Below are 50564 nucleotides of genomic sequence, written 5' to 3' on the forward strand. Positions count from 1 at the left end.
GACCGGACAACTATCTCGCAGCCCTGAAGCTCGCATCCATCCGCATTTGGATTGCCGGGATATGAGTCCGCGTCCTAAGCCGCAAGGGGGGAGTTCGAGGGGGCCCCGCCCCCTCGAGCCGGGGCCCGGGGGCGGCAGCCCCCGCCACCCCGCCGCAGGACGGCGCAGCCGCCCGGAGGCCCGCGCTCTTACCTTCCGCGGCCCTTCCTCCCCCGCCCCTTCCTCCCCCGCCTGTTCCAGAGTAAGCCTGCCTTGTCGCCGCCCGCCCCGGAGCCTCCATGCAGGACGCCGCCCCTTCCCCCCGCAGCGCCGCGCTGGCCGTGGTGGCCGCCTGCATGATCTGGGGGCTGTCGCCGCTCTATTACGTGCAGCTGGCGCATGTGCCGCCGATCGAGGTGCTGGCCCATCGCACCCTGTGGTCGGTGCTGTTCTTCACCGGGTTCTGCGCGCTCACGGGCCGCCTGCCGCGCCTGCGCGCGGCGCTGGGCGACGGGGCGGAGGTCCGCCGCCTCGCGCTGTCCGCGGCCATGGTCTCGGTCAACTGGGGCCTGTTCATCTGGGCGGTGACAACGGGGCGGGTCGCGGAATCCGCGCTCGGCTACTACATCTTCCCGCTGGTGATGACCGCCGCCGGGGCGCTGTTCTATGGCGAGCGGCTGCGCGCGATGCAGGTCGTCGCCATCGGCCTCGCCGCCGCGGCGACGGCGGTGCTGGGATACGGCGCGGGGGCGCCGCCCTGGGCGCCGCTGGCGCTGGCCTTCAGCTTCACCGCCTACGGGATGATCAAGCGCGCCTGCGCCTCGGGGCCGATCGTGTCGGTGACGGTCGAGGTGATCCTGCTCGCCCCCCTCGCCGCCGCCTGGCTGATCGGGGCGCATGGCTGGGGCTGGACCGACTTCACCGGCGGCGCGCCGGGGGCGTTCGGGCGGTCCTGGACCGAGGCGGCGCTGCTGGTGGCCTCGGGGGTCATCACCGGGGCGCCGCTGGCGCTCTATTCGCTCGCCGCGCGGGGGCTGCCGATGTCGACGGCGGGGATGATCTTCTACCTCAACCCCACGCTGCAGGCGCTGATGGCCTACCTTCTGGGCGAGGCGCCGACCCTCTGGCGGATGATCGCCTTCCCGATGATCTGGGTCGGCCTCGCGCTCTACTCCGCCGACGCGGCGCGGACCGAGCGCCGCCGCCGCCGGGCCGCGCGCGCGGCCTGACGCCCCCCGCGCAAACGCGAACGCCCCCGCCGAAGGGGCGGGGGCGTCGCGGTTTCCGTCGCGCCGGGGAGGTTCCCCGGCCTTGCGCGCATCACATGCGCGAGGCGACGTTCTCCCAGTTCACCAGCTTCTCGAGGAAGTTGGTGAGGTAGGCCGGGCGCTTGTTGCGGAAGTCGATGTAGTAGGAATGCTCCCACACGTCGCAGCCGAGCAGCGCGGTCTGGCCGAAGCAGAGCGGGTTCACGCCGTTCTCGGTCTTGGTGACCTTCAGGCCGCCGTCGGCGTCCTTGACCAGCCAGCACCAGCCCGAGCCGAACTGGCCGGCGCCCGCGGCGGCGAACTGCGACTTGAATTCGTCGACCGAGCCGAAGCTGTCGACGATCGCCTTCTCCAGCTCCGACGGCATCGCGGCGCCGCCCGGGCCCATCATCTCCCAGAACTGCATGTGGTTCCAATGCTGGGAGGCGTTGTTGAAGATCCCCGACTGGGCCACGGCGCCCGCGTCATAGGTGCCCTTCACGATGTCCTCGAGCGACTTGCCCGCCCACTCGGTGCCCTCGATCAGCTTGTTGCCGTTGTCGACATAGGCCTTGTGGTGGATGTCGTGGTGATACTCGAGCGTCTCCTTGGACATGCCGAGATCGGCCAGCGCGTCATGGGCGTAGGGAAGATCGGGAAGTTCGAAAGCCATTGCGGTCTCTCCTGTCGGTCTGGCCCGCCCGGGGGGGGGGCCGAATTCTGCGTCCCCGCGCGGGGGCGGGGTCCGGGGCGGCGCCCGCGCCGCGATGCGCGCCCGTCGGTGGGGACATTAGCGCATCGGCGGCGATGTTAAAGCGGTATCCGGCAGGCGCGTTCCGGCGCCGCAGGATGGGATGCCGCCCTGACCCCCGATGTAGGTCGCGCCCGCCACGGGAAAAGGGGCGCCGCGCACGGGCCGATGCAGGGGCCGATGCACGGGGCGCATGGCGGTCATGAGGCGCGGGCGCGCCTGGCCCGGCCCGGCCCGTCGCGTCAAGACCTCGTCAGACGGCGATCAGCGCCGCGGCGACGCGCCGGTCCTCGGCCAGCAGCACGTTGTAGGTGCGGCAGGCGGCGGCGGTGGACATCAGGTCGAACCCGATCCCCGCCGCCTCCAGCGCCTCGCGCGCGCCGGGGGCGGGGAAGGCGATGTCGCCGCCCATGCCGATCAGCAGCACGTCGATCTCTCCGGCCGCTTCGATGAAGGGGGCCAGCGCCTCGGCCGTGACCTCGCCGGGGGCCTTCGCCGCCCAGTCCTCCATCCGCGTCGGCAGCAGCGCGAGCGAGCCGACATGGCGCACGCCCCCGAGGCTGAAGCCGCCCTCGCCATAGCTGTCGAGCGGGGGGCGCGCGGCGAAGCTGATCTCGTTCATCTGCATGGGGCTCTCCCGGGCTGTGACCTGGCGGGGGATGTAGCACGCAAGAGGGGCCGGGCGAAGGGGCGCGTCAGTCCCAGAGCGGCAGGCCCAGCAGCGCCGAGGCGGTGATCAGCCCGAAGGCCGCGCGCCTGAACCAGGCCTCGGGGGCCAGCGGGAACAGCAGCCGCCCGCCCTGGATCGCCAGCATGTAGGGCGGCAGCAGCAGCAGCCCGAGCGCGAGCGCCTGCAGCGTCGCGAGCCCGGCCAGCGCCAGCGTCGCGCAGCTGAGCGCGGTGCCCACCATGAAGAACACGATGATCGTGGCCCGCATCCGCGCCGGCGCCTCGTCGCGCGCCAGCTGCCACAGCACCACCGGCACCCCGGCCAGCCCCGCCACCCCGGCGAAGACGCCCGAGGCCGCCCCCACCGGCGCCGCCACCCAGTCCGGCAGCCCCGGCGGCAGCCGCAGCCCCGTGGCCAGCGCGGCCGCCGCCGCCAGCGCCATCGCCCCGATCAGCCAGCGCAGCGCGGCGGCGTCGAGGCTCGCCAGCAGGGCCACCCCCGCCGGGACCCCCAGCAGGAACCCGGCCGAGAGCCGCGCCACCACCTTCCGGTCGCAGTCCTTCCATGCCTTGGGCACGAGGCTGAGCGCCCCGGGCGTGTCGAACACCTGCAGCGCCATCAGCGCCACCGCGCCGGGCAGCACCGCCGTGGCCGCGGGCATGAACACCAGCGCCGTGCCGAAGCCCGAAAACCCGCGCACCACCCCCGCCAGCGCGCAGGCGAGGACCAGGAGCGGGAAGCCGGGCGCGGACGCGGCCTCGGCCATGGCGGAGAGGAGGGCGGACATCGGCAAGCCTTTCGGGGGGAAGCCTTTGGGGCCTTTCGGGCGCAGGGAAAAACCTTAAGGCGGCCTTATCGCCCGCGGCCCGGGGGCGCAAGCCCGGCGTCGCCCGCTTGCCGGAGGCGCCCCCCGCCCCCGCGCCGTCCGCCCCCGCCCCCGCGCCGGGCGACGTCATTGACTTCGGCGCGACGTCGCGTAGCATTTTTTCGAATTCAATAGAAATCGAGGAAAGTTATGCAGAAATTGTTCATGGCGCTCGCCCTGGGCGCGCTCGCCACGCCTGCGTCCGCCGCCGTCTATGCTTATGAATACACCGCGGAGTTCGTCGCGAAGACCTTCGATGACGGGACGCCGGGCAACTCCGCCGCCGACGCCGCCGAGGCGGCCGGGACCATCTCCGGCACGCTGACCTTCGACGACACGTTCCTCGGCGCCCTCCCCGCCGCGGGCGGTTCCGGCGACCGCGGGATCTACGCGGCGCCGCTGCTGACGGTGCATGAATTCGACATCTCGGGCGTCGAGCAACCGCTCGAGACCCGGGTCGAGGACGGCCATGCCAGCTTCGGCGACCGGCTCTACAGCCTCTACGGTTCGGGCAATGTCGCCCCGTTCTCCCGCGTTGGGTTCGAGTTCCGCGACGCCTCGGGGACGGTCTTCGCCGGGACCGGCTGGCCGGGGATGCTGTCGCTGGGGGATTTCAGCGCCGCCAGCCTGACCTTCACCAGCGCGGCGGTGACCTCGGCCGAGGCGGACCGCGCGGTCCTGTCCTTCACCTCGCTGACCCCGAGGGGCGGAACCCCGGGCGCCGACGTGCCGGTCCCCGCCGCCGCGCCGCTGCTGCTCGGGGGGCTGGGCCTGCTCGCCGCCCTGCGCCGCCGCCGCGGCTGAGGGGGGCGGCGCCGGACGCCCGGCCGCGAAACGCAAAAGGGGCGGCCCCGCCTGGGGCCGCCCCTTTTCGTCTTGTCCGGGCTCTTCTGGTCCGGGCGCCGGGTCTCAGCCCCGCTTGCGGCGCAGCCCCGCGGCGGCCCCGAGCGCGCCCAGCAGCAGCGCCGCCGAGGCCGGGAGCGGCACGTCGGAGGCGCCGCCGCCGGTCCCGCCGCCGGTTCCGCCCGTGGTCCCCTCGACATATTCGACGAACTGGAAGTTGAAATGGGCCAGCCCGTGCTCCTGGCTGTCATCGGTGAAGATCAGCCTGTCGAGCTTGGCGTAGGCGCTGAAATCCGCGAAGGTCTCGGTGGTGAAGACCTGCGTGCCGAGCAGCACGCCGTCGTCATAGGCCGACACGCTCAGCTCATCGAGCGGCTCGCCATCCACCATCTGCCAGGTCAGCCCGGTGACGTCGAACGCGAAGTCGATGGTGAAGTCATGCCCGCAGCCGCGCCCGTCCAGCCCGAAGGCGCAGACGCCGTAAGTCGGGGAGGCGTAGAACTCATCCGCCGTGGTGGTGAAGGTCCCCTCGGCGAAAGTCAGCGTCTGCAGGCCGGTGAAGCCGCCATAGGGCGACAGGTCGAAAGTCAGCGCCGCGGCGGGCGCGGTTTGGGCCGCCAGGAGCGCGGCGGCGAAGGCGAAGCGTTTAAACATGCGTTGGGATCCCCTTGAGCGCGCGGGCGGTGAAAATGCAGCCCGACAGGGTCCCTGAATTTCCGATTAACTACGTCTGGTCAAGAAATTTGGCCGCCATGGCGTGAAAGCGGCGCCCGAAACGAAAAAGGGCGGCCCCGCGCGGGGCCGCCCCATGTCTTCGCCGGTCCGCCGGATCAGACCTGCGCGCCCGAGAAGTTGGTGCCGCTCGGGCCCGCGCCGGGCTTGTCCTCGGTCGACCAGTCGCGCTTGACGCCCAGCCGCAGCAGCGTCGCCGCGGCGATGAAGACCGAGGAGTAGGTGCCGACCACGATCCCCCAGATCATCGCGAAGGTGAAGCCGCGGATCACCTCGCCGCCGAACACGTAGAGCGCGATCAGCGCGATCAGCGTGGTCAGCGAGGTCATCAGGGTCCGGCTCAGCGTCTCGTTGATCGAGAGGTTCAGAAGGTCGATCAGCGGCATCTGCTTGTAGCGGCGCAGGTTCTCGCGCACCCGGTCGAACACGACCACGGTATCGTTGAGCGAATAGCCCACGATGGTCAGCAGCGCCGCGATGATCGAGAGGTTGAACTCCAGCTGCACCAGGCTGAACACGCCGATGGTCAGCGCCACGTCATGCACCAGCGCGATGACCGCCCCGAGCGAGAACTGCCATTCGAAGCGCAGCCAGATGTAGACGAGCACCGCGAAGACCGCGAGGCCGATGGCCAGCGCGCCCTCGACCACCAGCTCGCCCGACACCTTCGGGCCGACCACCTCGACGCGCCGGAACTCGGTGTCCGGGATCGCCGCCGAGACGGCCTCCTGCACCAGGCCGACCACCGCCATCTGGTCGTCGCCGTCGCCGGGCTGCGTCTCCACCCGGATCAGCACGTCGCGCGGATCGCCGAATTCCTGCACCGCCACGTCGCCGAGCCCGAGCTCGCCGGTGGCCTGGCGGATGATTCCGAGGTCCGCGGCCTGCGGGGTCCGCGCCTCGATCATCGTGCCGCCGCGGAAGTCGATGCCGAAGTTCAGCCCCATGGCGAAGAACAGCGCGATGGAGGCGATGACGGCGGTGATCGAGGCGATCACCCCGATCCTGCTGACGCGCATGAAGTCGATCTTGGTGCCGTCGGGAACGAGTTTGAGTCTCATGTGTCCTGTCCTTCCGGCTCAGATCGTCAGGGTCTTGGGCCGCTTGGCCGAGAACCACAGCGAGACGAAGAGGCGGGTGACGACGACCGCGGTGAACACCGAGGTGCAGATGCCGATCCCCAGCGTGACCGCGAAGCCCTTCACCGGCCCCGAGCCCATGAAGAACAGGATCGCGGCGGCGAGGAAGGTGGTGACGTTGGCGTCGACGATGGCGCTGAAGGCGCGCTCGTAGCCGGTCTCGATGGCGCGGGCCGGGCCCTTGCCGCCCAGAAGCTCCTCGCGGATGCGTTCGAACACCAGCACGTTGGCGTCCACCGCCATGCCGATGGTCAGCACGATGCCCGCGATGCCCGGCAGGGTCAGCGTGGCCCCCAGCACCGACAGCAGCGCGACGATCATCGCGACGTTGAAGATCAGCGCGAGGTTCGCGAACATCCCGAAGCGGCCGTAGCTGAGGCCCATGAACACCAGCACCGCGGCGAAGGCGATGACCACCGCGATCTCGCCCGCCTGGATCGAGTCCGCCCCGAGGTCGGGGCCCACGGTGCGCTGTTCGAGCACCGTGATCGCCGCGGGCAGGGCGCCCGCGCGCAGCAGGATCGACAGCTCGGTCGCGCTTTCGACGGTGAAGTTGCCCGAGATCTGGCCGCGCCCGCCGGTGATCGGCTCGTTGATCCGCGGGGCGGTGATCACCTCGTCGTCGAGCACGATGGCGAAGGGGCGTCCGACATTGGCGGCGGTGACTTCGCCGAACTTGCGCGCGCCCGCGACGTCGAACTGGAAGTTCACCACCGGCGCGCCGTTCTGCGAGAAGCCGGGCTGCGCGTCGGTCAGCCGGTCGCCCGAGATCAGCGCGCGGCGGGCAAGCACGTAGAACGTGTTGGTGCCGTCCGAATCCTGCACCAGGATCTTGCCGGGCCCGGGGCGGGCGTTCGGGTCGCTCTCGACCGACTCGACCATGTGGAAGGTCAGCTTCGCGGTCTTGCCGATGATGTTCAGCAGTTCCTCGGCCGAGCCGATGCCGGGCACCTGGATCAGGATCCGGTTGTCGCCCTGGCGCTGGATCGTCGGCTCGCGCGTCCCCGTCTCGTCGATGCGGCGGCGCATGATCTCCAGCGACTGCGCCATGGTGCGGTCGTCCATCGCCCGGATCGCCGGTTCGGTCAGCGCCACGGTCACCAGGGCGCCGTTCACCGTCACCTCGATGTCCGGGCCGCCGCCGCCCATCAGCCCCGCCTGCACCGGCACCGCCAGCTCGCGCAGCGCGTCGGCGGCGATTTCGGCGCCCGCGGGATCGTCGAGCGCGATGGTCAGGGTGTCCTGCCCCTCGCCGCGGCGGCGGAACGGGCCGATCTGGTCGCGCAGGTCGCGCAGCGCGTCGCGCGCCTCGGGCCAGAGCGCGTCCATGCGCTCGGCATGGACGTCCTCGACGGCCACTTCCACCAGCAGGTGGGCGCCGCCGCGCAGGTCGAGCCCGAGATTGACCACCGAGGAGGGCAGCCAGGAGGGCCATTCCTCGGCGGCGGCGAGGTCGGCCGCGTCGTGGATGCCGCGCTCGACCCGCTCGCGCGCGTCATTGGCGCGCTCGGCGTCGTCGTAGAAGAGGTTGGGCGCGGAGAAGACGAGCGCGCCGAGGCAGATCAGCGCGACGAGCGCCTTCTTCCAGCCGGCGAAATGGAGCATGGGAGCCTCGTGGAGGGCAGGCTCCGCGCCGGGCCGCAGCCGCCCGCGCCGGGCGCGGACGGGCTGCGCCTGGCGCGGGGGCCGGGATCAGGAGTCGGCGGGTTCGGTCTTGTTGACGACCGCGGCGATGGTGGAGCGCACCACGCGGACCTTCACGCCCTCGGCGATCTGGAGCTCGACCTCGTCGTCGTCCTTGACCTTGGTGACCTTGCCCATGATGCCGCCCTGGGTGACGACCTCGTCGCCGCGGCGCAGGGCCTCGAGCATGGCCTTGTGCTCTTTCGCGCGCTTCTGCTGCGGGCGGATCAGGAAGAAGTAGAAGATCACGAAGATCAGGATGAGCGGCACGAACTGCCCGAACGCGGACATCGGGTCGCCGCCTCCGGCGGCCTGGGCGTAGGCGGGGGTCACGAACATGTCTCGCTCCGTCATGGACGCCGCGCCGGGCGGCGCGGGCTTTGCGTGGCGCCCGCCGGAACCGGCGGGCTGGTCGGCGGCGCGCCTGTCGTCCCTGCGCGGGGCCCGGTCCGGGTTCGGGCCGCGCGCAGGGGCGTGGCCCCCGGACGCGGCGCACCAGGCCGGGCCGCAGGCGGCGCCTGTCGGGTCGCCGGGACTATAAGCATGGGTTTTGCCGTTTCAAGGAGGGGCGGGGCGCGCGGGGCGCCATCCGGACGATTTCACGCGCCCCCCGGGGCGGGCCCGGCGGCCCCCCGCGGCGGGGGGCGAGGCGCCCAGGGGCGCTGGAATCGGGCCGCCGAAGCCGGGTCCGTGCCGGGCCGCCGAGACCCCGGCGCCGAAGCCGGGCCGCCGAAGCCGGGCCGCCGAGCCCGGACGCCGAGACGGTCATGAGCCTGCGCGGGGCCGGGCGGTGCGGGGAAGGGGGCGCGAAGCGGTTGCGCGCCGCCGCCCCGCGCGCCATTCTTGCCGCAGGCGCCACGGGCCGCCGGGATATGGGCCCGGTCGGTCAGGCCGTTCGGGTCCGGGGCGCCGCCGCCTCTCCTCCGCCGCGCCCCCCGCCTCCCCGCCGCGCCCTCCCGCCGCCTTGACGCGCCCCCGCCGCGGACCTACCCGCAAGGCCGACCACGCGAGCGGAGGGCCCCGGCCATGACCACCGAAAACCACCTGATCGACCGGCTCCGCGCCGCCAGCCTCGGGCGCGACGACGCGACCTTCGCGCGCCTGCCCGGGGGAGGGACCCGCTCCTACGGCGACCTTTTCGCCCGGTCCGCGCAGGTGGCGGGCGCGCTGCAGGCCCTCGGGGTCCAGCCCGGCGACCGGGTCGCCGCCCAGATCCCCAAGTCGCTGCGCGCGATCGAGCTCTATCTCGGGACCGTCATGGCCGGGGGCGTGTTCCTGCCGCTCAACACCGGCTACACCCCGGCCGAGGTCGAATACTTCCTCTCGGACGCCGAGCCGCGGGTCTTCGTCTGCGACCCGGCGAAGGCCGCGGCGCTGGCCCCCGTGGCCGCGAAATGCGGGGCCCCCGCGCTGCTGACCCTGGGCGCCGAGGGCGAGGGCACGCTGGACGACGCCGCGGCCGCCGCCGACCCCGCGCCGCTGGTCCCCCGCGGGGCCGAGGACCTGGCCGCGATCCTCTACACCTCGGGCACCACCGGGCGGTCCAAGGGCGCGATGCTGTCCCACCGGGCGCTGGCCTCGAACTCGCAGATGCTGGTCGACGCCTGGCGCTTCACCGAAGCCGACGTGCTGATCCACGCGCTGCCGATCTTCCACACGCACGGCCTGTTCGTGGCCACCAACGTCACGCTGCTGGCGGGCGGGTCCTGCATCTTCCTCCCCGGCTTCGACGCCGACGCGATCCTCGCCGCGCTGCCCTCGGCCACCGCGCTCATGGGGGTTCCGACCTTCTACACGCGCCTCCTCGCCCGCCCCGAGCTGACCCGCGATCTGTGCGCGAACATGCGCCTCTTCATCTCCGGCTCGGCCCCCCTGCTGGCCGAGACGCACCGGGAGTGGGAGGCGCGCACCGGCCACCGCATCCTGGAGCGCTACGGGATGACCGAGACCAACATGAACACCTCCAACCCCTATGACCGCGAGCGGCGGGCCGGGACCGTCGGCTTCCCGCTGCCGGGGGTGGAGCTTCGCGTGATGCTGGACGGCAAGGAGGTCCCGCGGGGCGAGATCGGCGTCCTCGAGGTGCGCGGCGACAACGTGTTCTCGGGCTACTGGCGGATGCCGGAAAAGACCGCCGAGGAGCTGCGCCCCGACGGCTGGTTCATCACCGGCGATCTCGGCCGGGTGGATGAGGACGGCTATGTCCACATCGTCGGGCGCGGCAAGGATCTCATCATCTCGGGCGGGTTCAACGTCTACCCGAAGGAGGTCGAGGAGCTGATCGACGACCTGCCGGGGGTGCTGGAATCCGCCGTCATCGGCCTGCCGCATCCCGATTTCGGCGAGGGGGTGGCCGCGGTGGTGGTGCGCAGCGGCGAGACGACCGAGGACGCGATCCGCGCGGCCGTGGCCGAGAAGCTCGCCAAGTTCAAGCAGCCCAAGCGGTACTGGTTCGTCGATGCGCTGCCGCGCAACACCATGGGCAAGGTGCAGAAGGCGCAGATGCGCGCCGACTACGCGGACGCCTTCACCGGCTGACGGGGCCTTCCCCCGCGCGGGCCGGGACGCGGGGGAAGGCCCCGTTCCGGCCCCGGTCCCGGCGGTTCCATCCGCCGGGGCGCGATCCGCCCCCCCGGGATCACTGCGCTTGCATCTTCAGTTAATCTTGGGATTAGCTGGCGGACAACCAGCGTATTCGGGGGGAAAACAGACGATGCGTACAAAGTCTTTGCTGGCCGCGGCCCTTGGCGCGGCTCTCGTCGCGGCGTCCGCGGTCCCCGTCGCCGCGCAGGACTGCGCCTTCCGCGCCTGGACCGAGCACCGCGGCACGCCGCTGCTGCGCACCCCGGACGCCGCCGCCTACATGTTCCGCGCCGGCGCGCTCGACATCGTCGCGAACGGCGCCCCGGCGGCCTATTCGCCCGACGGGCGCGGGCTCGACGACCCGGCGAAGGCGGGGTGGAGCGGGCCGGACAGCTCCGGCTGGCAGGGCCGCCTCGTGGCCGATCCGCGCGACCCGGTGCGTCCGCTGCGCCAGGACCGCGGCAAGACCGAGGGCTTCTTCGTCTCCACCACCCGCCTGCAGGACCCGCGGCGGCGCGAGACGGACCCGCGCAAATACGCCGACGCCGCGCGCATCCCCTACATCACCTTCCCGCGGGCCCATTACCAGCGGCGCGGCACCGGGCTGTTCGGGGATCTCGGCGTCGCCATCGCCGCCAACGGCAAGATGACCGGCTTCGTCGTCGCCGACCAGGCGGCGGGGGACGCGGCCCTCGGCGGCGTCTCCATCGCGCTGGCCGAGGCGCTGTCGGGCAAGTCCGCCGACGCCCGCCGCGACCGGGGCGGGCCCGAGGGGCCGGTGACCTTCGTCGTCTTCCCCTATTCCGCCCGCGACCGCATCTCGCTCTGGCCCATGGCGCCCGAGGAGATCACCGAGCTCGCCTTCAAGTCGCTGGAGCTGCTCGGCGGCAAGGAGGCGGTCATCGCCTGCAACTGACCCGCCGGGCGACCCGGCGGCGGAGGCCCCCATGTCCACGCCCGCGCAGACCGGATCCACGCTGACCTTCTGGTTCGAGTTCGCCTCGACCTATTCCTACCTCTCGGCCATGCGGATCGAGGGGATGGCGCGGGACGCGGGCGTGGCGCTGCGCTGGCGGCCCTTCCTGCTCGGGCCGATCTTCGCGGCGCAGGGCTGGGACAGCTCGCCCTTCAACATCTACCCCGCCAAGGGCCGCAACATGTGGCGCGACATGGAACGCCGGGCCGCGGCGCGCGGGCTGCCGCCGGTGATCCGCCCGGCGGTCTTCCCGCAGAACGGGCTGCGCGCCGCGCGGGTGGCGACGCTGGGGGCGGACAGGGGCTGGGGCCCGCGCTTCGTGCGCGCGGTCTATACCGCCGAATTCGCCGAGGGCCGGGACATCGGGGCCGATGACGGCGCGGTGGCGGCGGAGGCGCTGGAGGGGCTGGGCCTCTCCCCCGACGCGATCCTGGCCGAGGCCGAGGCGCCGGGGAACAAGGCCCGCCTGCGCGCGGCCACGGAAGAAGCGCAGGTCTTCGGAATCTTCGGCGCCCCCAGCTTCACCACCGAAGACGGCGAGCTGTTCTGGGGCGACGACCGGCTGGAAGACGCGCTCGGCTGGGCCGCGCGGCTGGGCTGATCCCCCCGGCGGGGCGTCCCGCCGCGGAGGCGCCGGCGGCGCCGGGGTCGGGCGAGGGGCCTCGACGGCCCCGCGCGCGAGGCGTCGGCGAAGCGCCCCCCTTACTGCAACCGCCGCATCGGGCGGCCATCCGGGGACACGCCGCCGCGCTGGCCGGCGGGGCGGTGGATCTCGGCCGCGTTCTGCGCGTTGGCCGCGCCCTGCTGCTGCATCGCGGCGGCCGGGATCGCCCAGGCGGCGACGCCGAGCGCCAGGATCGTGGCCGAGGTCGGCAGGACCAGCTTGCGGACGGGTTTCTTCATCGGGGCGGCTCCTTCAGGGCTCATGCCCTCACAGATGGGGATGCGCGCCCCCGGGGCGCAAGGCGCGGGCCGCGCGCATCGTCGTGAGGGCGCCCGCCCGGTCCCCGATCCCCGGTCCCGGGGCCCGGTCCCGCCCCCGCTCCTCCCGGAACGGCGAAGGGCGCCCCCCGCGCGGGGGACGCCCTTCCTTCTTCGCGCCGGCCGCGCGTGCATCAGGTGTGCCAAGCGTGCCAGGCGTGTCAGGCGTCGTCGCGCCGGCGCCCCCGCGCGGCCAGCAGCGCCGCGATCCCGCCGAGCATCAGCGGCAGCGCCGCCGGGACCGGCACGTCCGACACGGTCGACAGCGCCAGCTCGTAGCTGATGGTCAGCGACCCGTTCCCGTACCCGGCCCCGCGGAACGCGAGCGGGTCGAGCCCGGCGTTGTACGACCCGCCGCCGCCCGCGACCCGGCCGCCGTCGCCGCCCGAATAGCCGCCGCCGCCGCCGCCGCCATAGCAGCCATTGCCCGCGCCGCCGCCGCCGAACCCGCCGCGCGCCGCCGCGCCGCAGCCGCTGGTCGCGGCGCCGCCGGTCATGCCGTTCGCCCAGGACGCGCCGCCGCGGCCATAGCCGCCATCCGCCTGGCCGCCGCCGTAGAAGCCGCCGCCGCCCGAGCCCCAGGTGTAGGAGGACATGATCCCGCCCAGCCCGATCCGGCCGGTCTTCAGCACCGGGCTGTAGCCCGCGGCGCTGCCGCTGGCCGAATAGCCCGCGGTGGCGACCGAGGCGTCCGTGCCGTTCTGCGTGACCGAGGCGCGCGTGCCGCCGCCGCCGCCCGCGACCAGCAGCGGCCGGTCGTCGAAGCTCACGAAGAAGGTGCCGCCGCCGCCGCCGCCGTTGGAGCCCGAGCCCTGCCCCAGGCCCATGCCGCCGACCAGCACCTGGAAGATGTCGCCCGCGGTCAGGAAGAACGTGCCCGCGATCCGCGCGCCGCGCCCGCCCCGGAACCGCGAGTCGCCCGAGGCGCCCTGCGCGCCGGTCGCGGTGATCCGGTATTCGCCGTCCTGCGGCGCGGTCCAGAAGGCGATGGCGCCGGTGTAGGAAAAGCTCTGGGTCACCGCCGAGGCGGGCCCCGCGAGGCCGATCGCGACCGCCGCCGCGGCCAGCCGAAGCCCGGTCCGCCGGAAGATGCCGATGTTCATGCCCTGGCTCCAATCAATGGGTGTGCTGCATTCGAGTTAAAGTCTTGTGCACCAATCCACGGGGCGGCGGGGCGCTATCAGTATTAACGGGACCTGAAAAATCCACCCCCGGGCCGCGCCGCCGCGCCCGCGGGTCAAGGGTCTGAAAAGGCATGAAAAAAAACGGCGCCTCGCGGCGCCGTTTTCCGTGCTGTGCTCGTCTTGAACCCGTGCGGGCTGCGCGTCAGGCGCTGACCCGGCAGCGGGCCGAGGTCGGATCCCAGGGGCTGTCCTCGACAACCTCGCAATCCCACATCGCGTTGTTCATCTTGACCTTCAGCCTGGTGCCCGGCGCGGTCAGCTTCGGATCGACATAGCCGAGCCCGATCTGCTTGCCCGCGGTGACCGAGTACCCGCCCGAGGTCAGGCGGCCGATCTTCTCGCCATCGAGGAACAGCGCCTCCTTGCCCCACGGATCGGTGTCGTCCGGCCCGTCGATCAGCAGCGTCACGCATTTGGCGCGGATGCCGGTGTCGATCATCGCCTGCTTGCCGCGATAGTCCTTGTCGTCGGCGATGAAGCGGTCGAGGCCCGCCTCCATCGGCGTCGCGTCGCGGCCGAGATCGGACCCGAACGCGCGGTAGGACTTCTCCTGGCGCAGCCAGTTCAGGCCGCGGGTGCCGCACAGCTTCATGCCGTGCTTCTCGCCCGCTTCCATCAGCAGCTTCAGCAGGTGGCGCTGCATCTCGATCGGGTGATGCAGCTCCCAGCCCAGCTCGCCGGCATAGGACACGCGCAGCGCCCGGCACTTGACCATCCCGAGGTCGAGGTCGCGCCCCGACAGCCAGGGGAAACGCTTGTTGGTCAGCGCGGTCTCGGGGTCGTGGTCCGAGACGATCTCCTTCAGGATCGCGCGGGACGCCGGGCCCGAGAGGGCGAACACGCCCCACTGGTTGGTGACGTCCTGCACCTCGATCCAGCCGAGCTCGTCGCGCATCTTCGCCGCTTCCTTGACCAGGTAGTCCTGGTCATAGGCCTGCGCCGCGCCGGCCGAGACGCAGTAATACTCGTCCTCGGCCACGCGGAAGATGGTGAACTCGGACCGCACGGTGCCCGCATCGGTCAGCGCGTAGGTCAGGTTCAGGCGGCCGACCTTCGGCAGCTTGTTGCAGGTCAGCCAGTCGAGGAACGCGGTCGCGCCCGGGCCGGCGACGCGGGTCTTGGCGAAGGGGGTGACGTCGTAGAGGCCCGCGGTCTCGCGGGTCGCCTTCGCCTCCTCGACCGCGTACCGCCACCAGCCGCCGCGGCGGAAGCTGCGCGAATCGTGGTCGTTGAAGCCCTTCGGGGCGTAGTACATCGGGCGTTCCCAGCCGTTGATCTGCTGGAACTGCGCGCCCGCTTCCTTGAGCGTGTCGTAGCACGGCGCGGTCTTCAGCGGGCGGGCCGCCTCGCGCTCCTCATCCGGGTGGTGCAGGATGAAGACGTGCTCGTAGCACTCCTCGTTCTTCTTCTGGGTGTACTCGCGGTTGATCCACTGGCCGTAGCGGCGCGGGTCGAGCGACCACATGTCGATCTCGGCCTCGCCCTCGGTCATCAGCTGCGCGAGGTAGTGGCCGGTGCCGCCCGCGGCGGTGATGCCGAACGAGAAGCCTTCCGCGAACCAGAAGTTCTCGACGCCCGGCGCCGGGCCGACCAGCGGGTTGCCGTCGGGGGTGTAGCAGATCGGGCCGTTGAAATCGTCCTTCAGGCCCACCGTCTCCGAGGAGGGGATGCGGTGGATCATCGACATGTACTCTTCCTCGATGCGCTCGAGGTCGAGGGGGAACAGGTCGGCGCGGAAGCTGTCCGGCACGCCCCATTTGAAGCAGGCCGGGGCGCCCCGCTCATACGGGCCGAGGATCCAGCCGCCGCGCTCTTCGCGCACGTACCACTTGGCGTCCGCGTCGCGCAGCACCGGGTGCTCGCCATAGGACTTGCGGTATTCGACCAGCGCCGGGTCCTCGTCGGTGACGATGAACTGGTGCTCGACCGGCATGGCGGGGATGTAGCAGCCGATCATCGCGGCGGTGCGCTGGGCGTGGTTGCCGGTGGCGGTCACGACATGCTCGCACGAGATCTCGAAGGTCTCTTCGGTCTCGACCAGGTTGCCGCCCTTGTCGGCCATCTTCACGCCCTTGACGATCCACTGGTCGCCGCGGCGCTCGAACCCGTTCACCTGCACCTTGCGGATGATGGCGGCGCCGTGCTGGCGCGCGCCCTTGGCCATCGCCTGGGTGACGTCGGCCGGGTTGATGTAGCCGTCGGTGGGGTGGAAGATCGCGCCCTTCAGGTCATCGGTGTTGACCAGCGGCCAGCGGTCCTTGATCTGCGCGGGGGTCATGAATTCATACGGCACGCCCACCGCGTCGGCGTTCGACGCATAGAGCATGTATTCGTCCATGCGCGCGTCGGTCTGCGCCATGCGCAGGTTGCCGACCACGGAGAAGCCCGCGTTGAGGCCGGTCTCGGCCTCGAGCGTCTTGTAGAACTTCACCGAGTAGTCGTGGATGTGGCTGGTCGCGTAGCTCATGTTGAACAGCGGCAGCAGGCCCGCGGCGTGCCAGGTGGACCCGGCGGTCAGCTCGTCGCGCTCCAGCAGGACCGTGTCCCAACCGGCTTTGGCGAGGTGATAGGCGATGGAGGCGCCGACGGCGCCGCCTCCGACGATCACGGCGCGGGCATGGGTCTTCATGGGCGAGGTCTCCGGCAAGGCAGGAATGGGTAACGTCGCGGCCAGCCTATGGGCAGGGGCCGGGGGCGGGCCACACATGCGCGACTTGCCGGAAGCGGATTGCGACGCGGCGGGCGCCGGAAATGCGTGTCGGGGCAGGGTCCGGCGCGGTTTTCGCGGCGCCGCGTCATGGGGCGGCGAGCCATGCGCCCAGCAGCGCGGCCATCCGCGCGTCGCGGGCTGCATCATGGGGAATCAGCCCCGCGTGCTGCGCCTGGGCGAGGTGCAGGGCGAAGGCGAGCACGCCGTCCGCCAGCAGCGCCGGGGGCTGGTCGGTGCGCGCCGTCCCCGCCGCCTGCATGTCGGCGATGGCGGCGCCGATCCGCTCGCCCAGCGCGACATACCAGCTGAGGAGCGGCCCGCAGCCTTCCTCGCCCGCGGGCGCAGGCGTGCAGAACACCCGCTGAATCGCCGACCACAGGCCCGCGTCGCCGGTCAGCAGCGACATGGTGGGCCGCAGCGCCTCCACCAGCGCCCCCGGGCCGGGCAGGGGCCTGTCCAGCGCCTCGGCCGCGCGGGACAGGCTGTCCTCGGTCATCGCCAGCGCCAGCCCGTCGCGATCGCCGAAATGGGCGAAGACGGTGCCCTTGGCCACGCCCGCGGCCTTTGCCAGCGCCTCGGTGCGCAGGGCGTCGAAGCCGTCCTCGGCCACGATCTTGCGGGCTTCGTTCAAGAGCGCCTCTCGGGTGCGGCGGCGGCGGTCCTGCATGGGGGCTCCTTCGGCGGCGGGACGGGGATGCCACGGATAAGTGACCGCGGTCATTTTTCGGTTTGAAAGATGACCGCGGTCATTTATGGGTTCTGACCACGGTCATTTTCACCCAGGGGGCTCTCCCATGCAACGCATCCTCGCCTTTGACGGCCACCCGGCCCCGGGATCGCTCTCGGGCGCGCTGATCGACGCCTATGCCGAGGGCGCGCGCGAAGCGGGGCGCGAGGTGGTGGTGATGCGCCTGTCGGACATGCGATTCGACCCGGATTTCGGCGCCGCCGCCTATACCGACGCGCCGTCGCTGGAGCCGGACCTGGAGGCGTTCCTTGCGGCGTTCGAGGGGGCGGAGCACATCGTCATGGCCTGTCCGCTGTGGTGGGGCGGCTGGCCGGCGAAGCTCAAGGGGCTGTTCGACCGGGTCCTGCTGCCGGGAAGGGGGTTCGATCCACGCGATCCGCACTGGACGGGGCTGCCCAAGCCGCTGATGACCGGGCGCAGCGCGTCGCTGATGGTGACCTCGGACACCCCGAACTGGGCCTTCCGGCTGGTCTATGCTCACGCGTTCCGCAAGATCATGGCGCGGCAGGTGTTCGGCTTCGTCGGGATCAGGCCGATGCGCTGGCGCAACTTCGCCATCGCCCGGCAGGCGAGCCCGGAGACCGTCGCGCGCTGGATCGAGACCGCCCGCGCCGACGGCCGCAAGGGGCGCTGAGGCGGGGCGGGACCGGGACGCGGGACCGGGACGCGAGACCGGGGCGCGGGGCCGGCGGCGCGCAGAATCGCCCCGCCGTCTCTTTCCCTTCACGCAGCGCGCAGTATAAGGACGCCCCCCCGCGCCGCGGCGCCGCCTTGTTCGCGGCGCCCCTCCCGCTGCAAGGTTGCGCCATGGCCTCTCCCGCCCCCCTCCCGCCCGAGCGCGCCGCGCGGATCAACCGCGCCGCGGGCGCCGCGGCCGTCTCGACCGCGACGCTGCTGGTGGCGCTCAAGCTCTGGGCCTTCGTCGATACCGGCGCGCTCTCCATCGCCGCGTCGCTGGCCGACAGCGCGCTCGACCTGCTCGCCTCCATGGCCGGGCTGGTGGCGGTGATCTACGCGGCGCGCCCCCCGGACGAGGACCACGCCTTCGGCCATACCTCGGCCGAGGACCTGGCGGCGCTGGGCCAGGCGGCGATGGTGTCGATCTCGGCCCTCGCCATCGGGGCGGGGGCGGTGAGCCGCCTGTCGATGGACGAAGGCGCCCCGCCGCTGGAATCGGAGGGCGTGGGCATCGCGGTCATGGCCGTCTCGATGGCGCTGACCGGGGCGCTGATCCTGCTCCAGGGCTGGGCGGCGAAGCGGACCGGCAGCAAGGTGATCGCCGCCGACCGACTGCATTACCTCGGGGACCTTCTGCCCAATGCGGGGGCGCTGGCGGCGCTGGCGGTTTCGGCCCGCTGGGGAATCGGCCATGTCGACGCGGTGGTGGCCCTCGCCGCCGCCATCGGGCTGCTGCTGGGCGCGGGCAAGATCGGCGCCGGGGCCTGGCACGCGCTGATGGACCGCGCCGCGGACCCGGACGTGGTCGCCCGCATCGCCGAGATCTGCGATGGAATCGAGGGGCTGGCCGGGTGGCATGACCTCAAGACCCGTACCTCGGGCGCGCGCCTGTTCATCCAGATCCACGTGGAGATCGACGGGCGGCTGACCCTGGACGAGGCGCATGAGCGCGGCGAGCGGCTGCGCCGGGCGGTGGAGGGCGCGCTGCCCAACGCCGAGGTGCTGGTCCACAAGGACCCGGTCTGACGGGGCGAATCCCCGGGCCCCGCGCGGCCCGCGCCGGGACCCTCCCGGGGGCGTTTCCACCGCCCCGGCGCGCCCCGGCCCGCTGCGACGAATCCGCCCCCGAAACCCCCAGCGTTGCCAAACCGTTGCCCCGCGCCTGCGGCGGATGGCCCCCGACCCATGCGCCGTGCGGTCGCATATTCCAGATACGGACGTAATATCAATGACTTGCGAGCGGGTTAAGCGAGCGTTGCGCTGCTTGACACCCATGGGACCCCTGCATAGGGTGCGCGCGACTTCGAGAGAGGGGCGAGGCCCCCGCGATACGGCCCATCGAAACCGGGAGGGCGCATGACGCCAGCCGATGAAGACGGGGACGCCGCGCGGGAGCAGAGGCTGCAGTCCCTCGACGCCAAGCTTGCGGACCTGCGCAAGCGACGCGCGCCGCCGCCGCCCCGAAAGGGCGGGGGACGCTTCGCCGGCCACGAGATGGCCTGGAGCATGGTGATCGACCTGACCGCGGGCATCGTGGTCGGGGGTGGAATGGGATGGGGGCTGGACGTCGTGTTCGGCACGAAGCCCCTCTTCCTCATCCTGCTGGTCCTGTTCGGCTTCGCGGCCGGGGTTCGGGTGATGCTGCAGACCGCTGCAGAGCACCAGAAACGCCAGGCGCGGCGCGCCGCCGCCGAAGCGGGCGGGCAGGACGAGGCGGGCGGAACACAAGGGGCGGCCGCGGGGCCGTCCGGGAACAACACCGGCGCCGCGGCGCCGCGGAATGAGGGCTTGTGACGTGGCATCGAGCGAAGCTTCCGGTGGCGGCATCAACGCGCATCCGATGGACCAGTTCATGGTCAAGTCGCTGTTCGGCGGCGACGGGGTCGGGTTCCTGACCATCACCAACCAGACCCTGTGGCTCGCGATCGCCGTGCTGATCGCCGTGGCCATCCTGGTTCTGCCGGTGCGCAACGCGGGCCTCGTGCCCAGCCGGATGCAGTCGGTGGCCGAGCTCGCCTACGGCTTCGTGCGCAAGATGGTCGTCGACGTGCTCGGCGAAGAGGGGCTGAAGTTCTTCCCCTACATCTTCACCGTCTTCATCTTCATCGCGATCTCCAACGTGCAGGGCCTGCTGCCCTGGTCGTTCACCACGACCTCGCACATCGCGGTCACCGCCGTGCTCGCGCTCGCCGTCTTCATCACCGTCACGGTGATCGGCTTCATGCGCCACGGCCTCCACTTCATCTCGCTCTTCTGGGTGTCCAGCGCGCCGACCGTGGTGCTGCGCTGCCTCCTGTTCGTGATCGAGCTGATCTCCTACTTCGTCCGGCCGCTCAGCCATTCCGTCCGTCTTGCGGGCAACATGATGGCGGGTCACGCGGTTCTGAAGGTGTTCGCCGCCTTCGTCCCCGCGCTCGGCGTCGCCGGCATCATTCCCATCGGCGCGATGACGGGCCTCTTCGCCCTCGAGCTGCTGGTGGCCTTCGTGCAGGCCTACATCTTCACGATCCTGACCTGCGTGTACCTCAACGACGCGCTGCACCTCCACTGAGGGGCGGCGTCACCGTAACGCGCCGCGGGGGCGGCGACCGGCCGAGAGCCACCCGCCCCCCGGTTCGAACTTTCAGCCATCCAAACACAGGAGCGAGTCATGGAAGGCAGCATCGCTGACATGGGCAAGTACATCGGCGCCGGCCTGGCGACCATCGGTCTGGGCGGCGCCGGCATCGGCGTGGGCACCGTGGCCGGCAACTACCTGGCCGGCGCCCTGCGCAACCCGGCCGCCGCCGCCGAGCAGCAGGCCACCCTCTTCATCGGCATCGCGTTCGCCGAGGCGCTCGGCATCTTCGCGTTCCTGATCGCGCTGCTGCTGCTGTTCGCGGTCTGATCGCCGATCCGGCCCGCGCCGCGCCCCTGAACCGGGGCAGGGCGGACCGAACCTGAACATCGCCGCGCGGGGGGCTGGCCCCCCGCCCGGCGGAACGGGTGGCGGCGAGGCCGCATACCATGCGCTCCGGACGCGGTCCGGACCGCGACCCGGACGGAACCGGCCCGGGCCTTCCTTGCGAAGGATCCCGGGCCGCGACCGCCCGAGACGGAACGACAGGGCGGACAGGCCCGCGCGACCAGCGGCCCGAAGGGGCGGCCCCACGCGCGGCTCACCCCGCCCGGCAGCGCCGGACCGGCCCTTCGCGGGCCCCCGGCGTCCGGCCGCGGAAGGCGGGACGGGGCGAGGGCCCCGGACGCAGGCCGCGGCGCACGAAAGCAACCGCCGCCTTGCGGCCAGGAACAAGCGGAGGGCCCGATGGGTCTGTTCTTCGGAATCGCGCATGCCGCCGAGGAGGCGGGACACGGCGAGGAAGCCGGTCACGAGATGGCGCACGGCGCCGCCGACGCGGCCCACGGCGCCACCGGCCTGCCGCAGCTCGACTTCTCGACCTGGGGCTCGCAGATCCCCTGGCTGATCATCACGCTGCTGGTCCTCTACTACATCATCTCGCGCATCGCGCTGCCCCGCATCGGCGGCGTGATCGAGGAGCGCCACGACGCCATCGAGGACGATCTCGACCGCGCCGCGGAGTTCAAGCGCCAGGCCGCCGAGGCCGAGGCCGCCTACGAGAAGGCCCTCGCCGACGCCCGCGCCGAGGCGCAGGCCATCGCGCAGGCCACCCGCGACGAGATCCAGAAGGAGGTCGACGCGGCGACCGCCAAGGCCGACGCCGAGATCGCGGCCCGCGCCGCCGAGGGCGAGGCCCGCATCGCCGAGATCCGCGCCTCCGCGCTGGAAAGCGTCGAGGCCGTGGCCGCCGAGACCGCCGAGGCCCTGCTGGGCGCGCTGGCGCCCGACACCGCCGACTCCGCCGCCGTCAAGGCCGCCGTGTCCGACCGACTGGGGAACTGATCCATGAGCATCCTGCAGGACTCCAACATCGTCGTCGCGATCTCGTTCCTCTGCTTCATCGGCGTGCTGGTCTATGTCGGCGTGCCGAAGATCATCGGCGGCGCCCTCGACAAGCGCGCCGAGAAGATCAAGGAAGAGCTCGACGAAGCCCGCCGCCTGCGTGAAGAGGCCCAGTCGCTGCTGGCCTCCTACGAGCGCAAGGCGAAAGAGGTCGAGGGCCACACCGAGGCGATCGTCGCCCAGGCCCGCGAAGAGGCCGAGCGCGCCGCGGTCGAGGCGAAGGCCGAGCTGGCCCGCTCGATCGAGCGCCGCCTGAAGGGCGCCGAGGACCGCATCGCCTCGGCCGAGGCCGCCGCGGTGAAAGAGGTCAAGGACCGCGCCGTGTCGATCGCCGTCGACGTCGCCGGCTCGATCATGCGCGACAAGCTCAGCCTCGACGCCCGCAACGCCATGATCGACGCGTCGATCAAGGACGTGTCGGCCAAGCTGCACTGATCCCCCCGCGCGCCCGGCGCGCGAGAGAGGGAGTGAGAGACGGCCCGGCGGGACACCCGCCGGGCCGTTTCGCGTGCGGGGGGGATGGCGGCGCGGGGCCGGGCCGGGCCGGACAGGGGCCGCCCGCCTTCCGCCGCCCTTCATCCGGGAACGTTCAGGATTGTGGCGACCCCGCCCGCAAATCACCCCGGGACCGCCGCGCGATCCCCCTCGCCTTTCGCGCCGGGGCGCCCCATCTGCTCCGCTGTTCACGACCCATCGAAAGGCCCCGCCGATGACCCGCACCGCTCCCGCCCCCCGCCTCGTCTCGGCCCGCGCCGCCGCCTGCGGGGCCGCGCTGCTCGCCGCCCTCGCCCCCGCCGCGGCGCAGGCCGAGAGCGCGTACCGCTTCGCCACGCTCTCGCTCTCGGCCCAGGGCGAGTCGCAGGCCGCGCCGGACGCGGCCGAGATCACCTTCCGCGCCGAGGCCCGCGCCGACGGGGCGGTGGACGCCATGGCCTCGGCCGGCGACCGGATGACCGCCATCCTCGCCGCGGTGAAGGGGCTGGGGGTGCCGTCCGAGGACATCGCCACCACCGACCTGTCCCTGTTTCCGCGCACCATCCGCGACAAGAACGGGCGCGAGCGGGTGGAGCAGGTCGCCTCGACCGCCATCCGGGTGCGCACCGACGCGTTCGACCTGCTGGGCCGGCTGGTCGAGGCGGCGACGGCGGCGGGCGCGACCCACGTGGGCAGCCCGCGCTTCGTCGTCTCGCAGATGGCGCAGGTCGAGGACGCGGCCCGCGCCGCCGCCGTCGACCGGCTGATGGAGAAGGCCGAGAAGATGGCCTGCGCCGCGGGGATGCGCCTGACCCGGCTGGTGGAGCTGCGCGAGGGCGAGGACGGGATGCCCGCCCCGGCGCCGCGCATGGCGATGCGGGCCGATGGCGGCGCCGAGCTGGGCGCCCCGCCGCTGGAGGCGGGGGTGCGCATCGTGCGCGTCTCGGTCAGCGGGACTTGGGAGATCGCCGAGGGCTCGGGCGGGTATTGCGACGGCAAGGAGTGACGGGTCGGGCCCGGGCGCGCGGCCCCGCGCCTCAGCCCTCGGCCGGTCCGGGGGCGGCGAGGGGCTGCTGGGCCGCCGCCTGCTCGGCCAGCGCCTGTTCCGCCTGCGGGTCCAGGACCGGCGGGTGGTCGGGCCGGGTCCAGATGAACACGGCGACGCAGCACAGCGCGGCGGCCTGGAGCGCCAGCGCCCAGGGCGCGACCCCGAGGGCGAGGGAGATGCCGAAGGCGGCGAGGATCGAGACGCTGGCCATCTTCTTCGCGCGCGGTCCGATGGCGCCGCCGCGGCGCCAGTCCTCGATCGGTTTGCCGAGGCGCGGATGGGCGATCAGCCAGTCATGCACCCGCGGCGAGGATTTCGAGAAGCTGATGGCGGCGAGCAGCAGGAACGGCACCGTCGGCAGCAGCGGCAGGACCGCGCCGATGGCGCCGAGGGCGATGCTGAGGCAGCCGAGGGTGAACCAGAACGCGCGCATGCGCCGGAAGATAGGGCGCAAGGGTTTCGGTTTCGAGACCGCGCGGGCGGTTTCGCGCGAAACGCTTCGGTGATGAGCGGCGGCGGTCGGGCGCGGCGCGGCGCAGCCGCGCTCCGCGCGCGAGGCGGGGGCCTGTCCCCCTCCGAGCGGGGACATTGGGCGGGGGCGGTGCGGGCGTGCTCGGGGGGCGTGAAGCCCCCGCTCGCCCGCCCGCGCCGCGCCCCCGGGCGGCGCGCTGCCGGCGGGCGGGGCGCCGGGCGCGGGTTTTGGGCGGGGCGCTTGCGGCAGGCGCCCGGGGCGGCGGCGTCGCGCGGGATGGAGCGGGCGGGAATTTGCTTGAGAAGCGCCTGAGGGAGGTCCCCTCCCTCAGGTCGCCCATCCCAGCGTGGGTCGGGCCCCGGGCGCGTCAAGGACAAGCCGCCTGCGGCGGTGCTGCGCATCCTTGACCCGCCCGGCGCCCTCCGGCGGGCGGCGGGCCGAACGCGCCGCGGCGGGCGGAGCGGGAGGCTTACAGCAGCTCGCGCAGGATCGCGTTCAGCACCGGGCGGCCCGCGGGGGGCACGCGCAGGCGGTCGCCATTCCGCTCCACCAGCCCCATGCCCTCGAGGTCCTTGATGGCCTGCGGGTCCAGCGGCGCCCCCGCCAGCGCCTGGTGGCGGGCGAGGGAGACGCCCTCGTCCAGCCGCAGGCCCATGAGAAGGTGCTCGGCGGCGCGGTCGGCATCGTCCAGCGCCTCGGCGCCGCGGGCCGACAGCGGCGCGGCGCGGGTGGCGGCGAGCCACTGCGCCGGGTCCGCCAGGCTCTCGGTCCCCCATCGCCGCCCGTCCAGCGTCAGCCGCCCATGGGCGCCCGGGCCGATCCCGGCATAATCCCCGGTGCGCCAGTAAAGGAGGTTGTGGCGGCTCTCGGCCCCCTTGCGGGCATGGTTCGACACCTCGTAGCCCGGCGCGCCGGCGTCTGCGCAGATCGCCTGCGTCAGGGCATAGAGATCCGCCGACAGGTCGTCCGAGGGCAGGTCCCGCAGCCGCCCGCGTGCATGCAGGTCGCCGAAGCGGGTCCCCGGCTCGATGGTCAGCTGGTAGAGCGACAGGTGGTCGACGGCCATGGAGAGGGCGGCGCGCAGCTCCGCTTCCCACGCCGCCTCCGTCTGGCCCTGGCGGGCGTAGATCAGGTCGAAGGACACGCGGGCGAAGCGGGCGCGGGCGATGTCGAAGGCGGCCCGCGCCTCGGCCGCCGAATGCATCCGCCCCAGCGCCTTCAGGTCGGCATCGTTGAGCGCCTGCACCCCCATCGACACCCGGTTCACCCCGGCCGCGGCATAGCCTGCGAAGCGCCCCGCTTCGACGGAGGTGGGGTTGGCCTCGAGGTTGATCTCCGCCTCGTCCCCGAGGCTCCAGGCGGCGCCGATGGCGTCGATGACGGCGCCCACGGTGGACGGGTCCATCAGCGACGGGGTGCCGCCGCCGAAGAACACGGAATCGACCCGGCGCGGGCCGGTCTCGGCCGCCGTGGCGTGGATCTCGGCGACCAGCGCCGCGGTCCAGTCGGCCTGGTCCGGCGGCGCCTTGGCGACGTGGGAGTTGAAGTCGCAATAGGGGCATTTCGCGAGGCAGAAGGGCCAGTGCACGTAGACGCCGAAGCCGCCCGCGCGCCAGTCCTCGTCCTTGCCTGCATACTCGGTCGGCTGCATCCGCACTCCCCTTTCGCCGCCCATGTGCGGCAGGCGCGCGGGCGGGTCAAGGGCGCGCCCCTGGGGCGGGGGAGGGCGCGTGCACGCCCCCTCCCTTGCCGTCAGCCCTTGAAGGCGGTGCCGGCGATCTCGAGCTTCATCTCGGGCGTCATCAGCCCGGTGACGATCAGCGTGTTCGCCGGGCGGATGTCCCCGAGGAACTCGCGCAGCGCGGGGGCCGCCGCCTCCCAGTCCGCGGCGTTGGTGACATAGGCGTTGATGCGCACGAGGTGGTCGAGCTCGAACCCGGCTTCCCGCAAGGCCTTCTGCATGGTCAGGAAGATGTTGCGGGCCTGCGCCAGCGGGTCCTCGGGCATGGTCATGGTCGCGTAGTCATAGCCCGTGGTCCCGGCCACGAAGCACCAGTCGCCCTGGGCGACGGCGCGCGAATAGGCGTAGGTCTCCTCGAACGGGGAGCCGGAGGAGACCAGGCGGCGGTTGTCGGGGATGCTCATGCGTCGACTCCCGACTGGGGCAGGGGGGGCAGAAGGGCGATCAGCTTGCCGAAGGCGTCGGCGCGGTGCGAGATCATGTTCTTGTCCTCGGGGCGCATCTCCGCGAAGGTCTTCATCGCGGAATTGGCGGTCTTCTCGCCGTTCTCGATGGCGATCTCGGGCACGAAGACGGGGTCGTAGCCATGGCCCGTCTCGCCCCGCGGGGGCCAGACCAGCGTGCCGTCGGCGCGGCCCATGACCGTCTCGTGATGACCGTCGGGCCAGGCCAGCACCAGGCAGGCGGTGAAATTGGCGTAGCGGGGTTCCTCGGCGCCCATGTCGTCGAGGAGCTTCTGCACCTTCTCCATCGCCATGTAGAAATCGCGCCCCGAGCCGTCGGGCTTCTCGGCCCAGTCGGCGGTGTGCACGCCGGGCGCGCCGCCGAGCCAGGCGACCTCGATCCCGCTGTCATCGGCCAGCGCCGGAAGGCCGGTCGCCTCGGCGGCGGCGCGGGCCTTGATCAGGGCGTTGCCCTCGAAGGTCTCCTCGGTCTCCTCCGGGACCGGCAGGCCGAGGGCGCCGGCGGTGACGATCTCGATCCCCCAGGGGGCGAGCAGGGCGCGGAATTCCTCGGCCTTGCCCTCGTTATGGGTGGCGAGGACGAATTTCGGTTCGGTCAGGATGCGGGGCATGTGCGGCCTTTCGCATGGGGCGGACTGGATCGGCGCCATGGGTAGCAGGCGCGGGCGCGGCGGGGAAGGCGGAGGGATATGGCTTGAGAAGCGCCTGGGGGAGGGGGCCTCCCCCAGGTCGCCGGTCCGAGCGTGGGTCGGGCTTCGGTCGCGTCAAGGACAAGCGGGCTGCGCCCGTCGCCTGCGGCGATCCTTGACCCGCCCGGCGCCCTCCGGCGGGGCGGGGCACGGCGGTCTGGAACGACGAAGGGCGCGCCGTGGCTGGCGCGCCCCTCAAAAAGATGCGGGAGGTGGGGGTGCGGGGGGCCGACGCACTGCGTCGGCGGGACGCGGGCCTTCCTCCCCTGCGCCAAGCGGCGCCACGGTTGTAATTGCAGCTCCGCGCCGGCCGGACCTCAGCCCCCCACGGCCGCCTTCTGCGCCGCCACCAGCTCGGCGATGCCTTTCTCGGCCAGCGTCAGCATCGACTCCAGCTCGGCGCGCGAGAACGGCGCGCCTTCGGCCGAGCCCTGCACCTCGACGAGGCCGCCCTTGCCGGTCATCACCACGTTGGTGTCGGTCCCGGCCTCGCTGTCCTCGGCATAATCGAGGTCGAGCACCGGTTGGCCCTTGTAGACGCCGCAGGAGACGGCGGCGACGTGGTCGATGATCGGGTTCTCCTTCAGCTCGCCCGCGTCGACCAGCTTCTGGGCCGCGAGGCGCAGCGCCACCCAGCCGCCGGTGATCGAGGCGCAGCGGGTGCCGCCATCGGCCTGGAGCACGTCGCAGTCGACGGTGATCTGGCGCTCGCCCAGGATCACCCGGTCGACGCCGGCGCGCAGGGAGCGGCCGATCAGGCGCTGGATTTCCTGGGTGCGGCCCGACTGCTTGCCCGCCTGCGCCTCGCGCCGGTTGCGGGACGTGGTGGCGCGCGGGAGCATCCCGTATTCGGCGGTGACCCAGCCGAGGCCCGAATTGCGCAGCCAGGGCGGGATGCGGCCTTCGAGCGAGGCGGTGCACAGCACGTGGGTGTCGCCCATGCGGATGAGGCAGGAGCCCTCGGCGTGCTTGGTGAAGTTCGTCTCGATCGAGACGGAGCGGAGGGCGTCGACGGCGCGGCCGGAGGGGCGCATGGCAGGGCTCCTGGGCTTGGAAGGGCCCGGGCGACCCCGGGCGATGCGAGGGGCCTGTCTAGCGAAGGCGGCGCGGCGGGTCCAGATCGGGGGCGCAGGGGGGGCGTCGGGGGCGGGGCGACGAGGGCGCGCCGGTCGCGGCGGCCATTTGACCGCGGCGCCGGGTCTGCATATCTGTTGTAGCATTCCGCCCGAGCCCACGTGTTCACAGCAACCAGGCGCCCATGTCCGGCCATGCCCCGCATCTGACCGATCTGAACGACCGCAGCCGGGAGATCTTCCGGCGGCTGGTCGAGACCTATCTCGACACCGGCGAGCCGGTCGGCTCGCGCACCCTGTCCAAGGCGCTGGAGGGGGCGCTGTCGCCCGCCACCGTGCGCAACGTGATGCAGGATCTCGAGCAGCTCGGGCTGCTCGGCTCGCCGCACGTGTCGGCGGGGCGGATCCCGACCCAGACGGGGCTGCGGCTGTTCGTCGACGGGTTGCTGGAGATCGGCGACATCTCCGAGGTCGAGCGGGCGCGGATCGATGGCGGGCTGACCGGCGCCCATGCGCCGGACGAGACGGTGAACGAGATGCTGGGGCGGGCGGGCTCGATGCTCGCGGGCCTGACCCATGGCGCGAGCCTGGTGCTCTCGCCCAAGGCCGAGGCGCCGATCAAGCATATCGAGTTCGTGTCGCTGTCGGATTCCGGCGCGCTGGCGGTGCTGGTGACCGAGGACGGGCATGTCGAGAACCGGCTGTTCGATCCGCCGAGCGGCCTGACCCCGAGCGCGATGCGCGAGGCGGCGAATTTCCTGAACGCCATGCTGCGCGGCCGGACCCTGTCCGAGGCCGCGGGGGTGGTGGAGCGCGAGATCGCGGCGCGGCGGGCCGAGCTGGATGCGCTGGCGGCCGAGATGGTGCGCCAGGGCGTGGCCGTGTGGTCGCCGGGCGGCGGCGAGGCGGGGCCGGAGCGGCTGATCGTGCGCGGGCGCTCGCAACTGCTGGACGGGGTCGAGGGCGAGGAGGAGCTGGAGCGGATGCGGCTTCTGTTCGACGATCTCGAGCGCAAGGAGGACCTGCTGCAGCTTCTGGACCGGGCCGAGGATGGCGAGGGGGTGCGGATTTTCATCGGGTCGGAGAACAAGCTTTTCTCCCTTTCCGGTTCCTCTCTGATCATCAGTCCTTATATGGATGCCGAGCGTAGAATCATCGGCGCGCTCGGGGTCATCGGCCCCACGCGCCTCAATTACGGACGCGTGGTTCCGATCGTGGACTACACGGCGCGCCTGATGGGGCGGGTCGTGGCCGATCGGTCCCGGCGCGGCTGAACCGCAGAACGAAGGCACATCAGAGATGAGCGACACCAGGAGCGACGAGACCGGGACCCCCGAGGCGGCCGAGCCGGAGGTTTCCGTGGAGACCGCGGCGGACGAGGCCCCCGAGGCTGGCGACGAGGGCGGCGCGGAGGATGTCATCGCGGCGCTGGAGGCCGAGCGCGACGAGCTGCGCGACCGGCTGATGCGCTCGCTGGCCGAGGCGGAGAACATCCGCAAGCGGGCCGAGCGCGACCGCAAGGACGCGGAGGCGTATGGCGGCACCAAGCTGGCGCGGGACCTGCTGGCGGTGCATGACAACCTTGGCCGCGCGGTGGCCTCGGTGGATGACGGCGCGCGCGAGGCGGCGGCGGCGCTGATCGAGGGCGTGGAGCTGACGCAGAAGGAGCTGTTGAGCGCCTTCGCCAAGCACAGGATCGAGGTCGTGGCGCCGGAAGTGGGCGAGAAGTTCGATCCGAAGATGCACCAGGCGATGTTCGAGGCGCCGGTGCCCCATGCGCGCCCGGGCTGCGTGATCCAGGTGATGCAGGACGGTTTCATGATCGCGGACCGGCTGCTGCGTCCGGCGATGGTGGGCGTGGCCGCGGCGGGGTCGGGCTCTGGCCTGCCGCCCGAGGGCGAGGCGCCTGCGGCCGGGCCCGAGTCAGGAGATGGCGACGCGCCGCTGGCCTGAGGCGGCTTGCGCGGGGCCGACGCCCTTGCGGTGGGTTTGAAGGGGCGCGGTCTTGCGGGGCCGCGCCCTTTGTCGTGTCGGGAGGGACAAGTCGCGGGGACATGCGCGGCGCCAGGGGCGGGGCGCGGCGGCGGGGGAGCGGTCGGACCGCGCCCGCGCGGCGCTGCGCGCCGCTTGCCGGCGGCCCTCCCGCCCGGACGCGTGCGCGTCCTTCCCCCGGCCCGACGCGCTGCGCTGCGCGGGCCCCTCCTCCGGCCCGCGCCCTTGCCGCGCCGCGGCGCTTGCCCGGGCCGCCGCGCTGGGCCACGCTGCGCGCCGGATGGGAGCAGGGAGGAGCGCCGCATGGCCCGCATCACCGACCGCGACGCGCTGCGCGCGCGCTATGGAACCGTGTCCGCCCGGGCGGCGAACAAGCAGGTGGACCGGATCGACGACCACGTGCGGCTGTTCCTGGCGCGCAGCCCGATGATGTTCATGGCGACCTCGGACGGGGCGCGGGTGGATGTCTCGCCCCGCGGCGACCGGCCGGGCTTCGTGCAGGCCGAGGACGACGCCCACGTGCTGGTCCCCGACCGGCCGGGGAACAACCGGCTGGACGGGCTGGAGAACATCCTGGCGAACCCGCATGTCGGGCTGATCTTCGTGATCCCGGCCGAGGGCTGGACGCTGCGGATCAACGGACCGGCGGAGATCCGGGACGACGCGGCGCTGCTGGCGCGGTTCGAGGCCGAGGGGCGGCGCCCGGCGACGGTGCTGCGGGTGCGGGCCGAGGAGATCTTCCTGCACTGTCCGCGCGCCTTCCAGCGCGCCGGGCTGTGGCGGCCGGAAGAGTGGCCCGCGAAGGCGGCGCGGCCTGACATCGGGCAGATGCTGCGCGCCCATGCCGAACTGGCCGAGGCGGTGGACATCGAGGCGCTGAACGAGACGCTGAAGAAGGGCCTCTACTGAGCCGCTTCGGGCCGCCGGAGGGCCCCTTCGCCCCCGCCCGCGCGTTGCCGCTTGGCGACAGGGTGCGGCGAGGGCGCGCGGCGGGTCCTTGCAACCCGTGACATCGCGCGGATTTTCCGCCAGAGATTGCTTAAACAACAACTAAAGATGGCGGAACCAGAGGCATGAAGGGCGGAACCGTCCGGGGGCGCGCAGGCGTCGTCGGGCTCATCGCTGTCGCGACCGGGGCGAGCGCCTTCGCGGCGGACCGCGTGGTCGGGCCGGTCGCGGATGCCGGGCCGCTGCTGCTTGCCGCGCCGCAGGCCGCGGCGGATGCGCAGGACCTGCGCGGCGCCGCCATGGGGCCGCTGCCCGGGGACGGGCATGACGGCCCCGCCGCGCTGTCGCCCCCGCCGGACGAGGCCGGGCCGAACCGCCCGTCGCTGAACCTTTACGGCGTCACCGGCCTGATCGACACGCCGACGGCGGAAGGGCAGCCCGACGGGCAGCTCTCGCTCACCACCGGCTATGTCGCGGGGCAGCTGCGCAACACCCTGAACTTCCAGATCCTGCCCTTCGTGGAAGGCACGTTCCGCTATTCGTTCCTGCCCGAGTTCGGCGAGAACGGCGGCGACCTCTATGACCGCAGCTTCGATCTGAAGATCCTGCTGGCGGACGAGGGCAAGCACCGCCCGGCGATCGCCGTGGGCCTGCAGGATTTCCTCGGCACCGGCGTCTACTCGGGCGAATACATCGTCGCGACCAAGCACATCCTGCCCGAGCTGACCGTCTCGGGCGGCGTCGGCTGGGGCCGCTTCGCCACCGGCGGCGGCATCGCCAACCCGTTCGGCGTCATCGCCGACCGGTTCAAGACCCGCGAGGACGCCGCCAACCAGCTCGGCAGCACCGGCCAGGTCCGCTTCGGGCGGTTCTTCCACGGCGAGGACATGGGCTTTTTCGGCGGGCTCGAGTGGGAGACCCCGGTCGAGGGGCTGACGTTCAAGGCCGAGTATTCCGGCGACGACTATGCCCGCGACGGGATCAACAGCGGCTATGACGCGCAGATCCCGCTGAATTTCGGCCTCGAGTACCGGCCCGTCGAGGGGATCGAGCTCGGCGCCTACGCCACCCATGGCGAGAGCTTCGCGCTGCGCGCCACCTTCACCGGCAACCCGCTGCGCCCCGCCGCCAATGTCGATGCGCGCCCCGGCCCGCCGCCGATCTTCCCGCGCCAGCGCCCGGCGCCGCCGGACCTCGAGTCCCGCTTCGGCCCGGTGCGCGAGGCGATCGACGCCGCCCCCGCGGCGCAGGGCCGGGCCCCCGCCGCCGCGCTCGCGCAGCTGGACGGCGCCACGGTCGGCCCCCGCTGGGCCGAGGCCGAGGTCCCCGCCGACATGCGCGCGGGCGGGACCTGCCCGCTGGACGCCGCCCGCCGCATCGACGCCGAGCTGGGCGTGATCGACGGCGTGACCTTCCGCAATCCCGACGGCACGCCCTTCTGCACCGTGGTGCTGCGCGAGGCGGGGCGGGCGCATATCCGCGCCGCCGCGCGCGCGCTCTCGGGCTGGGACATGTCCTGGGCCGACGACCCCGCCGCCGTCGCCGCGGCGCGCGACAAGGCGATCGAGCTGCTGGCGGCCGAGGGCCTCGGGGTCGACCGCATGGACCTCTCGGCCGAGCGGATCCGCCTCGAGATGACCAACGGCCGCTACGGGTCCAACGCGCAGGCGCTGGGCCGGGCCGCGGCGGCGCTGGCCTCGGGGCTGCCGCCCTCGGTGGAGATCTTCGAATTCACCCTCGCCAATGGCGGGCTGCCGGCGGTGACCGTCACCCTGCGCCGCGCGCTGGTCGAGGAGCATCACGGCGCGCCCGACGCGGCCTGGCTGTCCTGGCAGGGGGCCGAGCTGTCGGACGCCGCGCCGGACGGGCGGCCGGAGCCGGTGCCGGGGCGCTGGCCGGCCTTCTCCTGGGGGCTGAACCCGCACCTGCCGCTGGGCCTGTTCGACCCGGACAGCCCGGTGCGCGCGGACCTGCAGCTGCGCCTGTCGGGCACGGTCGAGGTCGCGCCGGGCCTGTCGGCCACCGGCCGCGTGTCGCAGCGCCTGTTCGGCAACCTCGACAACACCTCGCGCGTCTCGGACAGCGTGCTGCCGCACGTGCGCTCGGACGCGTCGGAATACGCCAAGGTGGACACGCCCTTCATCGACCGGCTGACCGCGGATTACGTGTTCAAGGCCACGCCTTCGGTCTATGGCCGGGTCTCGGCGGGCCTGTTCGAATCCATGTTCGGCGGCGTCGGCGCCGAGGTGCTGTGGAAGCCCGCGAACCAGAGCTGGGGCCTCGGGGCCGACATCAACTGGGTGCAGCAGCGCGATTTCGACGGCTATTTCGGCTTCCAGGACTACAACACCGTCACCGGCCACGGCTCGCTCTACTGGGAGACGGGCTGGCACGGGCTGGAGGTCCAGGTCGATGCGGGCCGGTACCTGGCCGGGGACTACGGCGCGACCTTCTCGGTCACCCGCAAGTTCTCCAACGGCTGGGAGATCGGCGGCTTCTTCACCCTGACCGACGTGCCCTTCGACGAGTATGGCGAGGGCAGCTTCGACAAGGGCATCCGGCTGACCATCCCGCTCGACTGGGCGCTGCCGATGGACACCACCTCGCGCTACACCACCGTCATCCGCCCGCTGACCCGCGACGGCGGCCAGCGGCTGGGGGTGTCGAACCGCCTCTACGGCGTGGTGGACGACGCCGACCGCAGCGCGCTGCGCGAAGACTGGAGCTGGTTCTGGAAATGACCCGCCTGTCCGCCTTCCCGCGCCCCGTTTCCTTGCGCCCCGTTTTCTTGCGCCCCGTGTCCTTGCGTCGGGGCCCTTCCGGTCCGGGCCGGGCGGCCCGCGCCGCCCTGCGCCGGGCCGCCGCGCTGGGGCTGGCGCTCGGCCTCGCCGCCTGCGGCGTCGCCGGGGATGATTACCAGCGCGCCGGGGACATGGTCCTGGGCGCGCTCGGCGGCGACGAACCCGCCGCCCCGCCGCCGAATTACGAGCAGGTCGCCGCACTGCCCTACGCCACGCTGGCGCTGCGGGTCGAGGTGGCCCAGCCCGAGGGCACGCCGCCCGCGCTTCTCGCCGCCACCACGCGGCTCGAGGGCCGGACCTGGTATCTCGACGCCCAGCGGCGCGGCATCGGGCTGACCGGCGGGCGCCTCGTCGGCACCCGCGGCATGGCCCAGGACGTGATCGGCGCGCCGCTGCAGCCGGGCGACCCGCTGGCCGGGAACCTGCGCCCCGCCGACTGGCCCGCCGAGACGCTGGTGATCCAGCGCCGCCGCGACGGGCTGGGCGACGAGAAGACCCGCGCCTTCGCCTGCCGGATCGAGAATGCCGGGCCCGAGGTGGTGGAGCTTTACCAGGTCACGCGCCCGCTGGTGCGGATGCGCGAGCATTGCGCCAATGTCCGCGGCGCCTATGTCAACGACCACTGGATCGACCCCGAAACGGGCCGCATGTGGCGCACCCGCCAGTGGGCCGGGCCCGAGACCGGCTACCTGTCCATCGCCATCATCAAGCAGCTGGGCGGCTGAGGCCGCGGCGCGGCGCGCCTTCGGCCCGACCGGGCGGCGCGGCAATAAGAAAGGGGCGGCGCCCGAAGCGCCGCCCCTTTTTTCGTTCGTTTTTCGTCCGTGATCCCCCCGCGCCGTCCGGCCTTGCCGCCGGCCCCGGGGGGGCGCCGATCAGAGCGGCGCGGGCGTGGTGCCGGTCGAGGAGGTGGTCGACGCGCCGTCGTCGTCGTCCGAGGCGATCAGCAGCACGCCGCCGAGCACGAAGCCCGTGCCGATGACGGCCATGGTCGGGACCGCGGTTTCACCGATCGTGAACAGGGTGCCGGTCAGCACGCCGCCATCTTCCTGCGCGGCGACGGGCGCGGCGGTGGTCAGGGCGACGATCGAGGCGGCGGCGAGGATGCGTTTCATGTGCTGAACTCCATAAAAGAAATGCACGGTTAACCCGAGATATACCCCGAATCGGGGCCTCCCTCAAGCGTTCGCGCTGCGCTGCGAAAGAATTCGCGCCCGCCCCTGCGGCTTCAGCGCAACGGGACCGCCGGGGGCGATCCGCGGGGCCGCGCTCAGCGCAGGCGGCCGATGGCCCAGCGGGGCGACAGCTGCAGCTCGCCCAGCCAGCGTTCCAGCTTCGCCGGGTCCGGGCGGTCCGGGTCGCCGCCGACCTCTTTCAGGCCCAGCCCGCCGGTCACGAACAGGCAGTCGAGCCCCTCGGCCACCGCGCCCTTCAGGTCGGTATGCGGCCCGTCGCCGATGCACAGGATGCGGTCCGCGTCGATCCCGCCGTCCACCAGCGCGTCGAGGCGGCGGCGCGCGTAATCGTAGATCGGCGCGTGCGGCTTGCCGAAGGTGCGCACCTCGCCGCCCATCTCCTCGTAGATCTGCGCCAGCGCGCCGGCGCACCACAGGCGCACGTCGCCCTTGTCGACCACGATGTCCGGGTTGGCGTTGAGGAACGGCAGCCCGCGCAGCTGCGCCTCGCGCAGCTCGTCGCGATACGCGTCCGGGTGCTCGTTCAGATCGTCGCGCAGCCCGGTGCAGACCACGCTGTCGGCCTGGTCGAGGGGCACGATCTCGAGGCCCGCGGCATCGAAGAAGGCGGCGTCCTTGTCGGCGGCGCAGATGGCGTGGATCTTCTTGCCCCACTCGCCCTTGTGGACCGATTCCAGCGCCGCGTCGCCCGAGGACACGACGATGTCCGAGATCCCCTCCGGCGCGCCGAGACCCTTGAGCTGCGCCTCGACCGAGGCCGCCGGGCGCGGGGCGTTGGTGAAGAGGGCGACCTTGCCGCCCTTCGCCCGGAACCGCTGCAGCGCGGCTGCTGCGGCGGGATGCACCTTCACCCCGTCATGCAGGCACCCCCACAGGTCGCACAGCAGCGCGTCATAGCGGTCGGCGATCTCGTCGAGGCTCTCGATGATCGGGGGCAGGGACATGCGGGCGGCTCCTGGATCCGGGCGGCTGGGGAATTCGGCCCGCACCATGGCGCCCCCCGGGGCGGCGTCAATCGCCGCGGGGGGCGGCGGGACGGTTGGCCGCGGCGCGGGACGTGCTAGTTTGGCCGCCGGGGCGCCTGGATTGCGCCGCCGCGTACCTTATCCAGCGAGGCCAGCCAGGGAGAACCCCATGACCCGCCCGCCGCTTCCCGCGATGATCCTCGGCGCCGCCGGGCTGATCCCCTTCGTCTCCCTCGCCATCTCGATCCACATGGGAGCCGCGATCTGGGCCGACCACGCCACGCAGGCGGTGCTGGTCTATGGCGCGGTGATCCTGTCCTTCATGGGCGGTTGCCGCTGGGGCTTCGCCTGCGCGGGCCTGGGGGACGGGCCGCGGTTCTGGCCGCTGGCGGTCTCGGTCGCCCCGGCGCTGCTGGCCTGGGGCGCGGCGCTGGTGGGGGACAAGGCGGGGCTCTTGATGCTCTCGGGCGGGCTGCTGCTGCTGTTCGTGGCGGACGAGGAGCTGACCCGCACCGGCGGCGCGCCGGAGTGGTGGTCGGCGCTGCGCGCGCCGCTCAGCGTCATCGCCGCGCTCTCGCTCTTCGCCGCGGCGCTGGCCTGAGCGGGGGCGGCCGCCGCCCTCAGTTCAGCGGCGCCCGGGTCACGGTCATCCCCTCGGCGCGCAGAAGCTCCACCATCCCGCGCCGTCCCGGCAGATGCAGCGCGCCGACGGCGATGAAGGCGCCGCCGCGGCGCAGGGCGGGCAGGGCGGCGTCGCGGAAGTCGAGATTGCGGTCCACCACCACCTTCTCCCACATCTCTTCATGCATCTGGTCGGACTCGGCCGCGCCGACCAGCTCGGCCGTCACCAGCCGCGACAGCTCCCAGAACATGTAGATCCGCTCGGCCCGGTACAGCTCCACCATCGTGGCGCGCAGGTCCTCGGCCCGGTCGGCGAAGGCGATGGCGGCGAGAAGCCCGTCCGCCGCCTCCTGCCGCGTCATGCCGGTGAAGAAGGACAGCGACTGGCGCCAGCTCTCCATCCCCTGCACCGGGGTTCCCGCCGCCTCGGCCCGGGCCGTCAGCGCGTCGTCCATCACCGGCTCGCCCGCCTGCATCGCGGCCAGCGCGCAGGGCGGCACGGCGATCATCAGCTGCACGAACCAGGGCTTCAGGCGGCGCATGCTCTCGTAATCGGCGCCGTAGCCGCGCAGCGCGGCGTCGAGCGCCCGGCGGGCCGAATCGGGCAGCAGGTCGTCCAGCGTGCCGCCGGACATGTCCACGATCAGCGTCGGGTCGGAGGCGATGGCCGCCTGCATCGCCGCCTGCTCCTCGGCGCTGATCTCGACCAGCAGACGCTCCGCCCGGTCCAGCGCCGCCAGCGCCGCGCCCGGCGGCGTCACCCCTTCGGAGGCGGGCGCGTGGAAGGTGCCCAGCAGCCAGGAGGGCGCGCGGCCCGGCGCCTCGATCCGCCAGAAAAGCCCCTCGGAATTGGGGATCCGCGCCGCCGCGGCCCGGGCGGCGGCGAGGTCCGCGGGCCGCTCCTGCGCCAGCTGCGGCAGCATCGAGACGCCCGCGCATTCGGCCTGCGCGCCCCCCGGGGCGAGGAGGGCGAGCGCGCCGAGCCCGAGCGCCGCGGCGCGGATGCTGCGGCGCAGCGATGTTTTTTCAAAGAAAATTCGCATGGGCCATCCTTGACACTCGGGCCGGGGCGAACTTATCTCCCGGCTCGTTAGCACTCACGGCAGGCGAGTGCTAACAGACGCCCCCGCCAGCCCGGCGCGGTTCGTCCGCCCACCCCGGCGCGCGGGGCGCAGCCTGCCACGGCATTGCTGGACGCTTCAACCAACGGAGTAAGTTCCATGAACTTCAAGCCCCTCCACGACCGGGTCCTGGTCCGTCGTATCGAATCCGAAGAGAAGACCGCGGGCGGCCTGATCATCCCCGACGCCGCGAAAGAGAAGCCCTCCGAGGGCGAGATCGTCGCCATCGGCGAAGGCGCCCGGAAGGATTCCGGCGAGCTGATCCCCATGGCCGTGAAGGCCGGCGACCGCGTGCTGTTCGGCAAGTGGTCCGGCACCGAGGTCAAGGTCGACGGCAAGGACCTGCTGATCATGAAAGAATCCGACATCATGGGCATCCTCGCCTGATTTCGGACCCGTCTTCCGGCCCCGCAGGCGCCCCGCGCCGCGACGGCCTTCCCAACTTCAACGATACCTAAGGAGCTACGCACATGGCTGCCAAGGACGTGAAATTCCACACCGACGCCCGCGACCGCATGCTCAAGGGCGTGAACATCCTCGCCGACGCGGTGAAGGTGACCCTGGGCCCGAAAGGCCGCAACGTCGTTCTCGACAAGTCGTTCGGCGCGCCGCGCATCACCAAGGACGGCGTCTCGGTCGCGAAAGAGATCGAGCTCGAGGACAAGTTCGAGAACATGGGCGCCCAGATGGTCCGCGAAGTCGCTTCGCGCACCAACGATGAGGCCGGCGACGGCACCACCACCGCCACCGTTCTCGCCCAGGCCATCGTCAAAGAGGGCATGAAGGCGGTCGCCGCCGGCATGAACCCGATGGACCTGAAGCGCGGCATCGACAAGGCCGTCGCGGCCGTGGTCGAGGGCATCAAGTCCGCCGCCCGCCCGGTCAACGACTCGGCCGAGGTCGCCCAGGTCGGCGCCATCTCCGCGAACGGCGAGGTCGAGATCGGCCGCCAGATCGCCGACGCGATGCAGAAGGTCGGCAACGAGGGCGTCATCACCGTCGAGGAGAACAAGGGCCTGGAGACCGAGACCGAGGTCGTCGAGGGCATGCAGTTCGACCGCGGCTACCTGTCCCCGTACTTCATCACCAACCCCGACAAGATGGTGACCGAGCTCGAGGACGCCTACATCCTGCTGCACGAGAAGAAGCTCTCCTCGCTGCAGCCGATGGTGCCGCTGCTCGAGACCGTGATCCAGTCCGGCAAGCCGCTGCTGATCATCGCCGAGGACGTCGAGGGCGAGGCCCTGGCCACCCTCGTGGTCAACAAGCTGCGCGGCGGCCTGAAGATCGCCGCGGTCAAGGCCCCGGGCTTCGGCGACCGCCGCAAGGCCATGCTGCAGGACATCGCGATCCTGACCGGCGGCCAGGTGATCTCCGAGGATCTCGGCATGAAGCTCGAGAACGTCGGCATCGAGATGCTCGGCACCTCCAAGAAGGTCCGCATCACGAAGGACGACACCACCATCGTCGACGGCGCGGGCGACAAGTCCGAGATCGATGCGCGTGTCGCCCAGATCCGTGCGCAGGTCGAAGAGACCACCTCGGACTACGACCGTGAGAAGCTGCAGGAGCGTCTCGCCAAGCTCGCGGGCGGCGTCGCGGTGATCCGCGTCGGCGGCTCCACCGAGATCGAGGTGAAGGAGCGCAAGGACCGCGTCGACGACGCGCTGAACGCCACCCGCGCCGCGGTGCAGGAAGGCGTCGTCCCCGGGGGCGGCACCGCCCTGATCCACGCCGGCAAGGCGCTGGCCGGTCTCGAGGGCGACAACGCCGACCAGACCGCCGGCATCAAGATCGTCGCGCGCGCCATCCAGGCCCCGCTGCGCCAGATCGCCGAGAACGCGGGCGTCGACGGCGCCGTGGTCGCGGGCAAGATCTCCGAGTCGACCCAGGTCGGCTTCGGCTTCAACGCCCAGACCGAAGAGTACGGCGACATGATCGGCATGGGCATCATCGACCCGGCCAAGGTCGTGCGCACCGCGCTCGAGGACGCCGCGTCGGTGGCCGGCCTGCTGATCACCACCGAGGCGATGGTCGCCGACAAGCCGGAGCCGAAGGGCGCGGCCGGCGGCGGCATGCCCGACATGGGCGGCATGGGCGGCATGATGTGATCATGCCGCGAACCCCGCCCCGGGGTTTGCAGCCGAGAGTTGAAAGGGCCGCCTTCGGGCGGCCCTTTTTCTTGTTCATGCCGCTGAAATGCCCGCTTTGCCATTGATGAATACGCGAAGGCGCGCGACCCTTTCCGCGGGGCCGCAGCCCAAGGATGGAACATCTCAGGAGGGACGGATCATGGCTGGCGAAAACGACAAGTTCGAAGTCTACCAGGACAAGAAGGGCGAGTGGCGCTGGCGGCGCACCGCCTCCAACGGCAACATCGTCGGGGCGGCCTGCGAGGGCTACAAGTCGAAATCCGACTGCGAGGCCAACATGAACCGCGGCCCGAACCCCAAGGACAAGTGGGAGTTCTACGAGGACAAGCGCGGCGAGTGGCGCTGGCGCCGCAAGGCGGTGAACGGCAACATCGTCGGGGCCGCCTCGGAAGGCTACAAGGCCAGGCGCGACGCCGAGGCGAACGCCGCCCGCCAGGGCTACGAGGGCTGAACGCCCCCGGCGCCGGGACGACCCGGAACGAAGAAGGCCGCCCCCGGGGGCGGCCTTTTGCGTGTCCGGCGGGGGCCGGGGATCAGCCCCGGCGGCGCAGGACGGCGAGGCCGCCGAGCCCGAGCAGCAGCAGCGGCGCGGCGGCGGGCAGCGGCACGTCCGAGAAATCGGTTGCGGTGGCGTCGTTGAACGCGACCTCGGCGAGGCCCGTGTAGTTGGTCGAGAACTCGGTCGCCTCCACCTCGAACAGCACCGAGGAGACGTTGGCGATCGGCGCGCCGCCGAACACCTGGCCCGTCGCCACGTTCGGCGCCAGAGCGACGTCGTCGCTGAACAGCAGCACGTTGTCCGCCGCGTCGAAGAAGGTCAGGTCGAACAGCACCGGCTCGTAGCCTGCATTGTTCGAGATGATGTTCGAGCGGTGGGTCCACAGCACCATGTTGAACAGCTCGACCGGGTTGCTGAAATACCAGCGGATCCACTCATCCGTCGGCGCCGTGCCGTCGGTGGTCCAGTGGTTGCCGACGGAGTAGTCGTCATGGGCGTCGGCATGGGTGAAATCCACCGGCAGGCCCGAGCCGTCGATGGTGAATTGCCCCAGGTAGTTGGAGCTGAATTCGCTCGACGCGTCATAGGTGTCGGGCTGCAGCAGCGCGGCCGAGGCCGGGGCGGCGGCGGTTGCGATGGCGGCGGCGGCGAGCAGGCGGGCGGTGGAGAACATGCGGTCCGGCCTTTCCAATTGGGAAAATTCACTTGCCGGAAAATACTACCATGCGGCCGCGCGGCGTGGAAGGCGCGGTCGGGGCCCCGGGTAGAGGCATGTCCGCAACATTAATCCAAAATGAACGATTGCAAAGGGCGCGTCGTTCCGGTCGCGCTGGAACGCGGCCGCCCGCCTTGGTAGCGCAGCAGTCTGCGTGCGGGGGGGCTCGCACGTGCATTCAACCTGGGACCAATACATGAAACTCACCGCCATTTTCACCGCCGCCGCGCTGGTCGTCAGCGCCGGTTCCGCCTCGGCCTACACCGTGGGCGTCTACGGCAGCGGCTCCCCGGTCGGCGCCGTCAACACCTTCTACGGTTCCTACGGGGACACCACCTCGTCGGTGATCAGCGGCATCACCATCGGCAACCTGACCGGGCTGGACCTGTTCTGGGCCATCCAGCCGTCTTCCGCCTATTCGTCGTCCGAGCTCGACGCCATGTCGGACTACCTGGCCGAGGGCGGCCGCATCGCCTTCATGGGCGAGCACGGCGAATACACGCCCACGCAGAACGACAACATCTCCGCCGCGCTCGCGTCGCTGGGCTCCAGCATCTCGATCATCAACACCGTGCTGGACGGCGGCTACCAGGACGCGACCCGCGGCGACGGGCAGATCCAGGACTACCTGCTGACCGCGGGCGTGACCACCTACAACTACGCCGCCTTCGCGCCGCTGGACATCGGCTCGGGCACGGCGCTGATGTTCGGCGCGGACCTCGCCTCGGTGATGATGGGCTATGAGAACGTGGCCGGCGGGTCGATCTTCCTGATCACCGACCAGAACGTGTTCGACCGGGTGGCCAACACCGGCGACAACGACAACGCGATCATGTTCCGCAACCTGCTGAACGCCTCGACCGCGCCGGTGTCGCCCGGGGCGGCGCCGTCCGACGTGCCGCTGCCGGCGGCCGCGCCGCTGCTGCTGGCGGGCCTGGCGGGCTTCGGCCTGCTGCGCCGTCGCGGTTGAGCGACCCGGGGCGGCGCGGCGCGCCGCCCCTTCGATCGATGCGGAACCCCGCGCCCATGGCGCGGGGTTCTTGCGTGGCGGCGGATCGGCGCTGCGCCGCGCGCCGCCCGGCCGGTCAGGTCCCGTTCGGCGCCGAGCGGGCGGCGGCGGCGATCATCGCGGGCAGGCCGGGATCGAGGCCGATGGGCTCGGCCACCGGGCCGGCGAACCGCGCCGCCTCCAGCGCCTCGGGCAGGTCTTCGAGCACGTGGGACGCGCGGGTGGCGAAGAAGGGCAGGCACACGGCCGGGCCGTCGCCCCGGAGCGCGTCCTCGAGGCCGGGCTCTTCGTCGACGAAGCCGCAGGAGAGGGATCTGAACCCGCCGATGCGCCGGGCGGCCTCGCCGACCTGCCGGGTGACCTCGGCCGGGCGCGGCGAGCGGGGGGAGCCATGGGCGGCGAAGACGAGGCGGGTCTCGGCGGGGGCGAGGCCCCGCGCGGCGGCGGCCTGTTGCGCGCGGGCGGCGCAGAGGGCGGGCAGGCCCGGGTCGAGGCCGAGGGGCTGCAGGATCCCGAGCCGTTCCGGGGCCAGGCCCGCGGCGGCGAGGCGGCGGGGCAGCTGGGATTTCGTGAACCAGCCGTCGGTCATGAACAGCGGGTAGACGCGGATGACGGGGCCGAGGGCCGCGGCCTGCGCGGCCTTGCGGGCGAAGGGTTTCGCGGCGGCGAGGGTGACGCCGAGGGTCGGCCCCCCGCGCAGGGCGGCGACGCGCGCGGCGAGGTCCTCGACCCAGATCTCCTGGCTTGGCGGGCAGGAGGGAGCGCCATGGGCGGCGATGAGCAGGGGCGGGACGGTCACGGCGGCGCTCCGGGGCGGGAATGGGTCGGCGCGGGGCAGGATGGGGCGCCCCCGGGGCGAGGTCCAGCGGGCGGCGTGCGGCGCGTCGGCGCCTGCAGGGCGGGATGCGGTCGGGGCGGGTCGGGAGGCGCGCGGCGCGGGCGGGGATGCGCGGCCCTGGGCCTGGCGCGGCGGGCGGCGCCGGGGTCGGACAGCGTGGGGGGGCGGTGCGCGGGCCGGGGACCGGGCGCGCCGTGCGTGCGGGGCGCCCGTGGGCCCGGTGGGACGAGCATCGGCGCCGGGGGGCGGGGTCCGCCCGCTCGGAGGGGGCAGGCCCCCGCCTCGCGGGCGGAGGCGGACGGCTGCGCCGCCGCCGGGCGCCCGTGGGCAGGCGGGGTGCGCCGGCGGCGCCGGCGGTCGCGGGGCATTCGGGGGAGGCGGGAGAAGGGCGGGGCCGCGTCGCCCGCAGCCCGCGCGGCCTTGGCCCGTCATGCGGCGGGCGTCTACTTCCCCCGTCGGCTGGTCACGCGCCCGCCCCGTGGTTCGGGTCCGCCTGCGGCCCCCGGCGGTTACGCCGCGCTTTGCCGGGGCGCCGCGCGGGCGCCGTCGGTCTGGAAGCTCTGCATCAGCAGGGCCAGGTCGCCGGCCTGTTCGCGCAGCCTCGCCGAGGCCTCGGCGCTCTGGATCGCGAGGCCCGCGTTGCGGCGGGTCATCTCGTCCATCGAGGACAGCGACTGGTTGATCCCCTCGACCCCCTCGCTCTGCTCGCGCGCGGCCTCGCTGATCTCGTCGATCGTGTTCGCGACCTTCTCGATCGCGTCGAGGATCCCGCCCAGGGCCGCGCCGGTGGAATGCACCAGCCCGACGCCCTCGGCGATCTTGCCGCCGGATTCGGTGATCACCGCGCCGATGTCCCGCGCGGCCTCCGAGCTGCGCTGCGCGAGGGTCCGGACCTCGGACGCCACCACCGCGAAGCCCTTGCCCGCCTCGCCCGCCCGCGCGGCCTCGACCGCCGCGTTCAGCGCCAGCAGGTTGGTCTGGAAGGCGATGCTGTCGATCACCGTGATGATGTCGGTGATCCGCTCCGAGCTGCGCTCGATCTCGTTCATCGCGCCGACCGCGTCGTCGACCACCGAGCGGCCGTCCTGGGCCCGGTCGCGGGCCTGGCGGGCGAGTTCGGACGCGTGCCGGGCGTTGCGCGCGGCGCCGGAGACGGAGGCCGACATCTCCTCCATGCTCGCCGCCGTCTCGCCCAGCGAGCCGGCCTGCACCTCGGTGCGCTGCGCGAGGTCGGCCGAGCCGCCCTCGACCTCGTCCACCGCGTCGCGGATCGCGGTCTCGGCATGCTGGATGCGGGCGACGAGGGTGGAGAGCCCGGCGGAGGCGTCGTCCAGGGCCTGCGCCACCTCGCCGAACCGGCCCGGGGCGCCGGTCGGGATGCGGTGCACCAGGTCGCCGCGGGCGATCGCCGCCGCGGCCTGCTCGACCTGGTCGACGAAGCTGGAGAGCGCGTCGCCCACCATGTTGAGCCGCGCGCCGACGGCGCCGAGGCGCCCCTCGCCATCCGTGGTCACCCGCCGGGCGAAGTCGCCCTCGGCGAAGGCGCCGGCGGCGCGGCCGATCTCGTCCTGCAGGCGCAGCACCTCGGTCAGGTCGGACCATTCCATCACCGTGCCGATGCGGGTCCCGGCGTCGTCCGAGACCGGCGAGGCGGTGATCGACATCTGCATGCCGCCGAAGCTCAGCGCCGCGGTGCGGGTCTCGCTCAGCCCGCGCAGCGCGGGCTTCAGCGCGTCGCCGAGATCGCGCAGCTTCTCGCCGACCAGCGCGCCGGGATCGAGCCCGGGCGCGTCCTGCTTCACCGCCGCGGCATGGGTCTTGAACAGCCGCTCCAGCGCGCTGGAGACGAAGGCGATGCGGTGGTCGGAATCGGCGATCAGCACGCAGGCGCTGGAGCTGTCGAGCGCCAGCCGCACCCGGCGGGCGTCGAGCCCGGCGGCATGGATCCGGCGCAGCGCGCGGGCCAGGGCGCCGATCTCGTCGTTGCGCTCCAGCCCGGGGATGTCGGCCTCGTCGCCCCGCGACAGGGCGTCGACCGCCCCGCCGAGCTGCAGCAGCGGGCGCGAGAGCCAGCGGCGCAGCGCGATCCAGCCGACCAGCGCCATCGCCAGCGCCCCCGCCGCGCCGATCGCGGCCGAGAGCAGCGCGACCTCGGTGATGCGGGCGGTCAGGGCCGCGTCGCTCCAGGCCGAGACGACCGCGCCGACGACCTCGTTCTCCTTGCCGAAGCGCACGGCCATGGCCTGGACCAGGCCGTCGGCGCTGGCCGCGGCGCCCTGCGCCTCGATCGCGGCGCGGGCCAGCTCGGCCGCGCCGGGGGGAAGCGCGCCGACCCCGGTCACCGCCGCGCCCGATATCGACCAGGCGCCGAGGGCGACGGCGGTGTCGGGATGGGCTTCGAGGAAGGCCGCGTACTCGGCCGCAAGCTGGTCGGCCTTGCCGAAGCGCACCGCGCCGCCCGCGCCGGCGGCGGTCAGCTCGGTGATGGTGCGCGCGTCCTCGATGAAGGCGTCATGGGCCAGCCGGCCCATCAGCGTCGAGGCGACGAGGATGCTCAGCGCCGCGGTCAGCGCGATGGCCAGCCCGACGCCGATGGCGATGTTGCGGCTGAAGCGCGTCGTGGCGGCGCGGGGGAGGGCGGTGTCGGTCATGGAAGCGTCTCCCCCGCGGGCCGGGTCTTCAGAGGAATTCGACGTTCACGCCGACGGTGATCGCGCCGATCGGGGCCCCGGAGGAGTCGGTGACGGTGACGCTGACCTGGGACTGGTAGGTCTGGGTCGACTCGTCGAACTCGATCTCCGAGATGTGCATGGCCCCGGCGCCGACCGCGTAGGTCTGCTGCCACTTGGCCTCGTCGCCCTGCCAGTAATCCGAGGTGACGTCCGAGGTGGCGACGTTCAGGCCGACCCGGTCCATGACGATGATCTCGGTGAACAGCCCCTCGGCCGCGTCGCGGGCCTGGACCAGGCGGGCCGAGACCGGCGAGCGCACCACCGAGTCGATCAGCGGGTGTTCGGCGGCGCCGACCTGGGCGCGCCATTCGCCGTCGAGGCGCACCGCGTCCGCCTCGCCGAAGGCGGCGTGCCGTTCGTTCTGGGCCTTGATCGCGTCGATCAGCGCCGGGTCGGCGGCGATCTTGGCGATCCGGTCGCCGGCCAGCGCGGTCAGCTCGGCGTCGAATTCGCCCGCGGCCGCCGGGGCGGCGGCCAGGAGCGCGGCGCCGAACGCGGCGGCGGCGATCCGGGTGGAAATCTTGAAGTCTCGGCGCATGGGGCCCCTCCGGTTTCGGCCCGATCGGCCGGGATGTCCTGACAGCGGGCGCGGCTCGGCGCCCGGGTGCGGAGTATCCGGGGGGACCCTTTCGGTTTGGTTTCCACGTGGCGGGCGGCTTGCGACGCGGCGTCACGCCCCCGGGGCGCCGCCCGGCCGCGGCGGGGCGATGCGCCGTCCCGCCGCCCTGGCCAGCGCGACCGAGAGCAGCAGCCGCGCGACGTGGTGGGCGGTGACGTAGACCACGCTGATCTGCATCGAGACCGCCACCAGCGACATCTCGGCCAGCCCGCCGGGGGCGTAGGCCAGGATCACCGCCTCGGTCCGCTGCCCCACCGCGCCGTGCAGCAGCGCCGCGGCGGCCAGCGCCACGCTCATGGTCGCGACCATGTTGGCGGCGGCAAGGGCGGCGAAGCGGAAGAACTCGCCCGCCGTCAGCCCGGCGAAGCGCCCGCCGAGGCTGGCGCCGATGGCCAGCTGCGTGACCCCCAGCATCCAGTCCGGCGGCGCCGCCCCGGTCAGCCCCGCCAGGTGCGCGGCCCCCGACAGCAGGATCGGCCCGGTGATCACCCCCGCGGGCAGGTTCCAGCGCCGCCCGAGGATCGAGCCCACCGCCCCCGCGCCCAGCAGGATCGCGACGTCGGCGGCCCCGATGGGCGCGTCCGCCCCCGCAAGCCGCGCGCCCGCGGCGCTGCCCACCGCCTCGCCGGTCAGTAGCATGAAGGCCAGCGGCACGCACATGATGCTCAGGATCAGCCGCAGGAACTGGAGGGTCACGAGGGGGCGCATCTGGGCGCCCGCCTCCTCGCCCAGCGCGATGGCGTCGATCAGCCCGCCCGGGGCGGCGGCATAGAAGGCGGTGGGCGCGTCCAGCCCCCGCGCGCGGCGATAGAGCAGGAACCCCGCGGCATGGGCCAGCGGCAGGTAGACCAGCAGGCCGAGCAGGGTGGGCCACCAGGCCGGGGCCTCGGCCAGCACCGCCGGGGTGAAGGCGGCGCCGATGGACACGCCGATGACCGGGATGAACACCAGCCGCGTCGCCTGCGGCATCGCCGGGGCGATCCCGCCGGGCGTCCAGCCCGCCACCGTCGCCGCCCCGACCGCCACGAGGGACCCGAGCAGCATCGGCAGCGGCGCCCCGAGCGCGGTGGCCGCCAGCCCCCCGGCCAGCCCCAGCGCCAGGGCGAAGCCGGTGGGCAGCAGCGCGCGGAGCGGGGGCAGGGGCATCGGCGGTCTCTTGGGCAGGGGAGGGTCGTGCAGGGTGGCGTTCTCTCTGGTGATCTGCAAGCCTGACGATTAACCTGTTCAACAAAATGCCCCGCCGTCCCGGCAGCAGAAGGACCGCCGCCATGACCGCATCCGACACCGTCTCCGCCCGCCGTCCGAAGCGCCGCGAGGACGTGCGGCACCTCTCCGGGCGGGGCCGCTACACCGGGGATCTCGCCGCCGCGACCGAGGGCGCGCTGCACGCCGTCTTCGTGCGCAGCCCCGTCGCCGCGGCGCGCATCACGGCGCTGGACCTCTCGGCCGCGCGCGAGGCGCCGGGGGTGCACGCGGTCTACGGGCCGGAGGACCTGGCCGCCGACGGGATCGCCCCCTTCGCCGCCCCGATGCGGATCGAGGGGCCGGACGGGGTGGTGCGGACGGAAACCCCCCGGCCCTTCCTTGTCGGCGACCGCATCCGGCAGCTCGGGGAACCCCTCGCCATCGTGCTGGCCGAGACCGTCGCCGCGGGCAAGGACGCCGCCGAGGCCGCGCTGGACGGGCTCGAGTACGAGGAAGAGCCGGTGGTGGCGGACCTCTCCGCCGCCATAGAGGACGGCGCGCCGCTGGTGTGGGAGGACCGGCCGGGCAACCTCGCCTATCACTGGGCGCGCGGGGACCGGGCGCGGTTCAAGGCGGCCTGCGAAGGGGCGGCGCATGTCCATGTCTCCCGCGCCACGGTCACCCGCGTCTTCCCGGTGACGATGGAGCCGCGCGGCGCCCTCGCCATCCCAGCCGCCGACGGGTCCTGCACGCTGCATCTCGGCATCCAGAACGCCGCCGCGCTGAAAGGCGCGCTGACCAAGGCCTTCGCCATGCCGCCGGAGAAGGTCCGCGTCTCGGTCCCCGACACCGGCGGCGCCTTCGGCATGAAATCCGGCCCCCAGCGCGAGGAGATGACCCTGTTCTGGGCCGCCCGCCGCGCCGGGCGCCCCGTGCGCTGGACCGCCGAGCGCTCGGAAGGGTTCCTGTCCGACGACGCGGGCCGGGACTGGGAGATGGAGACCACCCTCGCCCTCGGCCCGGGCGGCGAGTTCCTGGCGCTGGACCTGACCGTGCAGGTGGCGGTGGGGGCCTATGCCTCGATCCGCTCGGCCATCTGCGCGGGGAACATGGGCGGCATCGCGGGCATGTACCGCACGCCGGTGCTGACGGGGCAGATGCTGGGCTGGTTCACCCATACCGCGCCCACGGCCCCCTATCGCGGCGCCGGGCGCCCCGAGGTGACCTATGCCGTCGAGCGCGCCATCGACGAGGCGGCGCGCAAGCTGGGGATCGATCCGGCCGAGCTGCGCCGCCGCAACCTGCGCCCGGCCTTCGACAGCCCCCAGGACACCGGCTTCACCTTCACCTATGACAGCGGCGACTACCCCGCGGTGATGGAGGCGGCGGCCATCCGCGCCGACCTCGCCGGTTTCCCCGCTCGCCGGGCGGCCTCCGAGGCGCAGGGCCTGATCCGCGGCCTCGGCATCGCCTGCCCGGTCGAGAACGCGGGCGGCCCCGCCGCGGCCCCGGGCCTCGACAAGGCCGCGCTGACGGTGCTGCCGGACGGACGGCTGGAGCTTGGCGCGGGCGTCATGTCCGGGGGGCAGGGGCTTGAGACCGCCATGCCCCTGCTGGCCGCCGAGACCCTGGGGATCGACGCCGAGCGCATCGGCTATGTTCAGCAGGACACCGGGCGGGGCGCCACGGGCAAGGGCATGGGCGGATCCTCGGCCATGACCACCGGCGCCGAGGCCACGGCGCGGGCGGCGCGGGAACTCATCCGCCTGGCGCGCGAGGACGCCGCCGAGGCGCTCGAGGCCGCCGCCGCCGATATCGACTATGCCGATGGCCGCTTCACCATCGCCGGGACCGACCGCGGGATCGGCTTCGAGGAGATCGCCGCCCACCGCGCCGCCAGGGGCCTGGACCTCCTTACCGCCCGCGATGAGTTCCAGCCCGAGATGGCCACCTTCCCCAATGGCTGCCATGTCGCCGAGGTGGAGATCGACCCGGACACGGGCCAGACCCGCCTCGTCTCCTACGCCGCCGTCGAGGACATCGGCACGGTGATGTTCCCCGTGCTGGCCGAGGGGCAGATCCATGGCGGCGTCGTGCAGGGCGCCGGGCAGGCGCTGGGCGAGGCGGTGCATTTCGACGCCGAGGGCCAGCTCCTCACCGGCAGCTTCATGGACTACCCCATGCCCCGCGCCGACTGGTTCCCCGATTTCAACTGCGGCTTCCACGAGGTCCCCAGCCCCGTGAACCCCTTCGGCGCCAAGGGCGTGGGCGAGGCCGGCACCGTCGGCGCCCTCGCCGCCGTCATGAACGCCGTCTGCGATGCACTGGCCGGGCGGGGCGTCGAGGGCTTCCAGATGCCCGCCACCCCCGGCCGCGTCTGGGCCGCGCTGAACGGGGCGCGCGCCTGAGGCGGCGTTGCGGGGGCTTCGCCCCCGGTCCCCCATCGGGAGGGAGACCCCTCCCGAACCCTCCCCTTTTCTTATCCGGGGTTGATGTTGCTGGGGTTTCCGTTTTCACATGCTCTGACATGTCGTTTCTCGCCGCGATCCCCGAGGAGAACAATGCCCGCTTTCCTTGAAGGCATTCCGTCTTCACGGCTGGAGCAGGCCGAGACTCTTGAGGCAATACTGCTTGCTTACGCGACCGGCGAACCGGAGGATGAGCGGGCATACGCGCAGCTTCGCCGCAAATTCATAGACGACGGCGAGCTACGGGATTTGCTTCCCTCTTTCGTGAAGACCTACCGAAGCCTTGAGGCCTTCTGGCCATTTATAAAGCGGACATCGGCCAGCTATGCTGGACGCAGAGAGTTCATCAGCAAAGCCTTCACGCCGCTCATTGACTATCTCGAAGGCCGAAATGGAGCGCCAAGCGACAAGGTGGCCTCGAACGTCCTTGAATCGTTCGATGCCGAGAGCGTCCATGCGGCCTGGAATAAGGCGCTTGCCCGTCGGAACAGCGACCCAGAAGGCGCCATCACGTCGGCACGCACGCTCCTCGAAGCCGTGTCCAAGCGGATCCTGGACGAGTGTGGGGAGGCTTATTCCGACAGCGACGACCTGCCGAAGCTCTACAACAAGGCCGCCAAGGCGCTGAACCTGGCGCCCAGCCAGCACACCGAAGACGCGTTCAAGTCCATCCTCGGCGGTGCGATGACTGTGGTGAACGGGATCGGAACCGTGCGCAATCGGTTGTCGGATGCCCATGGCCGCGGAGGCAAGTCGCCGGTTCGGCCTGCTCCTCGTCACGCCAGCCTGGCGGTAAACATGGCGGGCGCCATGGCGACGTTCCTCGTCGAGACGTTCCAGGAACAAAGCGAATAGACGCCGCTCCACCTAGTTTGCGGGAGGTGGGGGTGCGGGGGAGGGGGGGGGGGGGGGGACCCCCCCCCCCCCCCCCCCCCCCCCCCCCAAACAAAAAAGAGGAAACCCCCCCCCCCCCCTCTCCCCACCCCCCCAAACCCCACCCACCAAACCCCC

At 72.6% G+C, this 50564-nt stretch carries 49 protein-coding genes; 25 read left to right on the forward strand and 24 right to left on the reverse strand.

Annotation, left to right across the window (positions count from 1 at the left end; genetic code table 11):
- The first annotated feature begins 278 nt into the window (after positions 1-278).
- The gene (gene rarD / locus ACQ5SO_RS15180; RefSeq protein ID WP_430942465.1) at positions 279-1208 is read left to right on the forward strand and encodes an EamA family transporter RarD; all 930 of its coding nucleotides are present in this window, start codon (positions 279-281) and stop codon (positions 1206-1208) included.
- Between the two features lie 91 nt (positions 1209-1299).
- Here the strand turns inward: rarD and ACQ5SO_RS15185 are convergent, their stop codons facing one another.
- The 3 genes from ACQ5SO_RS15185 to ACQ5SO_RS15195 all read right to left on the reverse strand — a co-directional run bounded on the left by ACQ5SO_RS15185 (position 1300) and on the right by ACQ5SO_RS15195 (position 3434).
- Positions 1300-1899, reverse strand: a complete 600-nt coding sequence (locus ACQ5SO_RS15185; protein ID WP_430942466.1) for a superoxide dismutase — start codon at positions 1897-1899, stop codon at positions 1300-1302.
- A gap of 331 nt (positions 1900-2230) precedes the next feature.
- A complete protein-coding gene (locus tag ACQ5SO_RS15190; RefSeq protein ID WP_430942467.1) occupies positions 2231-2605 on the reverse strand; it encodes an Mth938-like domain-containing protein in 375 nt (124 codons plus the stop codon).
- Between the two features lie 67 nt (positions 2606-2672).
- Positions 2673-3434 (reverse strand): sulfite exporter TauE/SafE family protein, encoded by a 762-nt coding sequence (locus ACQ5SO_RS15195; protein ID WP_430942468.1) that lies wholly within the window; start codon positions 3432-3434, stop codon positions 2673-2675.
- A gap of 243 nt (positions 3435-3677) precedes the next feature.
- On the opposite strand from ACQ5SO_RS15195, the gene ACQ5SO_RS15200 reads away from it, so the two are divergent.
- The gene (locus ACQ5SO_RS15200; RefSeq protein ID WP_430942469.1) at positions 3678-4316 is read left to right on the forward strand and encodes a hypothetical protein; all 639 of its coding nucleotides are present in this window, start codon (positions 3678-3680) and stop codon (positions 4314-4316) included.
- A 105-nt stretch (positions 4317-4421) separates the two neighbouring features.
- Here the strand turns inward: ACQ5SO_RS15200 and ACQ5SO_RS15205 are convergent, their stop codons facing one another.
- The 4 genes from ACQ5SO_RS15205 to yajC all read right to left on the reverse strand — a co-directional run bounded on the left by ACQ5SO_RS15205 (position 4422) and on the right by yajC (position 8248).
- Complete coding sequence (locus ACQ5SO_RS15205; protein WP_430942470.1) at positions 4422-5009, reverse strand: VPLPA-CTERM sorting domain-containing protein; 588 nt, start codon at positions 5007-5009, stop codon at positions 4422-4424.
- Positions 5010-5185: 176 nt separating this feature from the next.
- A complete protein-coding gene (gene secF / locus ACQ5SO_RS15210; RefSeq protein WP_430942471.1) occupies positions 5186-6148 on the reverse strand; it encodes a protein translocase subunit SecF in 963 nt (320 codons plus the stop codon).
- 18 nt (positions 6149-6166) lie between these two features.
- The gene (gene secD / locus ACQ5SO_RS15215; protein WP_430942472.1) at positions 6167-7831 is read right to left on the reverse strand and encodes a protein translocase subunit SecD; all 1665 of its coding nucleotides are present in this window, start codon (positions 7829-7831) and stop codon (positions 6167-6169) included.
- 87 nt (positions 7832-7918) lie between these two features.
- A complete protein-coding gene (gene yajC / locus ACQ5SO_RS15220) occupies positions 7919-8248 on the reverse strand; it encodes a preprotein translocase subunit YajC (RefSeq protein WP_430942473.1) in 330 nt (109 codons plus the stop codon).
- A 687-nt stretch (positions 8249-8935) separates the two neighbouring features.
- Between yajC and ACQ5SO_RS15225 the strand changes: the two genes are divergently transcribed.
- The 3 genes from ACQ5SO_RS15225 to ACQ5SO_RS15235 all read left to right on the forward strand — a co-directional run bounded on the left by ACQ5SO_RS15225 (position 8936) and on the right by ACQ5SO_RS15235 (position 12069).
- Positions 8936-10447, forward strand: coding sequence for a malonate--CoA ligase (locus ACQ5SO_RS15225; RefSeq protein WP_430942474.1), 1512 nt, complete (start codon positions 8936-8938; stop codon positions 10445-10447).
- A gap of 175 nt (positions 10448-10622) precedes the next feature.
- Positions 10623-11408 carry a hypothetical protein gene (locus ACQ5SO_RS15230; RefSeq protein WP_430942475.1) on the forward strand — a complete coding sequence of 262 codons (786 nt, stop codon included), beginning with the start codon at positions 10623-10625 and terminating at the stop codon, positions 11406-11408.
- A 31-nt stretch (positions 11409-11439) separates the two neighbouring features.
- Complete coding sequence (locus ACQ5SO_RS15235) at positions 11440-12069, forward strand: 2-hydroxychromene-2-carboxylate isomerase (RefSeq protein ID WP_430942476.1); 630 nt, start codon at positions 11440-11442, stop codon at positions 12067-12069.
- Positions 12070-12170: 101 nt separating this feature from the next.
- On the opposite strand, the gene ACQ5SO_RS15240 is transcribed toward ACQ5SO_RS15235, so the two are convergent.
- The 4 genes from ACQ5SO_RS15240 to ACQ5SO_RS15255 form a co-directional block, all read right to left on the reverse strand.
- Positions 12171-12371: a hypothetical protein gene (locus ACQ5SO_RS15240; protein WP_430942477.1), complete on the reverse strand. Its 201-nt coding sequence runs from the start codon at positions 12369-12371 to the stop codon at positions 12171-12173.
- 239 nt (positions 12372-12610) lie between these two features.
- On the reverse strand, positions 12611-13552 hold the full coding sequence (locus tag ACQ5SO_RS15245; RefSeq protein ID WP_430942478.1) for a VPLPA-CTERM sorting domain-containing protein: 942 nt from the start codon (positions 13550-13552) through the stop codon (positions 12611-12613).
- A 223-nt stretch (positions 13553-13775) separates the two neighbouring features.
- The gene (locus ACQ5SO_RS15250) at positions 13776-16262 is read right to left on the reverse strand and encodes a GcvT family protein (protein WP_430942479.1); all 2487 of its coding nucleotides are present in this window, start codon (positions 16260-16262) and stop codon (positions 13776-13778) included.
- A 166-nt stretch (positions 16263-16428) separates the two neighbouring features.
- A complete protein-coding gene (locus ACQ5SO_RS15255; RefSeq protein WP_430942480.1) occupies positions 16429-17010 on the reverse strand; it encodes a TetR/AcrR family transcriptional regulator in 582 nt (193 codons plus the stop codon).
- Positions 17011-17137: 127 nt separating this feature from the next.
- Between ACQ5SO_RS15255 and ACQ5SO_RS15260 the strand changes: the two genes are divergently transcribed.
- From ACQ5SO_RS15260 to ACQ5SO_RS15295, 8 genes are all read left to right on the forward strand, one after another.
- Entirely contained in the window at positions 17138-17725 is a 588-nt protein-coding gene (locus ACQ5SO_RS15260; RefSeq protein WP_430942481.1) for an NAD(P)H-dependent oxidoreductase, read from the forward strand.
- Between the two features lie 173 nt (positions 17726-17898).
- On the forward strand, positions 17899-18795 hold the full coding sequence (locus ACQ5SO_RS15265; RefSeq protein ID WP_430942482.1) for a cation diffusion facilitator family transporter: 897 nt from the start codon (positions 17899-17901) through the stop codon (positions 18793-18795).
- Positions 18796-19125: 330 nt separating this feature from the next.
- Positions 19126-19563 (forward strand): AtpZ/AtpI family protein, encoded by a 438-nt coding sequence (locus ACQ5SO_RS15270; RefSeq protein WP_430942483.1) that lies wholly within the window; start codon positions 19126-19128, stop codon positions 19561-19563.
- The gene (locus ACQ5SO_RS15275; RefSeq protein WP_430942484.1) at positions 19550-20320 is read left to right on the forward strand and encodes a F0F1 ATP synthase subunit A; all 771 of its coding nucleotides are present in this window, start codon (positions 19550-19552) and stop codon (positions 20318-20320) included. The genes ACQ5SO_RS15270 and ACQ5SO_RS15275 overlap by 14 nt, the downstream gene beginning before the upstream one ends.
- Before the next feature lie 99 nt (positions 20321-20419).
- The gene (locus tag ACQ5SO_RS15280; RefSeq protein WP_430942485.1) at positions 20420-20656 is read left to right on the forward strand and encodes a F0F1 ATP synthase subunit C; all 237 of its coding nucleotides are present in this window, start codon (positions 20420-20422) and stop codon (positions 20654-20656) included.
- 486 nt (positions 20657-21142) lie between these two features.
- The gene (locus tag ACQ5SO_RS15285) at positions 21143-21670 is read left to right on the forward strand and encodes a F0F1 ATP synthase subunit B' (protein WP_430942513.1); all 528 of its coding nucleotides are present in this window, start codon (positions 21143-21145) and stop codon (positions 21668-21670) included.
- Positions 21671-21673: 3 nt separating this feature from the next.
- Positions 21674-22165, forward strand: a complete 492-nt coding sequence (locus tag ACQ5SO_RS15290) for a F0F1 ATP synthase subunit B (RefSeq protein WP_430942486.1) — start codon at positions 21674-21676, stop codon at positions 22163-22165.
- 274 nt (positions 22166-22439) lie between these two features.
- Positions 22440-23210, forward strand: a complete 771-nt coding sequence (locus tag ACQ5SO_RS15295; protein WP_430942487.1) for an SIMPL domain-containing protein — start codon at positions 22440-22442, stop codon at positions 23208-23210.
- Between the two features lie 31 nt (positions 23211-23241).
- On the opposite strand, the gene ACQ5SO_RS15300 is transcribed toward ACQ5SO_RS15295, so the two are convergent.
- The 5 genes from ACQ5SO_RS15300 to rph all read right to left on the reverse strand — a co-directional run bounded on the left by ACQ5SO_RS15300 (position 23242) and on the right by rph (position 27652).
- A complete protein-coding gene (locus ACQ5SO_RS15300) occupies positions 23242-23685 on the reverse strand; it encodes a YbaN family protein (RefSeq protein WP_430942488.1) in 444 nt (147 codons plus the stop codon).
- Positions 23686-24193: 508 nt separating this feature from the next.
- A complete protein-coding gene (gene hemW, locus ACQ5SO_RS15305; RefSeq protein ID WP_430942489.1) occupies positions 24194-25375 on the reverse strand; it encodes a radical SAM family heme chaperone HemW in 1182 nt (393 codons plus the stop codon).
- A gap of 101 nt (positions 25376-25476) precedes the next feature.
- Positions 25477-25869 carry a RidA family protein gene (locus tag ACQ5SO_RS15310; RefSeq protein WP_430942490.1) on the reverse strand — a complete coding sequence of 131 codons (393 nt, stop codon included), beginning with the start codon at positions 25867-25869 and terminating at the stop codon, positions 25477-25479.
- Complete coding sequence (locus ACQ5SO_RS15315) at positions 25866-26540, reverse strand: non-canonical purine NTP pyrophosphatase (protein WP_430942491.1); 675 nt, start codon at positions 26538-26540, stop codon at positions 25866-25868. The genes ACQ5SO_RS15310 and ACQ5SO_RS15315 overlap by 4 nt, the downstream gene beginning before the upstream one ends.
- 395 nt (positions 26541-26935) lie before the next feature.
- A complete protein-coding gene (rph, locus tag ACQ5SO_RS15320) occupies positions 26936-27652 on the reverse strand; it encodes a ribonuclease PH (RefSeq protein ID WP_430942492.1) in 717 nt (238 codons plus the stop codon).
- Positions 27653-27876: 224 nt separating this feature from the next.
- On the opposite strand from rph, the gene hrcA reads away from it, so the two are divergent.
- The 5 genes from hrcA (at position 27877) to ACQ5SO_RS15345 (ending at position 34157) form a co-directional block, all read left to right on the forward strand.
- Positions 27877-28965, forward strand: coding sequence for a heat-inducible transcriptional repressor HrcA (hrcA, locus tag ACQ5SO_RS15325; RefSeq protein ID WP_430942493.1), 1089 nt, complete (start codon positions 27877-27879; stop codon positions 28963-28965).
- 25 nt (positions 28966-28990) lie between these two features.
- The gene (gene grpE, locus ACQ5SO_RS15330; RefSeq protein WP_430942494.1) at positions 28991-29644 is read left to right on the forward strand and encodes a nucleotide exchange factor GrpE; all 654 of its coding nucleotides are present in this window, start codon (positions 28991-28993) and stop codon (positions 29642-29644) included.
- 342 nt (positions 29645-29986) lie between these two features.
- Positions 29987-30592 (forward strand): MSMEG_1061 family FMN-dependent PPOX-type flavoprotein, encoded by a 606-nt coding sequence (locus ACQ5SO_RS15335; RefSeq protein ID WP_430942495.1) that lies wholly within the window; start codon positions 29987-29989, stop codon positions 30590-30592.
- A 164-nt stretch (positions 30593-30756) separates the two neighbouring features.
- Entirely contained in the window at positions 30757-33372 is a 2616-nt protein-coding gene (locus ACQ5SO_RS15340) for a YjbH domain-containing protein (protein ID WP_430942496.1), read from the forward strand.
- A gap of 62 nt (positions 33373-33434) precedes the next feature.
- The gene (locus ACQ5SO_RS15345; RefSeq protein ID WP_430942497.1) at positions 33435-34157 is read left to right on the forward strand and encodes a YjbF family lipoprotein; all 723 of its coding nucleotides are present in this window, start codon (positions 33435-33437) and stop codon (positions 34155-34157) included.
- Positions 34158-34307: 150 nt separating this feature from the next.
- On the opposite strand, the gene ACQ5SO_RS15350 is transcribed toward ACQ5SO_RS15345, so the two are convergent.
- Positions 34308-34547 carry a hypothetical protein gene (locus tag ACQ5SO_RS15350; protein WP_430942498.1) on the reverse strand — a complete coding sequence of 80 codons (240 nt, stop codon included), beginning with the start codon at positions 34545-34547 and terminating at the stop codon, positions 34308-34310.
- A gap of 155 nt (positions 34548-34702) precedes the next feature.
- On the reverse strand, positions 34703-35572 hold the full coding sequence (locus ACQ5SO_RS15355) for a TIGR01459 family HAD-type hydrolase (protein WP_430942499.1): 870 nt from the start codon (positions 35570-35572) through the stop codon (positions 34703-34705).
- 190 nt (positions 35573-35762) lie between these two features.
- Between ACQ5SO_RS15355 and ACQ5SO_RS15360 the strand changes: the two genes are divergently transcribed.
- Positions 35763-36194 carry a DUF3429 domain-containing protein gene (locus tag ACQ5SO_RS15360; RefSeq protein WP_430942500.1) on the forward strand — a complete coding sequence of 144 codons (432 nt, stop codon included), beginning with the start codon at positions 35763-35765 and terminating at the stop codon, positions 36192-36194.
- A 19-nt stretch (positions 36195-36213) separates the two neighbouring features.
- On the opposite strand, the gene ACQ5SO_RS15365 is transcribed toward ACQ5SO_RS15360, so the two are convergent.
- Complete coding sequence (locus ACQ5SO_RS15365) at positions 36214-37257, reverse strand: TraB/GumN family protein (protein WP_430942501.1); 1044 nt, start codon at positions 37255-37257, stop codon at positions 36214-36216.
- A 177-nt stretch (positions 37258-37434) separates the two neighbouring features.
- Between ACQ5SO_RS15365 and groES the strand changes: the two genes are divergently transcribed.
- The 3 genes from groES to ACQ5SO_RS15380 all read left to right on the forward strand — a co-directional run bounded on the left by groES (position 37435) and on the right by ACQ5SO_RS15380 (position 39939).
- Positions 37435-37722, forward strand: coding sequence for a co-chaperone GroES (gene groES / locus ACQ5SO_RS15370; RefSeq protein WP_430942502.1), 288 nt, complete (start codon positions 37435-37437; stop codon positions 37720-37722).
- An 83-nt stretch (positions 37723-37805) separates the two neighbouring features.
- The gene (gene groL / locus ACQ5SO_RS15375) at positions 37806-39446 is read left to right on the forward strand and encodes a chaperonin GroEL (RefSeq protein WP_430942503.1); all 1641 of its coding nucleotides are present in this window, start codon (positions 37806-37808) and stop codon (positions 39444-39446) included.
- A gap of 181 nt (positions 39447-39627) precedes the next feature.
- Entirely contained in the window at positions 39628-39939 is a 312-nt protein-coding gene (locus ACQ5SO_RS15380) for a YegP family protein (RefSeq protein ID WP_430942504.1), read from the forward strand.
- Positions 39940-40021: 82 nt separating this feature from the next.
- On the opposite strand, the gene ACQ5SO_RS15385 is transcribed toward ACQ5SO_RS15380, so the two are convergent.
- Entirely contained in the window at positions 40022-40660 is a 639-nt protein-coding gene (locus ACQ5SO_RS15385; protein ID WP_430942505.1) for a VPLPA-CTERM sorting domain-containing protein, read from the reverse strand.
- 238 nt (positions 40661-40898) lie between these two features.
- On the opposite strand from ACQ5SO_RS15385, the gene ACQ5SO_RS15390 reads away from it, so the two are divergent.
- The gene (locus ACQ5SO_RS15390) at positions 40899-41672 is read left to right on the forward strand and encodes a VPLPA-CTERM sorting domain-containing protein (protein WP_430942506.1); all 774 of its coding nucleotides are present in this window, start codon (positions 40899-40901) and stop codon (positions 41670-41672) included.
- A 115-nt stretch (positions 41673-41787) separates the two neighbouring features.
- Here ACQ5SO_RS15390 and ACQ5SO_RS15395 read toward each other — a convergent pair whose 3' ends face one another.
- The 4 genes from ACQ5SO_RS15395 to ACQ5SO_RS15410 all read right to left on the reverse strand — a co-directional run bounded on the left by ACQ5SO_RS15395 (position 41788) and on the right by ACQ5SO_RS15410 (position 47046).
- Positions 41788-42510, reverse strand: a complete 723-nt coding sequence (locus tag ACQ5SO_RS15395; protein WP_430942507.1) for a sirohydrochlorin chelatase — start codon at positions 42508-42510, stop codon at positions 41788-41790.
- Between the two features lie 548 nt (positions 42511-43058).
- Entirely contained in the window at positions 43059-45200 is a 2142-nt protein-coding gene (locus tag ACQ5SO_RS15400) for a methyl-accepting chemotaxis protein (RefSeq protein WP_430942508.1), read from the reverse strand.
- A gap of 28 nt (positions 45201-45228) precedes the next feature.
- Positions 45229-45819, reverse strand: coding sequence for a hypothetical protein (locus ACQ5SO_RS15405; protein WP_430942509.1), 591 nt, complete (start codon positions 45817-45819; stop codon positions 45229-45231).
- Positions 45820-45951: 132 nt separating this feature from the next.
- Positions 45952-47046 carry an AbrB family transcriptional regulator gene (locus tag ACQ5SO_RS15410; protein ID WP_430942510.1) on the reverse strand — a complete coding sequence of 365 codons (1095 nt, stop codon included), beginning with the start codon at positions 47044-47046 and terminating at the stop codon, positions 45952-45954.
- 122 nt (positions 47047-47168) lie between these two features.
- Between ACQ5SO_RS15410 and ACQ5SO_RS15415 the strand changes: the two genes are divergently transcribed.
- Positions 47169-49493, forward strand: coding sequence for a xanthine dehydrogenase family protein molybdopterin-binding subunit (locus ACQ5SO_RS15415; RefSeq protein WP_430942511.1), 2325 nt, complete (start codon positions 47169-47171; stop codon positions 49491-49493).
- A gap of 153 nt (positions 49494-49646) precedes the next feature.
- Entirely contained in the window at positions 49647-50408 is a 762-nt protein-coding gene (locus tag ACQ5SO_RS15420) for an abortive infection family protein (RefSeq protein WP_430942512.1), read from the forward strand.
- The last annotated feature ends 156 nt before the right edge of the window (positions 50409-50564 follow it).

The sequence above is a fragment of the Rhodovulum sp. DZ06 genome (genome assembly GCF_050586345.1).
GTDB lineage: Bacteria > Pseudomonadota > Alphaproteobacteria > Rhodobacterales > Rhodobacteraceae > JBOCEF01.

What these genes read in the sequence shown, in the direction of transcription:
- rarD (WP_430942465.1), top strand. Translation starts at nt 279, where the DNA reads ATGCAGGACGCCGCCCCTTCCCCCCGCAGCGCCGCGCTGGCCGTGGTG.
- ACQ5SO_RS15185 (WP_430942466.1), bottom strand. Translation starts at nt 1,899, where the DNA reads ATGGCTTTCGAACTTCCCGATCTTCCCTACGCCCATGACGCGCTGGCC.
- ACQ5SO_RS15190 (WP_430942467.1), bottom strand. Translation starts at nt 2,605, where the DNA reads ATGCAGATGAACGAGATCAGCTTCGCCGCGCGCCCCCCGCTCGACAGC.
- ACQ5SO_RS15195 (WP_430942468.1), bottom strand. Translation starts at nt 3,434, where the DNA reads ATGTCCGCCCTCCTCTCCGCCATGGCCGAGGCCGCGTCCGCGCCCGGC.
- ACQ5SO_RS15200 (WP_430942469.1), top strand. Translation starts at nt 3,678, where the DNA reads ATGGCGCTCGCCCTGGGCGCGCTCGCCACGCCTGCGTCCGCCGCCGTC.
- ACQ5SO_RS15205 (WP_430942470.1), bottom strand. Translation starts at nt 5,009, where the DNA reads ATGTTTAAACGCTTCGCCTTCGCCGCCGCGCTCCTGGCGGCCCAAACC.
- secF (WP_430942471.1), bottom strand. Translation starts at nt 6,148, where the DNA reads ATGAGACTCAAACTCGTTCCCGACGGCACCAAGATCGACTTCATGCGC.
- secD (WP_430942472.1), bottom strand. Translation starts at nt 7,831, where the DNA reads ATGCTCCATTTCGCCGGCTGGAAGAAGGCGCTCGTCGCGCTGATCTGC.
- yajC (WP_430942473.1), bottom strand. Translation starts at nt 8,248, where the DNA reads ATGTTCGTGACCCCCGCCTACGCCCAGGCCGCCGGAGGCGGCGACCCG.
- ACQ5SO_RS15225 (WP_430942474.1), top strand. Translation starts at nt 8,936, where the DNA reads ATGACCACCGAAAACCACCTGATCGACCGGCTCCGCGCCGCCAGCCTC.
- ACQ5SO_RS15230 (WP_430942475.1), top strand. Translation starts at nt 10,623, where the DNA reads ATGCGTACAAAGTCTTTGCTGGCCGCGGCCCTTGGCGCGGCTCTCGTC.
- ACQ5SO_RS15235 (WP_430942476.1), top strand. Translation starts at nt 11,440, where the DNA reads ATGTCCACGCCCGCGCAGACCGGATCCACGCTGACCTTCTGGTTCGAG.
- ACQ5SO_RS15240 (WP_430942477.1), bottom strand. Translation starts at nt 12,371, where the DNA reads ATGAAGAAACCCGTCCGCAAGCTGGTCCTGCCGACCTCGGCCACGATC.
- ACQ5SO_RS15245 (WP_430942478.1), bottom strand. Translation starts at nt 13,552, where the DNA reads ATGAACATCGGCATCTTCCGGCGGACCGGGCTTCGGCTGGCCGCGGCG.
- ACQ5SO_RS15250 (WP_430942479.1), bottom strand. Translation starts at nt 16,262, where the DNA reads ATGAAGACCCATGCCCGCGCCGTGATCGTCGGAGGCGGCGCCGTCGGC.
- ACQ5SO_RS15255 (WP_430942480.1), bottom strand. Translation starts at nt 17,010, where the DNA reads ATGCAGGACCGCCGCCGCCGCACCCGAGAGGCGCTCTTGAACGAAGCC.
- ACQ5SO_RS15260 (WP_430942481.1), top strand. Translation starts at nt 17,138, where the DNA reads ATGCAACGCATCCTCGCCTTTGACGGCCACCCGGCCCCGGGATCGCTC.
- ACQ5SO_RS15265 (WP_430942482.1), top strand. Translation starts at nt 17,899, where the DNA reads ATGGCCTCTCCCGCCCCCCTCCCGCCCGAGCGCGCCGCGCGGATCAAC.
- ACQ5SO_RS15270 (WP_430942483.1), top strand. Translation starts at nt 19,126, where the DNA reads ATGACGCCAGCCGATGAAGACGGGGACGCCGCGCGGGAGCAGAGGCTG.
- ACQ5SO_RS15275 (WP_430942484.1), top strand. Translation starts at nt 19,550, where the DNA reads ATGAGGGCTTGTGACGTGGCATCGAGCGAAGCTTCCGGTGGCGGCATC.
- ACQ5SO_RS15280 (WP_430942485.1), top strand. Translation starts at nt 20,420, where the DNA reads ATGGAAGGCAGCATCGCTGACATGGGCAAGTACATCGGCGCCGGCCTG.
- ACQ5SO_RS15285 (WP_430942513.1), top strand. Translation starts at nt 21,143, where the DNA reads ATGGCGCACGGCGCCGCCGACGCGGCCCACGGCGCCACCGGCCTGCCG.
- ACQ5SO_RS15290 (WP_430942486.1), top strand. Translation starts at nt 21,674, where the DNA reads ATGAGCATCCTGCAGGACTCCAACATCGTCGTCGCGATCTCGTTCCTC.
- ACQ5SO_RS15295 (WP_430942487.1), top strand. Translation starts at nt 22,440, where the DNA reads ATGACCCGCACCGCTCCCGCCCCCCGCCTCGTCTCGGCCCGCGCCGCC.
- ACQ5SO_RS15300 (WP_430942488.1), bottom strand. Translation starts at nt 23,685, where the DNA reads ATGCGCGCGTTCTGGTTCACCCTCGGCTGCCTCAGCATCGCCCTCGGC.
- hemW (WP_430942489.1), bottom strand. Translation starts at nt 25,375, where the DNA reads ATGCAGCCGACCGAGTATGCAGGCAAGGACGAGGACTGGCGCGCGGGC.
- ACQ5SO_RS15310 (WP_430942490.1), bottom strand. Translation starts at nt 25,869, where the DNA reads ATGAGCATCCCCGACAACCGCCGCCTGGTCTCCTCCGGCTCCCCGTTC.
- ACQ5SO_RS15315 (WP_430942491.1), bottom strand. Translation starts at nt 26,540, where the DNA reads ATGCCCCGCATCCTGACCGAACCGAAATTCGTCCTCGCCACCCATAAC.
- rph (WP_430942492.1), bottom strand. Translation starts at nt 27,652, where the DNA reads ATGCGCCCCTCCGGCCGCGCCGTCGACGCCCTCCGCTCCGTCTCGATC.
- hrcA (WP_430942493.1), top strand. Translation starts at nt 27,877, where the DNA reads ATGTCCGGCCATGCCCCGCATCTGACCGATCTGAACGACCGCAGCCGG.
- grpE (WP_430942494.1), top strand. Translation starts at nt 28,991, where the DNA reads ATGAGCGACACCAGGAGCGACGAGACCGGGACCCCCGAGGCGGCCGAG.
- ACQ5SO_RS15335 (WP_430942495.1), top strand. Translation starts at nt 29,987, where the DNA reads ATGGCCCGCATCACCGACCGCGACGCGCTGCGCGCGCGCTATGGAACC.
- ACQ5SO_RS15340 (WP_430942496.1), top strand. Translation starts at nt 30,757, where the DNA reads ATGAAGGGCGGAACCGTCCGGGGGCGCGCAGGCGTCGTCGGGCTCATC.
- ACQ5SO_RS15350 (WP_430942498.1), bottom strand. Translation starts at nt 34,547, where the DNA reads ATGAAACGCATCCTCGCCGCCGCCTCGATCGTCGCCCTGACCACCGCC.
- ACQ5SO_RS15355 (WP_430942499.1), bottom strand. Translation starts at nt 35,572, where the DNA reads ATGTCCCTGCCCCCGATCATCGAGAGCCTCGACGAGATCGCCGACCGC.
- ACQ5SO_RS15360 (WP_430942500.1), top strand. Translation starts at nt 35,763, where the DNA reads ATGACCCGCCCGCCGCTTCCCGCGATGATCCTCGGCGCCGCCGGGCTG.
- ACQ5SO_RS15365 (WP_430942501.1), bottom strand. Translation starts at nt 37,257, where the DNA reads ATGCGAATTTTCTTTGAAAAAACATCGCTGCGCCGCAGCATCCGCGCC.
- groES (WP_430942502.1), top strand. Translation starts at nt 37,435, where the DNA reads ATGAACTTCAAGCCCCTCCACGACCGGGTCCTGGTCCGTCGTATCGAA.
- groL (WP_430942503.1), top strand. Translation starts at nt 37,806, where the DNA reads ATGGCTGCCAAGGACGTGAAATTCCACACCGACGCCCGCGACCGCATG.
- ACQ5SO_RS15380 (WP_430942504.1), top strand. Translation starts at nt 39,628, where the DNA reads ATGGCTGGCGAAAACGACAAGTTCGAAGTCTACCAGGACAAGAAGGGC.
- ACQ5SO_RS15385 (WP_430942505.1), bottom strand. Translation starts at nt 40,660, where the DNA reads ATGTTCTCCACCGCCCGCCTGCTCGCCGCCGCCGCCATCGCAACCGCC.
- ACQ5SO_RS15390 (WP_430942506.1), top strand. Translation starts at nt 40,899, where the DNA reads ATGAAACTCACCGCCATTTTCACCGCCGCCGCGCTGGTCGTCAGCGCC.
- ACQ5SO_RS15400 (WP_430942508.1), bottom strand. Translation starts at nt 45,200, where the DNA reads ATGACCGACACCGCCCTCCCCCGCGCCGCCACGACGCGCTTCAGCCGC.
- ACQ5SO_RS15405 (WP_430942509.1), bottom strand. Translation starts at nt 45,819, where the DNA reads ATGCGCCGAGACTTCAAGATTTCCACCCGGATCGCCGCCGCCGCGTTC.
- ACQ5SO_RS15410 (WP_430942510.1), bottom strand. Translation starts at nt 47,046, where the DNA reads ATGCCCCTGCCCCCGCTCCGCGCGCTGCTGCCCACCGGCTTCGCCCTG.
- ACQ5SO_RS15415 (WP_430942511.1), top strand. Translation starts at nt 47,169, where the DNA reads ATGACCGCATCCGACACCGTCTCCGCCCGCCGTCCGAAGCGCCGCGAG.
- ACQ5SO_RS15420 (WP_430942512.1), top strand. Translation starts at nt 49,647, where the DNA reads ATGCCCGCTTTCCTTGAAGGCATTCCGTCTTCACGGCTGGAGCAGGCC.